The 56,459-nt window shown below is 60.9% G+C and carries 53 protein-coding genes (1 of these 53 running past the window's edge); 17 read left to right on the top strand and 36 right to left on the bottom strand.

All coding sequences use genetic code 11. From position 1 onward, the window contains the following. On the top strand, positions 1-556 hold the 3' portion of the coding sequence (locus ACM6IO_RS01940) for a pirin family protein (RefSeq protein WP_008032862.1). It extends 167 nt beyond the left edge of the window; the window shows 556 of its 723 coding nt (coding positions 168-723); its start codon lies off the left edge, out of view; its stop codon occupies positions 554-556. Positions 557-673: 117 nt separating this feature from the next. Here ACM6IO_RS01940 and ACM6IO_RS01935 read toward each other — a convergent pair whose 3' ends face one another. After that, the gene (locus ACM6IO_RS01935; protein ID WP_008041161.1) at positions 674-1,549 is read right to left on the bottom strand and encodes a LysR family transcriptional regulator; all 876 of its coding nucleotides are present in this window, start codon (positions 1,547-1,549) and stop codon (positions 674-676) included. A 112-nt stretch (positions 1,550-1,661) separates the two neighbouring features. Here ACM6IO_RS01935 and ACM6IO_RS01930 point away from each other — a divergent pair, with 112 nt between their 5' ends. From ACM6IO_RS01930 to ACM6IO_RS01920, 3 genes are all read left to right on the top strand, one after another. Next, positions 1,662-2,873: a YbfB/YjiJ family MFS transporter gene (locus ACM6IO_RS01930; protein WP_192226547.1), complete on the top strand. Its 1,212-nt coding sequence runs from the start codon at positions 1,662-1,664 to the stop codon at positions 2,871-2,873. Between the two features lie 57 nt (positions 2,874-2,930). Further along, a complete protein-coding gene (locus ACM6IO_RS01925; RefSeq protein WP_008041163.1) occupies positions 2,931-3,929 on the top strand; it encodes an NAD(P)H-quinone oxidoreductase in 999 nt (332 codons plus the stop codon). A gap of 203 nt (positions 3,930-4,132) precedes the next feature. Next, a complete protein-coding gene (locus ACM6IO_RS01920; RefSeq protein WP_414910798.1) occupies positions 4,133-5,089 on the top strand; it encodes an alpha/beta hydrolase in 957 nt (318 codons plus the stop codon). Between the two features lie 3 nt (positions 5,090-5,092). Here the strand turns inward: ACM6IO_RS01920 and ACM6IO_RS01915 are convergent, their stop codons facing one another. The 3 genes from ACM6IO_RS01915 to ACM6IO_RS01905 form a co-directional block, all read right to left on the bottom strand. Beyond that, positions 5,093-6,907, bottom strand: a complete 1,815-nt coding sequence (locus ACM6IO_RS01915) for an ABC transporter ATP-binding protein (protein WP_008041165.1) — start codon at positions 6,905-6,907, stop codon at positions 5,093-5,095. A 167-nt stretch (positions 6,908-7,074) separates the two neighbouring features. After that, positions 7,075-7,665, bottom strand: a complete 591-nt coding sequence (locus tag ACM6IO_RS01910) for a DUF6338 family protein (RefSeq protein ID WP_192226539.1) — start codon at positions 7,663-7,665, stop codon at positions 7,075-7,077. 170 nt (positions 7,666-7,835) lie between these two features. Beyond that, positions 7,836-8,864: an AraC family transcriptional regulator gene (locus tag ACM6IO_RS01905; RefSeq protein ID WP_192226537.1), complete on the bottom strand. Its 1,029-nt coding sequence runs from the start codon at positions 8,862-8,864 to the stop codon at positions 7,836-7,838. A 166-nt stretch (positions 8,865-9,030) separates the two neighbouring features. On the opposite strand from ACM6IO_RS01905, the gene ACM6IO_RS01900 reads away from it, so the two are divergent. From ACM6IO_RS01900 to ACM6IO_RS01880, 5 genes are all read left to right on the top strand, one after another. Further along, positions 9,031-9,882, top strand: a complete 852-nt coding sequence (locus tag ACM6IO_RS01900) for a 3-hydroxybutyryl-CoA dehydrogenase (RefSeq protein ID WP_414910797.1) — start codon at positions 9,031-9,033, stop codon at positions 9,880-9,882. Next, positions 9,869-10,471, top strand: a complete 603-nt coding sequence (locus ACM6IO_RS01895) for a TetR/AcrR family transcriptional regulator (protein ID WP_008032848.1) — start codon at positions 9,869-9,871, stop codon at positions 10,469-10,471. The genes ACM6IO_RS01900 and ACM6IO_RS01895 overlap by 14 nt, the downstream gene beginning before the upstream one ends. A gap of 38 nt (positions 10,472-10,509) precedes the next feature. After that, positions 10,510-11,181 (top strand): hypothetical protein, encoded by a 672-nt coding sequence (locus tag ACM6IO_RS01890; protein ID WP_414910796.1) that lies wholly within the window; start codon positions 10,510-10,512, stop codon positions 11,179-11,181. Positions 11,182-11,369: 188 nt separating this feature from the next. Beyond that, the gene (locus ACM6IO_RS01885; RefSeq protein WP_192226533.1) at positions 11,370-11,783 is read left to right on the top strand and encodes a VOC family protein; all 414 of its coding nucleotides are present in this window, start codon (positions 11,370-11,372) and stop codon (positions 11,781-11,783) included. 119 nt (positions 11,784-11,902) lie between these two features. Next, the gene (locus ACM6IO_RS01880; protein WP_207286373.1) at positions 11,903-12,331 is read left to right on the top strand and encodes a hypothetical protein; all 429 of its coding nucleotides are present in this window, start codon (positions 11,903-11,905) and stop codon (positions 12,329-12,331) included. Between the two features lie 9 nt (positions 12,332-12,340). Here the strand turns inward: ACM6IO_RS01880 and ACM6IO_RS01875 are convergent, their stop codons facing one another. The 11 genes from ACM6IO_RS01875 to ACM6IO_RS01825 form a co-directional block, all read right to left on the bottom strand. Then, the gene (locus ACM6IO_RS01875) at positions 12,341-13,567 is read right to left on the bottom strand and encodes an RtcB family protein (RefSeq protein WP_414910795.1); all 1,227 of its coding nucleotides are present in this window, start codon (positions 13,565-13,567) and stop codon (positions 12,341-12,343) included. 66 nt (positions 13,568-13,633) lie between these two features. Further along, positions 13,634-16,384 (bottom strand): cystathionine beta-lyase, encoded by a 2,751-nt coding sequence (metC, locus tag ACM6IO_RS01870; RefSeq protein ID WP_414910794.1) that lies wholly within the window; start codon positions 16,382-16,384, stop codon positions 13,634-13,636. Positions 16,385-16,406: 22 nt separating this feature from the next. Continuing rightward, positions 16,407-17,063, bottom strand: coding sequence for a glutathione binding-like protein (locus ACM6IO_RS01865; protein WP_414910793.1), 657 nt, complete (start codon positions 17,061-17,063; stop codon positions 16,407-16,409). After that, positions 17,060-17,656 (bottom strand): hypothetical protein, encoded by a 597-nt coding sequence (locus ACM6IO_RS01860; RefSeq protein WP_008032837.1) that lies wholly within the window; start codon positions 17,654-17,656, stop codon positions 17,060-17,062. The genes ACM6IO_RS01865 and ACM6IO_RS01860 overlap by 4 nt, the downstream gene beginning before the upstream one ends. Positions 17,657-17,673: 17 nt before the next feature. Next, positions 17,674-18,510 carry an amino acid ABC transporter ATP-binding protein gene (locus ACM6IO_RS01855; RefSeq protein WP_223452476.1) on the bottom strand — a complete coding sequence of 279 codons (837 nt, stop codon included), beginning with the start codon at positions 18,508-18,510 and terminating at the stop codon, positions 17,674-17,676. Beyond that, a complete protein-coding gene (locus ACM6IO_RS01850; protein ID WP_414910792.1) occupies positions 18,497-19,285 on the bottom strand; it encodes an amino acid ABC transporter permease in 789 nt (262 codons plus the stop codon). The genes ACM6IO_RS01855 and ACM6IO_RS01850 overlap by 14 nt, the downstream gene beginning before the upstream one ends. Next, positions 19,275-20,009 (bottom strand): amino acid ABC transporter permease, encoded by a 735-nt coding sequence (locus tag ACM6IO_RS01845; RefSeq protein WP_192418278.1) that lies wholly within the window; start codon positions 20,007-20,009, stop codon positions 19,275-19,277. The genes ACM6IO_RS01850 and ACM6IO_RS01845 overlap by 11 nt, the downstream gene beginning before the upstream one ends. After that, entirely contained in the window at positions 20,006-21,217 is a 1,212-nt protein-coding gene (locus ACM6IO_RS01840) for an aminotransferase class I/II-fold pyridoxal phosphate-dependent enzyme (protein WP_414910791.1), read from the bottom strand. The genes ACM6IO_RS01845 and ACM6IO_RS01840 overlap by 4 nt, the downstream gene beginning before the upstream one ends. Next, positions 21,214-22,632 carry an FAD-binding oxidoreductase gene (locus tag ACM6IO_RS01835; protein WP_414910790.1) on the bottom strand — a complete coding sequence of 473 codons (1,419 nt, stop codon included), beginning with the start codon at positions 22,630-22,632 and terminating at the stop codon, positions 21,214-21,216. Before ACM6IO_RS01835 ends, ACM6IO_RS01840 begins: the two co-directional genes overlap by 4 nt. Beyond that, positions 22,629-23,480, bottom strand: coding sequence for a transporter substrate-binding domain-containing protein (locus ACM6IO_RS01830; protein ID WP_414910789.1), 852 nt, complete (start codon positions 23,478-23,480; stop codon positions 22,629-22,631). Before ACM6IO_RS01830 ends, ACM6IO_RS01835 begins: the two co-directional genes overlap by 4 nt. 61 nt (positions 23,481-23,541) lie before the next feature. Then, the gene (locus ACM6IO_RS01825) at positions 23,542-24,384 is read right to left on the bottom strand and encodes a transporter substrate-binding domain-containing protein (protein WP_414910788.1); all 843 of its coding nucleotides are present in this window, start codon (positions 24,382-24,384) and stop codon (positions 23,542-23,544) included. A 254-nt stretch (positions 24,385-24,638) separates the two neighbouring features. Between ACM6IO_RS01825 and ACM6IO_RS01820 the strand changes: the two genes are divergently transcribed. Beyond that, positions 24,639-25,508, top strand: coding sequence for a LysR substrate-binding domain-containing protein (locus ACM6IO_RS01820; RefSeq protein ID WP_008032824.1), 870 nt, complete (start codon positions 24,639-24,641; stop codon positions 25,506-25,508). Positions 25,509-25,516: 8 nt separating this feature from the next. On the opposite strand, the gene ACM6IO_RS01815 is transcribed toward ACM6IO_RS01820, so the two are convergent. Both ACM6IO_RS01815 and ACM6IO_RS01810 read right to left on the bottom strand, forming a co-directional pair. Beyond that, on the bottom strand, positions 25,517-25,732 hold the full coding sequence (locus ACM6IO_RS01815) for a TOBE domain-containing protein (protein ID WP_008032823.1): 216 nt from the start codon (positions 25,730-25,732) through the stop codon (positions 25,517-25,519). 541 nt (positions 25,733-26,273) lie between these two features. Beyond that, positions 26,274-26,468: a hypothetical protein gene (locus tag ACM6IO_RS01810; protein ID WP_414910787.1), complete on the bottom strand. Its 195-nt coding sequence runs from the start codon at positions 26,466-26,468 to the stop codon at positions 26,274-26,276. A gap of 233 nt (positions 26,469-26,701) precedes the next feature. Between ACM6IO_RS01810 and ACM6IO_RS01805 the strand changes: the two genes are divergently transcribed. Continuing rightward, on the top strand, positions 26,702-26,911 hold the full coding sequence (locus ACM6IO_RS01805) for a hypothetical protein (RefSeq protein ID WP_223452514.1): 210 nt from the start codon (positions 26,702-26,704) through the stop codon (positions 26,909-26,911). Between the two features lie 157 nt (positions 26,912-27,068). Here ACM6IO_RS01805 and ACM6IO_RS01800 read toward each other — a convergent pair whose 3' ends face one another. From ACM6IO_RS01800 to ACM6IO_RS01770, 7 genes are all read right to left on the bottom strand, one after another. Then, entirely contained in the window at positions 27,069-28,712 is a 1,644-nt protein-coding gene (locus ACM6IO_RS01800; protein ID WP_414910786.1) for a fatty acid--CoA ligase, read from the bottom strand. A 32-nt stretch (positions 28,713-28,744) separates the two neighbouring features. Beyond that, complete coding sequence (locus ACM6IO_RS01795; protein WP_008040959.1) at positions 28,745-30,523, bottom strand: acyl-CoA dehydrogenase C-terminal domain-containing protein; 1,779 nt, start codon at positions 30,521-30,523, stop codon at positions 28,745-28,747. Positions 30,524-30,530: 7 nt separating this feature from the next. Further along, complete coding sequence (locus ACM6IO_RS01790; RefSeq protein ID WP_008032814.1) at positions 30,531-33,050, bottom strand: efflux RND transporter permease subunit; 2,520 nt, start codon at positions 33,048-33,050, stop codon at positions 30,531-30,533. Positions 33,051-33,066: 16 nt separating this feature from the next. Next, positions 33,067-34,143, bottom strand: a complete 1,077-nt coding sequence (locus ACM6IO_RS01785) for a WD40/YVTN/BNR-like repeat-containing protein (RefSeq protein WP_414910785.1) — start codon at positions 34,141-34,143, stop codon at positions 33,067-33,069. A gap of 97 nt (positions 34,144-34,240) precedes the next feature. Continuing rightward, positions 34,241-35,599, bottom strand: coding sequence for a DUF1329 domain-containing protein (locus tag ACM6IO_RS01780; RefSeq protein ID WP_192226497.1), 1,359 nt, complete (start codon positions 35,597-35,599; stop codon positions 34,241-34,243). 41 nt (positions 35,600-35,640) lie between these two features. After that, the gene (locus tag ACM6IO_RS01775) at positions 35,641-37,644 is read right to left on the bottom strand and encodes a DUF1302 domain-containing protein (protein WP_192226495.1); all 2,004 of its coding nucleotides are present in this window, start codon (positions 37,642-37,644) and stop codon (positions 35,641-35,643) included. A gap of 128 nt (positions 37,645-37,772) precedes the next feature. Next, a complete protein-coding gene (locus ACM6IO_RS01770) occupies positions 37,773-38,339 on the bottom strand; it encodes an RBBP9/YdeN family alpha/beta hydrolase (RefSeq protein ID WP_414910784.1) in 567 nt (188 codons plus the stop codon). Between the two features lie 355 nt (positions 38,340-38,694). Here ACM6IO_RS01770 and ACM6IO_RS01765 point away from each other — a divergent pair, with 355 nt between their 5' ends. Next, on the top strand, positions 38,695-39,738 hold the full coding sequence (locus ACM6IO_RS01765) for an AraC family transcriptional regulator (RefSeq protein WP_008040964.1): 1,044 nt from the start codon (positions 38,695-38,697) through the stop codon (positions 39,736-39,738). Between the two features lie 1,210 nt (positions 39,739-40,948). Here the strand turns inward: ACM6IO_RS01765 and ACM6IO_RS01760 are convergent. From ACM6IO_RS01760 to ACM6IO_RS01725, 8 genes are all read right to left on the bottom strand, one after another. Beyond that, positions 40,949-41,959, bottom strand: a complete 1,011-nt coding sequence (locus ACM6IO_RS01760) for a YeiH family protein (RefSeq protein ID WP_223452508.1) — start codon at positions 41,957-41,959, stop codon at positions 40,949-40,951. Then, a complete protein-coding gene (locus tag ACM6IO_RS01755; protein ID WP_414910783.1) occupies positions 41,956-42,282 on the bottom strand; it encodes a Rieske (2Fe-2S) protein in 327 nt (108 codons plus the stop codon). Before ACM6IO_RS01755 ends, ACM6IO_RS01760 begins: the two co-directional genes overlap by 4 nt. Beyond that, positions 42,279-42,941, bottom strand: coding sequence for a DsbA family oxidoreductase (locus ACM6IO_RS01750; RefSeq protein ID WP_414910782.1), 663 nt, complete (start codon positions 42,939-42,941; stop codon positions 42,279-42,281). The genes ACM6IO_RS01755 and ACM6IO_RS01750 overlap by 4 nt, the downstream gene beginning before the upstream one ends. Next, positions 42,938-44,257, bottom strand: coding sequence for an MFS transporter (locus tag ACM6IO_RS01745; RefSeq protein ID WP_008032908.1), 1,320 nt, complete (start codon positions 44,255-44,257; stop codon positions 42,938-42,940). Before ACM6IO_RS01745 ends, ACM6IO_RS01750 begins: the two co-directional genes overlap by 4 nt. Before the next feature lie 91 nt (positions 44,258-44,348). Further along, positions 44,349-45,401, bottom strand: a complete 1,053-nt coding sequence (locus ACM6IO_RS01740; protein WP_008032909.1) for a 3-keto-5-aminohexanoate cleavage protein — start codon at positions 45,399-45,401, stop codon at positions 44,349-44,351. 87 nt (positions 45,402-45,488) lie between these two features. After that, positions 45,489-46,337 (bottom strand): TauD/TfdA dioxygenase family protein, encoded by an 849-nt coding sequence (locus ACM6IO_RS01735; protein ID WP_414910781.1) that lies wholly within the window; start codon positions 46,335-46,337, stop codon positions 45,489-45,491. A 13-nt stretch (positions 46,338-46,350) separates the two neighbouring features. Then, positions 46,351-47,331: a quinone oxidoreductase family protein gene (locus tag ACM6IO_RS01730; protein WP_008032914.1), complete on the bottom strand. Its 981-nt coding sequence runs from the start codon at positions 47,329-47,331 to the stop codon at positions 46,351-46,353. 163 nt (positions 47,332-47,494) lie between these two features. After that, positions 47,495-47,707: a DUF3079 domain-containing protein gene (locus ACM6IO_RS01725; RefSeq protein WP_223452503.1), complete on the bottom strand. Its 213-nt coding sequence runs from the start codon at positions 47,705-47,707 to the stop codon at positions 47,495-47,497. A gap of 161 nt (positions 47,708-47,868) precedes the next feature. Here ACM6IO_RS01725 and ACM6IO_RS01720 point away from each other — a divergent pair, with 161 nt between their 5' ends. From ACM6IO_RS01720 to ACM6IO_RS01700, 5 genes are all read left to right on the top strand, one after another. After that, positions 47,869-48,228 carry a hypothetical protein gene (locus tag ACM6IO_RS01720; protein WP_192226490.1) on the top strand — a complete coding sequence of 120 codons (360 nt, stop codon included), beginning with the start codon at positions 47,869-47,871 and terminating at the stop codon, positions 48,226-48,228. Positions 48,229-48,315: 87 nt separating this feature from the next. Next, on the top strand, positions 48,316-48,840 hold the full coding sequence (locus ACM6IO_RS01715) for an iron transporter (protein WP_280163527.1): 525 nt from the start codon (positions 48,316-48,318) through the stop codon (positions 48,838-48,840). Continuing rightward, complete coding sequence (locus ACM6IO_RS01710; RefSeq protein ID WP_008032923.1) at positions 48,841-49,173, top strand: cupredoxin domain-containing protein; 333 nt, start codon at positions 48,841-48,843, stop codon at positions 49,171-49,173. Positions 49,174-49,195: 22 nt separating this feature from the next. Further along, the gene (locus ACM6IO_RS01705; RefSeq protein WP_414910780.1) at positions 49,196-50,050 is read left to right on the top strand and encodes an FTR1 family iron permease; all 855 of its coding nucleotides are present in this window, start codon (positions 49,196-49,198) and stop codon (positions 50,048-50,050) included. Next, positions 50,038-51,417, top strand: a complete 1,380-nt coding sequence (locus tag ACM6IO_RS01700; RefSeq protein ID WP_192226484.1) for a 4Fe-4S binding protein — start codon at positions 50,038-50,040, stop codon at positions 51,415-51,417. Before ACM6IO_RS01705 ends, ACM6IO_RS01700 begins: the two co-directional genes overlap by 13 nt. Positions 51,418-51,450: 33 nt before the next feature. Here ACM6IO_RS01700 and ACM6IO_RS01695 read toward each other — a convergent pair whose 3' ends face one another. The 4 genes from ACM6IO_RS01695 to ACM6IO_RS01680 form a co-directional block, all read right to left on the bottom strand. Then, positions 51,451-53,070: a methyl-accepting chemotaxis protein gene (locus ACM6IO_RS01695; RefSeq protein ID WP_008032931.1), complete on the bottom strand. Its 1,620-nt coding sequence runs from the start codon at positions 53,068-53,070 to the stop codon at positions 51,451-51,453. Positions 53,071-53,162: 92 nt separating this feature from the next. Further along, positions 53,163-53,858 carry an anaerobic ribonucleoside-triphosphate reductase activating protein gene (locus tag ACM6IO_RS01690; RefSeq protein WP_414910779.1) on the bottom strand — a complete coding sequence of 232 codons (696 nt, stop codon included), beginning with the start codon at positions 53,856-53,858 and terminating at the stop codon, positions 53,163-53,165. Continuing rightward, positions 53,855-54,022, bottom strand: a complete 168-nt coding sequence (gene nrdD / locus ACM6IO_RS01685; RefSeq protein ID WP_008032934.1) for an anaerobic ribonucleoside-triphosphate reductase — start codon at positions 54,020-54,022, stop codon at positions 53,855-53,857. Before nrdD ends, ACM6IO_RS01690 begins: the two co-directional genes overlap by 4 nt. Before the next feature lie 32 nt (positions 54,023-54,054). After that, positions 54,055-56,070, bottom strand: coding sequence for a ribonucleoside triphosphate reductase (locus ACM6IO_RS01680; RefSeq protein ID WP_414910778.1), 2,016 nt, complete (start codon positions 56,068-56,070; stop codon positions 54,055-54,057). Positions 56,071-56,459: the final 389 nt, after the last annotated feature.

Genomic DNA, 56,459 nt, shown 5'->3' with positions numbered 1-56,459 from the left:
GCACCCACACCGTGACATGGAGATTTTCTCCTACGTGCTTGAAGGCGCCCTGGAACACAAGGACACCCTGGGCACCGGTTCGGTGATCCGCCCCGGTGACGTGCAACTGATGAGTGCCGGCAGCGGCGTGGCACACAGCGAGTACAACCACTCGGCGACCCGTGGCGTGCACTTCCTGCAAATCTGGATCGTGCCGGACGTCAGCGGCGCCAAACCGCGCTATCAGCAAGAGCATTTCAACACACAGAAGAAACGCGGGCGTCTGCAACTGATCATCTCCCCCGAGGGGAAAAACGGTTCGTTGAAGGTGCGCCAGGATGCGCGGGTGTATGCCGGCCTGATCGATGGCAAGGAAAGCGCCACGCTGGAACTGGCCGCCAATCGTTATGCCTACGTGCATGTGGCGCGCGGCAGCGTCGAACTCAACGGCCTGCAATTGCAGGAAGGCGATGGCGTGCGGGTTCGCGATGAACAGTTGCTGACCCTGAGCAACGGCGTGGATGCCGAAGTGCTGGTGTTTGACCTGCGTCCTCAGGAATTGCCTGAAATGCCATAACGTTGAAACACGACCCTTGTGGGAGCGGGCTTGCTCGCGAACGCGGATTGCCAGTCAGCATCAATGTTGAATGACAGGCCGCATTCGCGAGCAAGCCCGCTCCCACAGGGGCGTGCGTTACTCACCCGTCCCCGCAAACCCCGCCACAATCTCATCGATCACCACCCGCACCCTCGCGGTATGCCGCAAGTCCGCGTGCGTCACCAGCCATATGTCATACGGCACCGGTCGTGTGCGTTCCGGCCACAGCCTGACCAGCCCGTCGCGCTCCCCCATGTACACCGGAATTTCCCCCAGCCCTATCCCCGCGGCAATCGCCCGGCGCACCAGCAGACTGGAGCTCAGGCTCGAAACGATGCGCCCGCGCCCCAACGGTTCCGAGACCAGCGTGATGTCTTTGTTGTTCTGCAAATACGGCTGATACACCACCAGATCATGCCCCTCGAACGCCGAACCCGGTGCCGGCACACCGTGGGTGTCCACATACTCCCGGGAGGCAAACAGGCCCACCGGCCAACGCGCGATGCGTCGGGCGATCAGGTCCGGGTTGTCTGGCCGGGTGTTGCGCACCGCGATGTCGGCTTCGCGTTTCGACAGGCTCAAAATCTGCGTCGAGGCATCCAGTTGCACGCGCACGTCGGGGTGCTGTGCATGCAGGCGGGCAATCGCCGGGATCAGGAAGTCGATGGCCATGGAGTCCGTGGTGCTGACCCGAACGATACCGGTCAGCCGGTCGTCGAGCCCTTGAATCTGGCGCTGCATCTCCAGCGCGGAGTGCTCCATTTTCTCCACGGCTTTCAACGCTGCTTCACCGACGGCTGTCAGCGCGTATCCCTCCGAAGTGCGCAGAAACAGCGTCGCACTCAAGGACTTCTCCAGTGCCGTGATCCGCCTCCCGACGGTGGCCTGATCGACCCCCAGCACCCTCGCCGCGCCACGTAACGTCGATTCCCGGCATACGGCCAAAAACACCCTGGCGTCATCCCAATTCATAGGTTTCTCCACCGCTGCATATACGCATCACCATAACGCAAAATCGCTGCGTTATTGCATCAATGAATCTGGATAAGCTGGGCACCATAGATAAACCTGGAGGACGGCTCCCATGCCCAGCACATCAACCACCCCGCGCAGCGCCATCTGGCTGCCGATTTTCGCCGGCCTCTGCGCCAGCCTTGTCAGTATCGGCCTGGCGCGGTTCGCCTACACGCCGTTGATTCCCTCATTGATCCAGGCGCACTGGTTTTCTGCCAGCGACGTGGTGTACCTAGGCGCCGCCAATCTGGTGGGTTACCTGATTGGCGCGCTGATCGGCCATCCGCTGGCCCGTCGGACCTCCAACAAAAGCGCCCTGCGCCTGATGATGCTGGCGGTGACGCTGTCGTTTTTTGCGTGTGGCTTTCCGTTGTCGGTGAGCTGGTTCTTCGGCTGGCGCTTGCTGTCGGGCGTCGCTGGCGGCGCGATCATGGTGTTGGTGGCCGCAACCGTGCTGCCACATGTGCCGGCGTCCCGCCGAGGGCTGGCCAGTGGTGCGATTTTCCTGGGCATCGGTTTGGGTATCGCCGGCTCCGGGACGATTGTGCCGCCGCTGTTGAGCCTGGGTTTGCAGAACACCTGGTTCGGTCTCGGCGCGCTGGCATTGGCGCTGACCGTCGCCAGTTGGTTCGGTTGGCCGTCAGCCACGCACGCGGCCACCGCAGCACCGTCCGCCGAACCCTCGACGATGCCGACTGACCCGAACGTTTACCTGCTGTTCGCCCAATACGCGTTCATGGCTGCCGGGCTCGTGCCCGCCATGGTGTTCCTGGTGGATTACGTTGCCCGCGGGCTCGGGGCTGGCGCGCACATTGGCGCTCTTATCTGGGTGATGTACGGCCTCGGCGCGATTATCGGGCCGGTGAGTTACGGTTTTCTGGCTGACAAACTGGGCGCACGGCTGAGCATTCGCCTGGTGCTGGTGGTGCAGGCAGTTGCAGTCGGTTTACTGTCGATTTCAAGTACTTTCACTGCGCTGGCCTTGCTGGCGGTGATCCTCGGCTCGTTCCCTCCTGGCATCGTGCCACTGGCGCTGGCCCGGGTTCACGAACTGATCCCGAACCATCATCAGCAGCAGATTGCCTGGAGTCGCGCCACCGTGTCGTTCGCCACGTTCCAGGCGATTGCCGGGTTTGCGTATTCGGCGTTGTTCAACGCCAGCGGCGGGCATCACGCGCTGTTGTTCATCCTCGCAGCGGGCGCCATTGTCATAGCCCTGCTGCTGGAACAGGGCATGCGCTTGCTGAATCGTCGCGGCCGGCTGCAACCTGTATTGAGCTGAGTCACCGACGGCTTGATGTGGTCCCACTTACTGAACATTTCCAGACAGGACACTCACATGAATCTGCCCCACACCATGACCCTGATCGAAATCACCGAACCCGGCGGCCCGGAGGTATTGAAGCCACGCCAGGCGTCAGTACCAACCCCGGGGCCGGGCGAAGTGCTGATTCGCGTGCACGCTGCCGGGGTCAATCGCCCCGACGTGATTCAACGTGCCGGCAAGTACCCGATGAAACCCGGCATGAGCCCGATTCCGGGGCTGGAAGTGGCCGGTGAAGTGGTGGCGGTCGGTAAAGGTGTCAGCGAATTTATCGTCGGCGACAACGTCTGCGCGCTGACCAACGGCGGCGGTTACGCACAATACTGCGTCGCGCCGGCCGGCCAGACGTTGCCGATTCCTCAAGGCATGGATTGGGTGCACGCGGCGGCGGTCCCGGAAACCTTCTTCACCGTGTGGGCCAACCTGTTTGACATGGGCGGCGCTGCCAAAGGTCAGCGCGCATTGATCCATGGCGGCACCAGTGGCATCGGCACGACCGCGTTGATGCTGTGTCGCGAATTCGGCGTCAAGGCCTTCGCCACGGCGGGCAGTGAGGAAAAGTGCGCGGCGATCCGTACGTTGGGCGCCGAAGCGATCAACTATCGCGATCAGGATTTCGCCCAGGTCATCCAGGAAAAAACCGCTGGCAAAGGCGTCAATGTCATCCTCGACATCATGGGCGGCTCGTACCTGAATTCGAACATCGCGGCGCTGGGCATGGAAGGTCGACTGGTGATGCTGGGCTTTCTCGGCGGCGCCCACGCCAAGGACGTCGACCTGTTGGCGATCATGAGCAAACGCGCCATCGTGACGGGCTCGTTGCTGCGCCCACGCACCGTGGAAGAAAAAGCCTCGATTGCCGAGCAGTTGCGCGAATACGTGTGGCCGGTGCTCGCTGCCGGGCGTTGCCTGCCGATGATCGACAAGGTCTATCCGTTGGCCGAGGCGGCACAGGCGCATGCGCGGATGGAAGGAGGCGAGCACATTGGCAAGATTGTGTTGCGGGTGGATTGATCTGCAATTGTGGCGCCCCCTGTAGGAGCAAGCTTGCTCGCGATAGCGGTGTATCAGTCGACAGCATTGCTTAATGTGCCACCGTCATCGCGAGCAAGCTTGCTCCTACAAGGGGGTTTGGTGAACGGCTGTCGAAAATGTTCCCCCCGCCGACACGCTTCTGTTAAAAACCGGACTTCAGTTTTTTACCGACGGACCATCCGATGCCCTCCTCCCCGCTCACACGTCTGCGCCGACGCTGGCTGCCCTTGCTGTGCATGGCCGCGCTGATTGTCGGCCTGCCGGTGAGTTGCGGCGTGCTTGAGCACACCGAGCGCGAGCTGCTGTTTCGTATCGAACCGGGTACGGCGGGCTGGTATCGCGGTTTGCCGAAGGACGTTCAAGAATTCGACATCCAGCCCGCCAGTTTCAAGAATGGGCAAAACCTGCATGCCTGGTGGTGGCCGGCGGCTCGTCGTGATGCGCCTTCGATCCTCTATTTGCACGGTGTGCGCTGGAACCTCACCGGCCAGGCGTTTCGCATCGAACAATTGCGCGCCATGGGCTATTCCGTCCTGGCGATCGACTACCGCGGGTTTGGTCAGAGCAAAGGCGATCTGCCGTCGGAAGCCAGTGTGTATGAAGACGCGCGAGCCGCCTGGGAACGCTTCAAAACGATGCAACCGGACGCCAGCAAGCGCCTGATCTACGGCCATTCCCTCGGCGGTGCGGTAGCCATCGACCTCGCGTCAGACCTGGCCGCACAGGCGAAAAAGAACCATGTCGCGGTCCCGGTGCGCGGTCTGGTGATCGAGTCCACGTTCACGTCACTGGGCGATGCCGTGGCCCAAGTGGCCGAAAGTAACCTGCCGGTGAAATGGCTGCCAGTGCGCTGGCTGCTGTCGCAGAAATTCGATTCCATCGACAAGATCGTCGACATCGACATGCCGCTGCTGGTCGTGCATGGCCTGGCCGATACATTCATGCCGTCGCGCTTCAGCCAGCAGTTGTTCAACGCCGCCAGCGAGCCCAAACGCCTGTTGTTGGTGCCGGGCGGCACGCACAACAACAGCATGAGTTTGGGCGGCACCCAGTATCGCCAGGCACTTGAGGGCTTGATGAAAGCAAAACCGCCGCAGATGGCCGGGCCGGCACTGGCTCGCGGTTCTCAGGACTCCTGACGTTTAGCGATAACCTCGCGCCTGCAAGTTGAACAATTGCGCGTAACGCCCTCCGGCGGCCACCAGACTGGCGTGATCGCCGCGCTCAAGGATCGCCCCCTGATCCAGCACGATGATGTGGTCGGCATTACGCACGCTGGAAAAACGGTGGGAAATCAACAGCGTCATGCGGCCTTCGGTGTGCTCGCTGAAATGCTCGAACACCGCCGCTTCCGCCGCCGGGTCGAGGGCTGAGGTCGGCTCATCCAGAATCAGGATATCGGCGTCACGGCGCATGTAGGCACGGGACAAGGCAATCTTCTGCCATTGCCCGCCAGACAGTTCCTGGCCGCCGGCAAACCAGCGGCCCAATTGCGTCGCATAGCCGCGATCCAGACGCTCAATGAAAGGCGCGGCCATGCCCTCGGCGGCAGCGGCTTGCCAGCGCTGCTCATCGTTGAACGCCAGGGTGTCACCGACACCGATGTTCTCGCCCACGGAGAACTGGTAGCGAATATAGTCCTGGAAAATCACGCCGATACGCCGGCGCAGCGCATCTTCGTCCCATGCCTGCAAGTCACTGCCATCCAGCAGGATGCGCCCCTGGTCGGGACGGTACAGGCGGGTCAGCAGCTTGATCAGCGTGGTCTTGCCCGAACCGTTCTCCCCTACCAACGCCACGCTGTGCCCCGGCACGAGGTGCAGATCAATGCCCTCCAGCGCCGCGCGGCTCGCGCCCGGATAGCTGAACCCGACGTTTTCGAACCGCAGACCATCGCCGGGAAGCGCGCCTACGGTCAGGCTGCCGGAGTCGGCCACAACGGGCTCAGCCAGGTATTCATAGAGGCTGGACAGATACAGTCCGTCTTCGTAAAGACCACTGATGGCGCTCAAGCTGCTGCTCACTGCGGTCTGCCCCTGCTTGAACAGCACCAGGTACATGGTCATCTGGCCAAGGGTGATGCTGCCGTGGACGGTGTCGACCACCACCCACGCGTAGGCCAGATAAAACGCCCCCGTGCCCAGCAACCCCAGGACAAAACCCCAGCCATCGCGACGCAGGGTCAGCCGACGGTCTTCAGCGTAAAGACGCGCGAACGTATCGCGATAACGCTTCAACAGCAGTGGCGCGAAGCCGAACAGCTTGACCTCTTTGATGTAGCCCTCGTGGGAGAGCAGCGTCTCGATGTAGTTCTGCTGCCGGCTCTCCGGCGCACGACGGGTAAACAGCCTGAAGGCGTCCCCGGAAAAATGTGCTTCGGCAAAAAATACCGGCAACGCACCCACCACCAACAACACCAGCGCCCACGGCGAAAAATGCACCAGCAACACACCAAAACTGATCAGCACAATCAGGTTCTGGATCAACCCCAACGACTTCATCACCAGCGCCAACGGCCGGGTCGACGCCTCGCGCCGGACCCGCACCAGCTTGTCGTAGAACTCGGAATTCTCGAACTGGACCAGCGACAACGTCTGGGCTTTCTCCAGAATCATTGTGTTGACCTTCTGCCCCAACTGCACTCGCAACAGCGATTGCTGAACCGACAGCGCCCGCTGGGTCCCGGACAGCAACGCGAGCACACCGGCCTCAAACAGCACGTAACGCACCACCGGCCACAACGGCGCACTGCCCTGCTGCGCGTGCAGTTGCATGGCGAAAACCACCGCGTCGACAATGCGTTGGCCCAGCCAGGCAGCCAATGCCGGGAGTACGCCTGCGATCAGGGTCGCCAGCACCAGGCCCAGAAACAACCCGCGAGAAGTAGCCCAGACAAGGAGCAAGGCGCGTCTGGCCTGATCGAGCAATGAGGTGACGCGGGAAAGGGCCGCTGGCATGTTTATCGGTTGCGCTTGCGCGGTTTCGTCATTTCTTTTCGTAAAGGTGAAGGCCCGATGGGGAACACCAGCCCGGGGGGAAGAGGACCACCATTTTCCCACTCTTCCATCATCCGCCTCAGCTCAGGCGGCATTTCAGTCGGCGCTTTGCATGACATTTGATCACCCTATTGTTTTGCGAATTCGACACAACTCACTTTTGATACATCAATAACTAGGGCCTTTGCCCTACCAGGTAACAGATTGCCGTCGCTATCGATCCAGCGAGGGAACTCCAGAACGAATTGTCCGTTAGCAGGCTCCGATGGCCATTCGCTTGGCCAGCCAAACAGACGTTTCCCTCCGATCAAATGCAATATCACGAAACCCGGTCTCGATGAAAAAGCACTGTACCACTCGCAAGGGAACGATTTTTTAGCCGTTATTTTCAGTTTCCTGAGTAACGCATGAAGCCTGTCGCCATGAGCGATATGACAGGAAAGAACCCCCATCACCAGCGCAATCACTGCCGACCATAACGCCTCCGATTTCCTGTCCCACACGCCGATCGAAAAAAACCGTTCTCCCGCCAGTAGCAACAGTCCTTCCAAACCGACCACCAGCGACTGAATCACAAACGTAAAAATCAGTGCCTGGACAATCTGTCCAAAAGTGTCCGGGCGCTTGAACGCCGTGAGCGAGTAAAAAATCCACGCCGCTAAAAACCCCGGAAGCAGATACTGCAGTAGCGGGATCACGTCCTTGATCAAGCTGTCCATTGCCCTTTCCAATCCTTTGAAAATTCGTCCCGGAGCAAATAAATACAGCACCTCTACAGCCTGTGTCATCCACTGCTGAAGCGCTGTCGTCACAAGAGATTTCGGGACTACAGGCGGGACTACAAGCGAAAAATCCTCCTACATTCAACAAGGAAAAACTGGACAAAAACTCAATCCAGATCCGACGTCACGTGCTCCAAAAACCGCGCTCGATAACGCCCCGGACTCTCCCCCGTCCACTTCTTGAACGCCCGGTGAAACGCACTCGGCTCCTGAAACCCCAACTGTTCGGCAATGTCACCGATGCTGGCCTTGCTCTGCCGCAATTGCTCAAACGCAACCCCGCGCCGCACCTCGTCCTTGATTTCCTGATACGAACACCCTTCCCGCTCCAGCTTGCGGCGAAAGGTGCTGGGGCTCAGATGTTGTTCCAGAGCAAAGGCCTGCAAGGTTGGCCATTGGCTGTAGTGGCTGTTGCGCAAACGCTGGTGGACTTGCGACGCGAGCCCATGCTGGTTGCGGAAGCGAATCACCAGCCATTGCGGCGCGGTACGAAGAAACACTTTCAGGGAAGCCAGGTCCTGGACCACCGGCAAGCGCAGGTAGTGGCTGGCGAATTCGATTTCGGTGCGCTCGGCGCCGAAGGTCAGGTTCGGCCCCCAGAGCAAACGGTCATCGCTGAGGGACACGCGCTTATGGCGGAAGTCCGCGCGGTCGATGGGGATGCGCCGACCACCCAGCCAGCACATCAGGCTGATCATCAGCACCAGAAAAGTCTCTTCGCCAAAACGCGCAACATCATCGTTTTTCGCGCAGCTATCCAGGCTGATGACTGCACGTTTGCCGCGCACCGTCAGCGTGCCGCGAAAATCGCGAAGGAACAGGGCAAAGTTGTTCAGGCACTGGCGCATCGCTTTGTGCAGGTCGGGTTCCTGAATCAGGGCCCGGCAAATCAGGGCGAAGCTGCCCGGCGGCATGCCGTGGGAGTCGAGCCGGAAGAACTCGTCATCGAGCTCGCGGATCTGGATCAACCAGAGTGCAGCAAACGCACTGGCCGGCACCCGCGACACGGGCTGTTCGATCAACACCGGGTCGATACCTGCCTGTTCCAGCGCAGCCCGCCGCCGCTGAGGATTGTCCCCCAGCCCATGGATCATCGCCTGCACAAAGTAGGCGGCCACCGAATCCTTTTCCCGCATCTGAACGCTTCGCTCCCCATCACCCGAATGGCAAAAAACACCAGCACCGTTGAACAGTTCCGGCATAGGACAACCGCCCCGCCGGTTCTAGACTCGCGGCCAATAGTACGCCTTCGGCCGCTGTGGCGGCCAAGGTATCGCGGGGTTTGACCGGAAGGACGTGTACATGAATCTGCAAAACATTGGCGTGATCGGCGCAGGCACCATGGGCAACGGCATTGCACAAGTCTGCGCCCAGGCAGGGTTCAACGTGACCTTGATCGATATCTCCGAGAGCGCCCTGCAAAAAGCTGTTGCGACCGTCGGCAAAAACCTCGACCGGCAAGTTACCAAGGACACGCTGACAGAAGCTCAAAAGCTCGCCGCCCTCGACAAGATCCGCACCAGCACCGACTACAGCAACTTGCACAACGTGCAACTGGTGATCGAAGCCGCCACCGAAAACCTCGACCTGAAACTGCGCGTGCTGCAACAAATCGCCGCGCAGGTCAGCGCCGAATGTGTGATCGCCTCCAATACGTCGTCGCTGTCGATTACCCAACTTGCCGCCAGCGTCAGCCAGCCTGAGCGCTTCATCGGCCTGCACTTCTTCAATCCGGTGCCGGTGATGGGCCTGATCGAAGTGATTCGCGGCCTGCAAACCAGCGACGCAACCCACGCCCTGGCGCTGGACATGGCAACCACCCTGGGCAAAACCGCGATCACCGCCGGTAACCGGCCGGGCTTTGTGGTCAACCGGATTCTGGTGCCGATGATCAACGAAGCGATCCTGGTGTTTCAGGAAGGCCTGGCCAGCGCCGAAGACATCGACGCCGGGATGCGCCTGGGCTGCAACCAGCCCATCGGCCCGCTGGCACTGGCCGACCTGATCGGTCTGGACACCGTGCTGGCGATTCTTGAAGCCTTCTACGACGGTTTCAACGACAGCAAATACCGCCCCGCGCCACTGCTCAAGGAAATGGTTGCCGCCGGTTATCTGGGACGCAAGACGGGGCGTGGCTTCCATGCCTATGCCTGAGCGTTGCTCACGTTTCGCCGAGTACCGCGACAAGGTGCTGGAGCTGTTTGCCAGCAAGGGTTTCGGTCAGGTCGGCATGCGTGAGCTCGCGACGTGCCTGGGGCTTTCCCCAGGTTCGTTGTATCACCATTACCCCAGCAAACAGCACTTGCTGCTCGACCTGATCGAGGAGTTCTACGAAGAGCTGTTGGCAACCCTGGGGCGCATCGAGCAAAAGTCTCCGGCCAAGCGCGACAGGCTCAACAGCCTGATCCGCGCGCATTTGAATCTGCATCAGGAAATGCCCTGGCATTTTCGTCTGGTGGAACGCGACAGCGGCTGCCTGAATGACGAACAGCAGGCGCGCGTTCGGCAGTTGCGCGAACAGTACGAACGCACATTGCTGCTGATGCTCGGGACCAAACCCCGCCTCAGTGAACAGGCGCAACAGGCCGCCGGACATGCCATCGCCAATCTGCTGAACAGCGCGCCCTGCTGGCTGGCGCATCATCTGCTGGATGAGCCTGAGCGTAATGAACTGCTGGAAAACCTCGTGGCAGGGGCCATTGAGCGTTTGCTGCGGCCCTCGGTGCCACGCGCAGCGGCCTGAGAAACCGGACTGGTTTCAGTGGATCGAACGAGCCACCGATGCAAAGCGTAAACCCACGCCGCATAATGGCGCGCCCTCAAACACAAAAAGGACTTCGTGTGTTATCCCGCCCCCGCACCCTCTGGTCATGGCTCTATTACCCCCTGAGCTGTATCGCCGTCTTCGTACTGACGCTGCACATCGCCGCCTTTGACTGGTTGCTGATAACGCCCATCGATGTCGGCGGCACTTTTATGGGGGGAGGCATGGCAACCCAGCTTTATCTGATGGGCTGGGGCGCTGCCAGCGTCGGCCTGTTGCTTGCCGTTGTGTGTCGTTTGCCCGGATCAATCTACGGCTGGATCAGCGCCGGACTTTTGCCCGTGGGCATTGGCGCCTGGTGGCAACTCAACTATCCGGCCAACGCCGACCAAATGATTTTGAGTACCAGCCGACAGGAGATCGGCGTGGCCATGCTGATCGGTGCAGTGTTGCTGTGCAGCGGCCTGTATGCCCGATCGAGGATCAAAAGCAGCGCCTCAAAAACATCGCCGTCACGCTCTGCAATGTCGGGGCGAATGGCCGTGGCGACCACGCTGCTCATCTTGTTTGTCGGCGTGCCCATGGCCATTTTCAAGCAACAGTCGTTACCGAACTGCGCCTTCAACGAGGCAGGCCAACAGTTGACGGTCTGCCTGGGCGAAGACGATGTTCCGGTGGTCGTGGATTGAGCGATAACCCGCATCGTTTCAATAGAAAAAACATCTAAACGATTTTTGCCAATCACCACCTCTAAGGCTTTGCTAATGCCGTTGTAGGAGCGTGCGGTCTGGATAAACGCGGCGTTCTGGAGACCATCGCGAGCCAGCTCGCTCCTACAGGAAAACCCACCTCCGTCTGTTGGCAACGGGAGCAAACAATGAAAATCAATCCCTACCTCATCTTCAACGGCGACTGTAAAGCCGCGTTCACTTTCTATGCCCAGGCCCTTCAAGGCCAGCTCGACGTCATGATGACCTTCGGTGAAAGCCCGGCGCGCGAGCACTTTGCGGCGGACCTGCACAACCTGATCATTCATACCCGCCTGTCGGTGGGTGATCAGGCGATCATGGGGTCGGACACCACACCTGATCGCCCCACGGATGACATGGCCGGTTGTTCGGTCTCGCTGAACGTCGACAGCATTGCCGAGGCGGAGCGAGTCTTCAACGCATTGGCAGAAGACGGCAACGTGCAAATGCCCCTGGAAGCGACCTTCTGGGCCGCACGTTTCGGGATGCTGGTCGACCGGTTTGGTGTGTCGTGGATGGTCAATTGCGAAAAGGATCAGTGACTCTACAGGCAAGCAAACGCCCAACCTGAAAAGGCTGGGCGTTCTGGACACTCCCGGACCGTCTGCTACCGTCAACAGGCCACCCCGCCTCGCAGCAGAACCTTCGGAGGAAACCCACCATGCCTGCCCATGACGCGCCCTGGTCCACCCGTTTGAAAATATCGCTGCTGGCGACAGCGCTCGCCGGAACCTTGCTGGCGTTGAGTGGTTGCGCCACGGTCGATGCCCAGACCACTGCTTATGTGGGTGTCGAGCATCCCGCGCCAACGCTGGCCAGTGAAGTCGTGGTGTTGCGTACCGAACCCCTTCGCCCGCACATTCGATTGGGTGAAGTGCTGATCGATGCCAGCGTTGATCCTGCCCCCCCGATCACCCAGGTAGAAGGAAAACTTCGGGACGAGTCAGCCAAGCTCGGTGGCGATGCCGTGGTGGTGGTCTACGACCATATCCAACCGATGGGCGCTTATGTCAACGGGCCGCTGTGGGCTCGTGATGTAAGAACCATTGAGGGACGCAAACTCAAAGGGATCGTGATCAAGTACCGGTAGCGGCCGCGCCTAACCCTTCACGCACACCACCTGACGCAAGGTATGCAGCACTTCCACCAGCTCGCGTTGGGCGTGCATCACGCGGTCGATGTCTTTGTAGGCCATCGGTATTTCATCGATCACCGCCGCATCCTTGCGGCACTCGACGTGGGCGGTGGCGCGGATCTGATCTTCGACGGTGAACAGGCTTTTCGCTTTGGTACGGCTCATGGTGCGGCCAGCGCCGTGGCTACAGGAGCAGAACGATTGCTCGTTGCCGAGCCCGCGAACGATGAAGCTTTTCGCGCCCATCGATCCCGGAATGATCCCCAGCTCCCCCTTCTGCGCCGACACCGCGCCTTTGCGGGTGACCAGGATATCCTGACCAAAATGCCGCTCTTTCTGCACGTAGTTGTGGTGGCAGTTCACCGCCTCCAGGGCGACGTCGAACGGCTTGCCGATCACTTTCCGTGCCGCCTGAATCACCGATTGCATCATCAACGCACGGTTCTGCCTGGCGAAATCCTGGGCCCAACCGACGGCTTCAACGTAATCATCAAAATGCCGACTGCCTTCTTCGAAGTAAGCCAGGTCACGGTCCGGCAAATTGGCGATATGCTGGCGCATGTCGGCCTGGGCCAGTTGAATGAACAAGCAGCCAATGGCGTTGCCAACCCCGCGTGAGCCGCTGTGCAGCATGAACCAGACCCGATTGGCCTCATCCAGGCACACCTCAATGAAATGGTTGCCGCTGCCCAACGTGCCCAAGTGCCCTCGATTGTTGGTGCTGGCGAGTTTCGGGTATTTGTCGGTGATCGCCTTGAACCGTGGGTTCAAGGCAGCCCAGGCATGATCGGCCTGTTTCGGAACGCTGTCCCAGGCACCTTTGTCCCGCACACCTCGACCAACGGTGCGCCCATGGGGCACCGCTTTTTCGATCGCACAACGCAAGCCATGCAAGTTGTCCGGCAAATCAGCGGCGGTCAGCGACGTACGCGCGGCGATCATCCCGCAGCCAATATCCACCCCGACGGCGGCCGGGATGATCGCGCCCACGGTAGGAATCACACTGCCGATGGTCGAGCCCTTGCCCAGGTGCACGTCGGGCATCACCGCCAAGTGCTTGAAGATGAACGGCATCTTCGCGGTGTTGATCAATTGCTGCCTGGCTTCGTTTTCTACCGGAACGCCTTCGGTCCAGAGCTTGATCGGTTTGCCGTTGGCGACTTCCAGCAGTTGATAGGTACGGTCTTGCATGATTCGGTTCTTTCCGGTGGCCGATGATCCGGCGCTGTGCTGAACACTCAGCCGTGCGTTGAGTCTTCATGATATCGCAGCGAAACCACGTTGCAGATCCTCAATCAACGCCTCGACATCCTCCAGCCCGATGTGCAAGCGCAGCACCGGATTCAATGAACGGTCCGCCGCACTCTGACGATCCTGGGTGTCGGCCACGGTGATCAGACTTTCGAAACCGCCCCAGGACGCGCCCAATCCGAACAACTGCAACGCATCGATGAAGCGCTCGACATAAGCGGCGTCCGCCTCGTTCAGTTCAAAGGACAACAAGCCGTTGCTTCCCTTGAAGTCCCGTTGCCACAAGGTGTGGCCAGGGTGGTCGGGCAAGGCCGGATGGAACACCCGTTTCACCTGCGGTTGCGCTTGCAGCCAATGGGCGATTTCCAGCGCCTGGCGCTCATGCACCTCCAGTCTCGGTGCCAGGGTTCGTGCGCCGCGCAATACCAGATAAGCGTCATCCGGGCTGACGGTGACGCCAAAGGTGTCGCTCATGGAGGCCAGCGGTTGCCAGGCATCTTCGCGGACGCAGACGCTGCCCATGACCACATCGCTGTGGCCGCACAGGTATTTGGTCAGCGCCATGATCGAGATGTCCGCGCCGAGGGTCAGCGGTCGGTACAGGTAACCCGAGCCCCAGGTGTTGTCGACGGCCAGCAGAATGCCTCGCGGTTTGCACAGGGCGGCGATGGCCGGCAAGTCGCAGAGTTCGTACAGCAGCGAACCCGGGACTTCGGTGTAGACCATTTTGGTGTTGGCTTGCAGTTGCGCCTGCAAGTCGCTGCCGTCGGGGACGAAGTAGCTGACCTGGATGCCGAACGGTTCAAGAAATTCCCGGGCCAGACGCCGCACCGGTGCGTACACCGCATCGGTGATCAGCACATGATCGCCGGGGCGCAGGTACGCCAGAAACGTCTGCGCGACCGCCGCTAGCCCGGTGCCGAACAGACGGGTGCGATAACCGCCTTCCAGTTCGGTGACCAGGTCTTCGAGGGCGAACGCGGTTGGATTGCCGCGCGCGCCGTAACTCAACACCCGCTCGGTGTCACGGCGGGCACGGGCGTCACGCATTTGCGCGAGATTGTCGAACAGTACCGTGCTCAGACGGGTGACCGGCACGTTGACCGAACGACCGCCACTGCCCTGCTCAGTGCGTGCCGAATGGACCAGGCGCGTGCGTACCCGCGCGTCCTCGGTAGCTTGAGGTTGCAGCGGTTTGAGACTGGCGATCTCGTCGTCGCTCATTTGCGCCAGCAAGCCGATTTCCCAGGCCAGGTACTGCCGCGCCGCGTCCTTGTTGCCGGAGTGCCGATCATGGGTGAAGAACAGGAAATCGATGCACTGTTCATTGGCCGGTGTGTCCGGACTTTCCTGCACGGTGAAACCGGCCGCACGCCAGGCAGCGAGTCCGCCGTCCAGCAGTCGCAGTTGTGCGCGCTGGGTTTCCGGCAATTCCTGCGCCGCGAATGCGGCCAGCAATGGATCATCGGCCACCAAGACCAATGGCCGGTGCTCACCGGCTACGTGCGTCGCGAGCAGCGAACGAATCGACCAGCGAGAGCCGGCAATATGGCCCTTGCGAAAGGTCATGCTCGGGCGCAAATCGATCAGCGCGACGGCGTCGTCCTTCAACGCGTCGGACAGTGCCTGCACCGAGATCGATGGCAACGCCTCATGGGCGGTAACTTCAGTCTTGGGCAACGCCAGACCGCTGCTCACGCCACCTTCAAGCACATACGCCTCATGTCCCAACTGCCGCAGCCAACTGGCGACAATCGGCGCGCGAACGCCATCACTGTCAATCAGCACCAACCGCGCCTGACGCACGCCGACATACAGGTCGGTGGATTGAATCAACTGCCCGCCCGGCGTGTGTTGTGCACCGGTCAGACTGCCAGCGGCAAACTCCTCGGCAGTGCGCACGTCGCACAGAAACAGACTGCGCCCCGCCTCTTCGGACCACTGCTCGACCTGTGCTGCCGTAACCGTTTTCACCCCGGCCCGTTCCGCCAGCCCGGCAGCGGCCAGGCGTTGCGCAGCCAATGGCGCAACGGATACCGCATCGGCATAACGACGGCTGCTGCCGTGTTCCAGCTGAAAATCTTCGAGGTACCAGCCCTGAGTACCGTTCTCCAACGCGTAGACCGGATTCTTCAAGCCCAGGTTGATCAGCGTTTGCGCGCCGATAATGCTGCGGGTCCGGCCGGCGCAATTGACCACGATTGGCGTGGTGTCATCCGGCACCAGATCATGGATGCGATAACCCAGCTCACCGTTCGGGCAGCACACGGAACCGGGAATGGTCATCTTGCGGTATTCATCGAACGGCCGGCCGTCCAGTACCACCAGCGGCTCGCCACGGGCTTGCCATTCGGCCAGTTGCTGCGCGGTGACATGCGGCGTGTGGCTGGCCTCCTCCACCAATTCGCCGAACGCCTTGGACGGCACATGCACGCCGGCAAACAGCTGATAACCGGCAGCCTGCCAGCCATCGGCACCACCCTCGAGAACGTGCACGCGCTCATACCCCAACGCCTGAAGACGCTGGGCAGAACGCGTAGCGACATCGCCGCCACTCTGGTCATAGATCACCAGCCGCACCTGAAGGTTCGGCGCCAGCCGCCGAGCCTCCAGTTCCAGTCGGCTGTAGGGCAGATTGACCCCGAAAAACAGATGGGCCTCGCCATACTGGCCGTGTTCGCGCACATCAAACAGGGCAATTTCCTGCCCGTCGAACAGCCACTGCTGCAATTGCCCTGGGGTTACGGTCTGGCTCATGGAAGTCCCGCTTGAAAAGTAATTATTGAAGCGCCAGAGAGCGCTCATTGGCCGCCACGTCGCAGCCCTTCGCATACGCACGTTGAATCGCCGGCCGTGCCTTGAGCCGTTCGCGCCAGGCGTGGATGTGCGGGAAGTCCGCCAGGTCCTGGCCCTGACGTTGCGGCTGGATCCACGGGAAAATCGCCATGTCGGCAATGGAGTACTCGCCCGCCACATACGGCACGTCAGCCAGACGCGTTTCCAGCACCCGATACAGCCGCGTCGCTTCGGCATTGAGCAGGTCGAGAGCGAACGGAATCGGTTGCGGCGCCTTCTCCTTGAACACCTGCAACTGACTCAGGTACGGCGTGATATGCCCCACCTGCCAGAACAGCCATTCCTGGACTTTCTGCCGCTCGACGCTGCCGGCAGCGGGCAGAAAACGCCCGGCCTTGTCGGCCAGGTAATTGAGAATGGCGCCGGATTCGAACAGGTTCAGCGGCTCGCTCAAACCCTCGGGTGCATGGTCGACAATCGCCGGGATCCGCCCATTGGCGCTGATCCGCTGGAACGCCGCCTGCCTCTGCTCGCCCTCGCGGATGTTGATCGGCACCACTCGGTAATCCAGTCCGAGTTCTTCAAGCAGGATGCCGAGCTTCAAGCCGTTGCCGGTCGGCCAGTAGTACAAATCGATCATGCGTAGGCCTTGATCGACGGCGCCATTTGCGAGGCGTTGTAATTGAGAATGCGCCCGTCCGCTTCGACGCCATAACGGCCGTTGAGCGACTCCAGCGGCAAGCCGTAGAGATGGAAATGCAAGGTCGCACTCTCGCCTTCAACGCGAATGCCGTGCAGGTCTTCACCGAGAAACGAAATCGACGTGCCGGGTTGCACGATCACTTCCTTTTGCAGGTGCAGGGTGGTGAAACCTGGCTCGCGGCCTTCGTCATCACGACCATAGACGTAGTTGATCTCCTGGCCTTCGACGGCGCTGATGATCGCCCAGGTTTCATGGTTGTGCGGGAGCGTGCTTTTGCCCGGCAACAACGAGTTCAGGTACAGCGTCGGCGTGTCGCCGTCGTCATTCAGACGATAGCGAAACGCGGTGCTGCCCTGCCCCGGCACTGGCGCGGGAAAAGCGTCGAAATTGAACAGATCCCGGCGCTCGGCCAAGGCTTCCAGCAGGGAGACGATCTCCACCAGCGCGGCGCGGTCGACGCCGCGTTGGTTAATGACGCGGATTTTCTTCAAGAAATCCTCGATGACGGCGGCACGGTTTTCGGTACTCATGGACAGGCTCCTCGGTATTAGACGGACAGGCTGTAGCGACCTAGGTTGGTCAGCAGATACGGATCGTTGGCAACGGCGGGACGGCGCCCCGGATCACCCAAGGCATGGCGCAGGAATTCCTGGGTGCGCTCGCTGCTCGGGTGCTGGAAAATCTGTGCGGCGCTGCCGTGCTCGACGATCACGCCGTTTTCGGTGAAGTAGACGATGTCGCTGATCTCTTCGGCGAAGCGCATCTCGTGGGTGACCAGCACGCAGGTCATGCCCTCTTCGGTCAGCTCGCGAATCACCGTCAGCACTTCGCCGACGGTTTCCGGGTCAAGGGCCGAGGTCACTTCATCGAACAGGATCAATTCCGGGCGCATCGCCAGCGCCCGGGCAATCGCCACACGTTGTTGCTGGCCACCGGACAGTTGCCCTGGATAGGCATCGGCCTTGTGCTCCATGCGCACTTTCGCCAGCAAGGCACGCGCTTCTTTTTCGGCCTCGATGCGGCTGCGCCCCAACACCTTGCGCGGCGCAATCACCAGGTTCTCCAGCACCGACAAATGCGGGAACAGGTTGTACTGCTGAAAGACAAACCCCACGCGCTTGCGCAACTCGATGCGCTGGGCTTCCTGCGCCAGCGTGTGCACCTCGGTGGTGCCGACGCGGATGGTCCCGCGTTGCGGCTGCAACAACCCGGTGATGCAGCGCAGGATGGTCGATTTGCCGGAACCGGACGGGCCGATGATCGACACCGCCTGCCCACGATGAACGTCGAGGTCGATGCCTTTGAGCACCGGATTATTGGCGAACGACAGATGCAGATCGCGCAGGCTGACCAGAGGCTCGGCGACGGTTTCAGTAGAAGGCATAACGTCGCTCCAGGCGTTGGGTGAGACGGGATATCGGGTAGCAATAAGCGAAGAACAGCACCAGCAGGCTCAGGTAAATCACCACGGTGAAGCCGGTCATATTCACGGTGTTGCTGGCGATCTGCGCGGTGTCGATCACGTCATGCACACCCACCAGCGAGGCCAGCGCCGTGCCCATGGTGATCACCGCATACAGGTTCATCCACGGCGGCAACATGCGTTTGAAGCACTGCGGCAGGATGATCGAGCGAAAAATCTGCCCACGTGTGAACGCCAGCGAACGGGCCGCTTCCCACTGCGTGCTCGGAATCGAAGCAATGGCGCCACGGAAGATTTCCGCGACGTTGGCACTTGCCGGCAAGGCCAGGCCAATGGTCACCTTGACCCAGTCAGGGAACGAGACGTAGGCGCTGCCGATCTTGATCTCAAACGGGAACACATAGGTGGTGAAATAGATCAGCGCCAGCCACGGCGCGTTGCGGAAAATCTGCACCCAGATCCGTGCCGGGAAACGCAGCAGACGCAGCGGCGACAACGCCAGTGCGCCCACCAGCAACCCCAGCACCGACCCCAGCGCGATGGCGACCAGACTGATCAGAATGTTTTGCCCGAAGCCCACGGCCAGGGCTGGCGACCATTGCAGCAGCGCCTTCAGCACCGGGCTTTGCGGGGCCAACCACAGCAACCCGAGCACAACGCAGATCAGCAGCAACAATTTGCCGACGTGCCGCCGTGGCCAGGTCACCGGCGCGGTGACGGACGATTCAATGGCCATAGCCGGGCATCCTCAGGCGCGCTTCGAGGTAGCGCCCCACACAATTGACGATAAAACTCAGCAGACCGAAAAAGCTCAGAATCAGGATCATCAGTTCCAGCACGTTATCGCTCTGGGTCCAGATCATGATCGACGCGTAGGTGATATCGCCCACGGCAATCGCCGAGGCGACGGCGGTCATCTTCACCAGGTCGATCAGGTTGTTGATCAGCGATGGCAAGGCGAAGCGCAAGGCCAGCGGCAGTTGCACGTTCCACAACAACTGCCGAGCGTTGAACGCCAGGGAACTGGCCGCTTCCAGCGTCACGCTCGGCACCGCCTCGATGCCGGCGCGCAAGGCCTCGGCATGGAATGCGCCCTTGTGCAGCGAGATCACGATCACCACCCAGGCGAACGGCGTCAGCGGGTTCGCCGCGCCGACGGCCTGGGTCAGCAACATGTTCAGCACCAGGAAGGCGCAATACAGCTGCACCAGCGTCGGCGTGTTGCGGGTGACTTCGACGAACACCCGCGCCGGTTTCGCCAGCCACGGCTTGCCCGACGTCAGCATCGCCGCCAATCCCACGCCGGCGAGCAAACTGCCGACGATGGTGAACAGGCACAACAACACCGTGGTCAGCGCGCCCTGCACCAGGGTGCCGCGTTGATAGGCGTCCAGCAGAAAGCTGTAGTTCAGGCCGAACCCGGCGCTCCAGTGGACGAAAAGCTCCAGCCAGTGACTCATGCCGTACCCCGCAGTTGCGCGCAGGCCCGGGCAATGCGGCGTCCGGCTTCAGCCACGCTGTCGGTCGCGGTGGCGATGGACAGGCGGAACCACGGCGACAGGCCATAGGCACTGCCCGCTACGCCAGCCACCCCTTCCTCCAGCAAATAGGCGACGACGTCGGCGTCGCTGTTCAGGCGCACGCCGTCAGGACGATAACGCCCCAGCAAACCGGCGCAGCGCACAAACACGAAGAAACCGCCCTGAGGCTCAAGCACTTCGAGACCGTCTACGTCGCGCAACGTGCTCACCAACACATCCCTTCTCAGTTGATAAGCCGCAACGTGCTCGGGCAGGAAATCCAGCCCTCCGTCAAAGGCCGCCAATGCAGCCGCTTGCCCCACCGAGGAAGCCCCGGAAGTCGATTGCGACTGCACGACCGCCATTGCGCTGGTCAGCAGCTGTGGCCCGGCACCGAAACCGATGCGCCAACCCGTCATCGCGTAGGTCTTGGACACACCGCCGACCAACAGGCAGCGCGCTTGCAGATCCGGCGCGACATTGAGCAGGCTCTGCGGCGGCTGACCGTCGAAACGAATGTGCTCATAGAGTTCATCCAGCAGGATCAACACCTGCGGATGACGGCGCAGCACCTCGGCGAGCGCTTGCAACTCGGCTGCGCTGTAAACCGCGCCGCTGGGATTGCCGGGGCCGTTGAGGATCAACCAGCGCGTGCACTCGCCGATGTGTTGCTCCAGTTGCGCGGCTGTCAGCTTGCAGCCCTGCTCCAGCCCGCACTCGATAAACACCGGCTCGCCACCGTTGAAACGCACGCTGTCCGGAAACGACGGCCAGTACGGCGTGGGCACCAGCACTTCATCGCCCTCGTCGAGGGTCGCGGCAAAGGCGTTGAAGATGATTTGCTTGGCACCGTTGGCAATCACGATGGAGGGCAGCGAATACTCCAGAGCGTTTTCGCGCTGGAGCTTGCGTTGCACGGCAAGTCGCAAAGCCTTCACGCCCGGCGTCGGCGTGTACTTGGTGGCACCGGCGGCGATGGCGGCATATGCCGCCTGCTTGATGTGTTCAGGCGTGTCGAAATCCGGCTCGCCGGTGGTCAGGTCGAGAATGTCGCGACCGGCTTCGCGCAATTCGGTAGCGCGGGATTTGGCGGCGGCGTTGGCCGACAAGGACACACGCTGCACACGCCTGGAAAGTCTTAGTGTCATGGCTGGGCAACCTCCACGACCTTGCCCGGATTGAGCAGGTTTTTCGGGTCCAGCGCTTGCTTGATGCGCCGCATCAGATCCAGCTCCACCGGGCTTTTGTAGCGATCCAGCAGGCCCAGCTTGCGTTGACCGATGCCGTGTTCGGCGCTGATCGAGCCGCCGTGGGTATGGGCGCTGTCGTGAACCAGCAGGCTGAGCGCCGCGTAGTTCGCCATGTGGGCGTCCACCGTCGAATCCAGCGGATGAGCAACGTTGTAATGCAGGTTGCCGTCGCCCAGATGGCCGAAGGTGAAATGCCGGACACCGGGAAAGTGCACCTGCAACAGCGCATCGGTGTGGCTGACGAACGCCACGACCTGGGAAATCGGCACCGAGATGTCGTGCTTCATGTTGCGGCCGGCACGTTTCTGCGCCTCGCTCATGTTTTCGCGCAACAGCCACAGCGCTTCGCTTTGTGCGAGGCTTTCGGCGATCAGCGCATTGGCCAGCAAATCCTTTTCGAACGCATCGCCCAGCACCGCTTCAAAGGCGTCGCGGGCGTGAGTTTCGCTGTGGTTATCCGAGAGTTCCAGCAACGCGAACCAGGGTTGGCTGACACCGATAAAAGGTTGCGGCCCCTCGGGAAATTGCTCGCGCAGCAGCGCCAGGCAATCGGCACTGAGCAGTTCAAAAGCGGTGAGGCTGGCGCCAAACCCGGCGCGGGCATGGGACAGGAATTGCACCGCCTGCGCCAGCGAGTCGAAGGCCAGCAACGCCGTGGCTTGTGCCTTGGGCAGCGGGAACAGTTTCAGCGTGGCGGCGGTGATAATGCCGAGGGTGCCTTCGCTGCCGATGTACAGGTCGCGCAGGTCATAACCGGTGTTGTCCTTGCGCAGACCGCGCAGGCCATTCCAGATTTCACCCTCGGCGGTCACCACTTCCAGCCCCAGCGTCAGCTCGCGGGTATTGCCGTAGCGCAACACGGCGGTGCCGCCGGCGTTGGTGCCGAGATTGCCGCCAATCGTGCAACTGCCTTCGGCGCCCAGACTCAGAGGAAACAAGCGACCGGCCTCACGGGCGACGTCCTGCACGTTTTGCAGAATGCAGCCGGCTTCGACGGTCAGCGTGTCGTTGTCGGTGTCCACGACGCGCACCCGGTTCAGGCGATCCAGCAACAGCAACACCGCACGGCCGCTGGCGTCCGGGGTGGCGCCGCCCATCAGGCCAGTGTTGCCGCCCTGCACCACCACGGGTGTATCGGCGGCCACGCAGGCGCGGACCACTGCCGCGACCTCTTCGGTATTGGCCGGGTGCACGGCGGCAATGACCTGGCCGACGTAACGGCCCTGTTTATCGGTCAGGTACGGCGCGGCCTCTTCGTTGCTCTGCACATGGCTGGCGCCGAGCAGTTGCTGCAAGTCTGCGAACAGACTCACGGAAGCACCGCCAGCGGCGCGGCGTTGCGATATTTTTCGTGCAAGTCACGCAGGGCCTGAGACGGCGCCATGCCGGTGCGTTCGCCCAGTTCGATCAGCCAGCCACTGCGGTGCCAGTCGCGCACGATGGCATCGAGTTTCGCCTGGGTATCGTGCTCGCCTTTGCGCAACCAGATCACCGAGTTGGAGGGGATCAAATCACCCGGCAGCGGGATTTCATAACCGGCCCACTCGGCATCGCTCAACAACGCATGCATGGTCGGGCTGACATGCACCGCCGCCACGCAGCCATTGCCGCGCAGCGACAACAGCGACTCGGACTGGCTGCGAAACGCCTTGATCTCGGCGCCGTAGGTTTCCTGCAACGGCTTGATGAAGTTGCTGCCCTGAGACACGCACACCGGCTTGCCCTTGAGGCCAGCCCATTGGGTAATGCCCGAGCCTTTGCGAATCAACGCCGCGCCGCCCACCTCTTCATAAGGCGTGGGCACGTAATCGAGGATCTCGGCGCGCTCGTCGGTGAACTGCATGTTGGCGATCAGGATGTCGACCTTGCCCTGCTGCAAAAACTGCACGCGATTCGGCGCCAGGACCGAGACAGTGTTGGCTTCAACACCCAAGGCCTTGGCAACGCCTTTGGCCAGTTCGACGTTGTAGCCCAGGTGTTCGCCAGTCTTCGGGTCGATGGTGCCGAACGGCGGCCCGCTGAGAATCACCCCGACACTGATAGCGTGGCGCTGCTCGATCTTGTCCAGCGTGGCATCGGCTTGAGCCAGGCTCGCGCCCAACACGACAGCGCCGGCCAGGCACAGCGAGGACAGGGTTTTTACGGAAAAATAGCGATTCATGCGCGACTACCTTGAACAGCCGTCGCGCAATGCGCCGGCGTAGTGAAGACGATGAGTTGAATCAGGCGCCGTTGGCCTGAAACTTCTTTTGCAACTCGACCAGCGCCGGTGACGCGGGCGTAATGTGGTTGCGGGTCTGCGCCTCGATCAGCCAGCCGCTGCGGTGCAGTTCCTTGACGATCGGGTCGAGCCTGGCCTGGGTGTCGCTTTCACCGCGACGGGTCCAGATCACCGAAGGCGCCGGGTTCAGTTCCGGGGAGATCGCCCGGTAGTCTTTCCATTCGGCACTGTCGGCGATCAATGGATTGACCAGCGTGGCGTCGTGCACGGCGGCGACGCAGTTATTGCCGCGCAACGCCAGCAAGGATTCCGACGAGCTCTTGAAGGCTTTGATCTCGACGCCCAACTCGGTGAGCGGCTTGACGTAGCTGCTGCCTTGCGAGGTGCAGACCGGCTGCCCCTTGAGGTCTTCCCAACGGGTGATCTTGCTGTCCTTGAGCACCGCAGCGGTGCCCCCGACCCGGTAAAACGGCGTCGGCACAAAACCGAGAATCTCGCCGCGTTCCGCCGTCCACTCCATGTTGGCGATCAGCAAGTCGACTTTTCCCTGCTGCAGAAACTGCACGCGGTTGGCCGGCAAAACGGGCACCAGTTCCACTTCAGCGCCCAACTGGCGACCCAGTTCCTGAGCGAGTTCGACGTTCAAGCCGCGCGGCTTCTGGGTGGCCGGATCAATCCCGCCAAACGGGCCGCCCGACAACAGCACGCCGACCGCCAGCGCATGACGCTGCTCGATCTTGTCCAGCGTCGCGTCAGCCTGGGCAGCCGTGCTGGCGGCCAGTGAGACCAGGGCGCCCAACATCACAGGCAATATTCGTTTTACAGGTGTGCGCTCGAACAACATGGTTTTTCCCCCTCATGGATGATCGGCGTCCCCCGACCTGATGTGGGGGATCCTAGGTACAGCGTTGGTGTAACGGAAATTCAAATATCTAATATCGTTATAACTTGGCGTTTAGCGCTGAAAGACAGAACGGCCACAACCCCTGTATTTGCTAATCAAAACCCCATTCACACTGAATAACCCAGAAAAAACACATAAGGATTATTAATGTTTATGTTTAAACTCGTGATGTAAAAACAGCCCTGGAAACGCCCATGTCGACCCTGCCCACGCTAGATCTCGAATTGCTACGCACTTTCATCGCGGTGGTGGATCACCACAGTTTTGCCGAGGCCGGCGCGCAACTGGACCGCACGCAATCGTCGGTCACCCAACACATGCAACGCCTGGAACAACAGGTCGGGGTGAATCTGTTCGAGAAACGCGGACGGCAAAAACAACTGACGGAAGCCGGGCTGCAGTTGCTGCGCCACGCAAGGCAGATGCTCTCGCTCAACGACGAAGCCTTGAGTTCCCTGCGTGAAAGCAGCTTGAGCGGCGTGTTGCGCATCGGCTCGCCCCATGACATTGCCGACACGATCCTGCCGCCGATCCTCAGCCACATCGCTCGCTCGGCGCCGCGCTTGCGTCTGGAAATCGACGTCGGTCGCAGCCCGTTTCTGATGGAGGACCTGCACCGGGGCAAGGTCGACATGGTGATTTCCACTCGCGAAGACCCGAACCTCGAAGGCTTTGCCTTGCGCACCTCGCCGGTGTGGTGGATTTGCTCGGCGCAATACCTGCACAACCCCGGCGAACCCTTGCCGCTGATTCTCGTGGATGAGCCAAGCATCTATCGGCGCTATGCGCTGGAAGCGCTGGAACGCGCGAACATTCCCTGGCGCCAGGCGTACCTGGCGTCGAACCTGATCGGCATTAAAGCGGCGACGCGCGCGGGGCTGGGGGTCACCCCCCGAAGCATGGAAATGCTCGGCCCGGACATGCGTGTGCTGGGTGAAAATGATGGATTGCCGCGACTGCCGGACGTCACTTACTACCTGTGGATCCGGCCTAACACCGCCAACCTGATCGCGCGCAAGGCCTATGACCTGATCCGCGCGAGCCAGGGCCTGTCGTTTTCTTGAACGTCGATTCAGAGCTTGGCAATCGATACCTCGGTGGATTTGACGAAGGCGATGACTTCGCTGCCCACCCTCAATTCGAGGTCGCGCACCGAGCGAGTGGTGATCACCGAGGTGACGATCCCGGATGCGGTTTGCACATCGATTTCCGAGACCACTTCGCCTTCGACGATTTCCTTGATGACGCCCTTGAACTGGTTGCGAACGTTGATCGCTTTGATGGTCATGATGCGGCTTCCTGTGTGATGTCGAACGCATCCGAACGGATGTGCAGGCGCCCAAAGTGCACCTCCAGGAACGACATTAAAAGGAATATATAATTATCTATTTATATCTTTTAGAAATATAAGACCTCGCCCGCATTTGCAGCGCACGCCAACCCTGTAGGAGCCAGCTTGCTGGCGATGGCGATCTCACGGACGCCATCGCCGGCAAGACGGCTCCTACAAAACCGCGGGAGGATTCGGGACTGAGGTTCACGCCAAACCTGTAGGAGCCCGGCTTGCTGGCGATGGCGGTCTTGCGGGCGCTATCGCCAGCAAGCCGGCTCCTACGGATCGGGGGTGTGTTCGGGATTGGGGGTTCTCGCCACACCTGTAGGAGCCAGCTTGCCGGCGATGGCGATTTCACGGACGCCTTCGCCGGCAAGCCTGGCTCCTACGGATCGCGGGGGTGTTCGGGACTGGGTTTACGTCGGGTTGAGACAGGCATGAAAAAGCCCAACCTGAAGAGGTTGGGCCGAGGTATTGAACAGGCATGTGTTTCCGTTCACTGGCGCGTATCCATCATTTTGTCGGCGAGCGCCTTGGCTCTTTCAATCAACAGATTCTGCCTGTCGTCATGAGTGGCCCCTCCTACAACCGGCGCCGTCAGATTGCTTTCCGCAATCAGCGCAGCGCAAAAATATTGATCCCAGACAGCTTTGTCCGCGGATGTCTGTGCGGTCATTCGGTCGGCAATCATATCCGGCTCCTCCAGATGAAGTAGCACTGCCAGTTTACGCCCGATTCAAGCACATCCAAATGTCACCATTCGTCGCTAATGTAGACGCGACAAAGAATTGCCACAGCCTCTGGCGCAGGGATTGCAATCGCCGGTCGTAATCGCCCGGAAACGACGTAATTCTGACGCGACAACCATCAAATCAATATTTTGGACGCCAGCCATGCGCTGGGTCTTTTACCCGGAGATGTAACGTGTCAACTCTCAACGAAATCGCAGCGAACCACGCGAAAATGGCGAAAAAACTGGCGGGAGAGTCGACCGAAATGTGTGAGCGACAGCCGCTGGTAGTGGGTGGGTTTGAGGTCACTTCCGTTGTTGATGAGCAACCCCATGTGCCAATGCACCTCATCGTTGCCGGGCAGGACAGCCACCTCGTCCAGGCTGCTGGCTACTTGCCCTGAGTTATTTCGACAGACCCGACGACATCGCCGCGACGTTTACGCAGACCTGAAACGAAAAAAGGGATCAAGCATCTGGATGCATGATCCCCTTTGACGGATATGAAACAGCGGACCTCGCGATCAGCGGTCAGGGTTGACGTAGCATCCGCCGCGCCTTTCAGCTCGATTCGCTTTCCCGGATGAGCTTTTTGTTAATCTTCCCGACGCTGGTTTTAGGGATCTCGGCGACGAACCTGAACCGCTTGGGGATCGCCCATTTATTGATCCGGCCACGCTCGACAAACCCTTGCAGGTGCACCTCCAGCATCTTGCGGTCGAGATATTGCCCAGGCTCGCACACCACCAGCGCCATTGGCCGTTCGCCCCATTGCTCGTCCGCAATGCCCACGACCGCGACCGACATGACGGCCGAGTGTTCGCTGATCAGGCTTTCCAGTTCCAGGGAGCTGATCCACTCCCCGCCCGTCTTGATGACATCCTTGATTCGATCTTTGATTTCCACCCCTCCCAAAGGGTCAATGGAGGCCATGTCGCCGGTGTGCAGCCAGCCGTTGTGCCAAAGCTCTGCACCCTTTTCGGGCTCCTTCAAATAGCCTTGGGTCAGCCAAGGCGCGCGCACCACGATCTCGCCCAGGGACTCTCCGTCATGGGCAACGTCATTGCCATTGGCATCGATGATTTTCAGGTCGACCATCGGCACAGTTGTGCCAGTCTTGATGCGGGTCGCCAGTTGGACTTGCGTGGATTGTGCGAGGTCTTCGTCGCGCAGGTAAGTCAGGCACAGCAACGGGCAGGTTTCCGACATGCCGTAACCGCTGTGTACCTGAATACCTTTGGCACTCGCCTCACTGGCGATGCCCAAGGTCAGCGCGCTGCCGCCCAGGAGCATTTTCCAGCCATCAAAACGAGTCCGTTGCGCTTCCTCGCAGTTCAGGATCATTTGCAGAATGGTCGGCACACAGTGGGAGAACGTGACCTTCTCCTCTCGATACAGCCTGACCAGGCTGTTGGGCTCATAGCGGCCGGGGTACACCTGCTTGATGCCCATCAGGGTGGCGACATAGGGCACACCCCAGGCATGCACGTGAAACATCGGTGTGATCGGCATGTAGACATCATCGGAGCGCAGCAGCGGCAACCCCTGGTAGACGCCCAAAGTGCCCACGGCATTCAAGGTGTGCAAGACCAATTGGCGGTGAGTGAAATACACGCCTTTAGGGTCGCCAGTAGTGCCCGTGGTGTAGAAAAGGGTCGCCACCGAGTTTTCATCGAAATCGGGAAAGTCGTACTGGTCTGCGGCCCCGGCCAACAGGTTTTCATATTCCCCCAGCACCGGCAGCGACGTGGGAGTGGCTGTGTCGTCCGTAAGCTGCAAGTAACCTTTGACGGTGTTGAGCTGCCCCTGAATCTGTTCAACCAGAGGCAGGAAATCGTCATGCACGAGCACCAGGTCGTCCTCGGCATGGTTCATGGTGAAGAGCACCTGATCCGGCGAAAGACGGATGTTCACGGTATGCAGCACCGCGCCGATCATCGGCACGGCAAAGAAACATTCCAGGTAGCGATGGCTATCCCAGTCAAGCAGGGCCACCGTGTCCCCGGCCTTGACGCCGGCAGCGGTCAAGGCGTTGGCCAGCTTGCGTATCCGCTGGTTGAGCGTCTGGTAGCTGTAGCGCAGCTTGTCGGCATACACGATTTCCCGGCCCGGCTCGTAGCGCACGCCGGACAACAACAATTGCTTGATCAGCAAGGGATAGGCGTAGGCGCCGTCGGCGGGCGGAATTATTTTTGTCGCCATCATGGTTGTGGTTCCCGGTCCTTTTTTACGTGAGCTCAGAACTGCTCTGCATCCAATTTATAGAGGCATTCGCTGCCAGCCTTGGCCGACGCGCTCAACGAGTGGATACGTGGCAGCAGACGGGCGAAGTAGAAGCGTGCAGTGGCCAGTTTGCTGACATAGAACGCGTCCTTGGAATGCGTGCTCATGGCGGCTTTGGCCATTCGCGCCCACATGTAGGCGTACGCGGTGTAGCCGAACACGTGCAGGTATTCGACCGAAGCCGCGCCGATTTCATTCGGGTTATTCTGGGCTCGGTCCAGCAGCCATGCGGTCAGTTCGTCGAGGGTGTCGACGGCGGCGTTCAACGGTCTGGTGAACTCGCCGAGGTCAGCGCAGGCATTGGCGGTAAAGTTGCGGATCTCCGAAGCGAACAGCCGGTAGAGCGCTCCGCCGCTGCCGACGATTTTGCGCCCGGCCAGGTCCAGTGACTGGATACCGTTGGTGCCTTCGTAGATCTGGGTGATGCGCACATCGCGTACCAATTGCTCCTGGCCCCATTCGCGGATATAGCCATGGCCGCCGAAGATCTGCTGGCCATGCACGGTGGTTTCCAGCCCCATGTCGGTGAGGAACGCCTTGGCCACAGGGGTCAGAAGCGACACCAGTTCCTGGGCGCGGCTGCTGATTGACTCGTCTTCGCTGTACTTGGCGGTATCCAGCTGCAAGGCCACGTAGCTGGAAAACGCCCGCCCGCCTTCGTTCAAGGCCTTCATGGTCAACAGCATCCGTCGTACATCCGGGTGAACGATGATCGGATCGGCGGCTTTGTCCTTGTTCTGCGCGCCCCTCGGCGAACGGCTTTGCAGGCGGTCACGGGCGTATTCGACGGCGTTCTGGTAAGAGCGTTCGCCTTGCGCAAGGCCCTGAATACCCACGCCCAGACGTTCGTAATTCATCATGGTGAACATCGCCGCCAACCCTTTGTTCGGTGCGTCGACGATCCAGCCGGTGGCACCGTCAAAGTTCATCACGCACGTGGCGGAGGCCTTGATGCCCATCTTGTGCTCGATGGAACCACAGGACAGTGAGTTGCGCTCGCCCAGCGAGCCATCGGCATTGACCAGCACCTTGGGCACCAGGAACAGCGAAATGCCTTTCGGTCCCGCCGGTGCATCCGGCAAGCGCGCCAGTACCAGGTGAATGATGTTTTCGGTCAGGTCGTGCTCACCGCCGGTGATGAATATCTTGCTGCCGCTGATCTTGAAACTGCCGTCGGCCTGAGGTTCGGCACGGGTGCGAATCAGGCCCAGGTCTGTGCCGGCATGCGCTTCGGTCAGGCACATCGAGCCGGTCCAGGTGCCGTCGTACAGGTTCGGCAAGTAGGTGGCTTTCAGTGCTTCGCTGGCGTGAGCATTGATCGACAGGCACGCGCCGGCCGTCAGCATCGGGTACAGGCCGAAGGACAGGCTGGCCGAATTGACCATCTCTTCGACCTGGGCCGAAATGGCCTTGGGCATGCCCATGCCACCGAACCGTGGATCGCCACCTACGCCCACCCAGCCACCTTCGGCAAAAGCCTTGTAGGCGGCGGCAAAACCATCCGGTGCCGTCACCGAGCCATTGCTCCAGGTGCAGCCTTGTTCATCGCTGCTGCGGTTCAGCGGTGCAATCACTTCGGCGCTGATCTTGCCGGCTTCTTCGAGGATCGCGGCGGCCGTTTCTTCATCGATCACCTCGGCCAGGCCAGGCAATTTGGCCCACAACCGGGACACCTGGAAAACCTCGTTGAGTACGAAGTGCATGTCACGCAAAGGAGCTTTGTAATCAGACATCGTTGGCTTACTCGGAAGTGGTCAGGGCATGAGGCACGCCCGGACGTTGAGAGATTTCGGTGTTGTCGGCTTGCGCAACAGGGCCGGGCGCCAGCGCCCGTTCGCGCAACAGGAAATAAGACAGGGCAGGAATCAGCACCAGCGCACCCAGCATGTTCCACAGGAACATGAAGGTCAGCAGGATGCCCATGTCGGCCTGGAACTTGATCGGCGACCAGACCCAACACACCACGCCAGCCGCCAGGGTGATGCCCACCAGCCCGACCACCCGGCCGGTGAAGGACACCGCGTTGCGGTAGGCCTGGGACAGCGGCAAACCCTGGCGCTGGAAGTGCAGTTGCACGCTGAGCAAGTACAAGGCGTAGTCAACACCGATGCCCACGCCGAGGGCGATCACCGGCAAGGTCGCAACCTTTACGCCGATCCCCATGGCGACCATCAGCGCTTCGCAAAGGATCGAGGTCAGTACCAGCGGCAACAGCGCCACCAGCGTGGCGCGCCAGCTGCGGAAGGTGATCAGGCAAAACAGCGTCACCGCCGCGTAGACGTAAAGCAACATGGTGCGATTGGCTTCGCGCACAACGATGTTGGTCGCCGCTTCGATGCCAGCGCTGCCGGCCGCCAACAGGAACTGACGATCTTCGGTGCTGTTTTCCTTGGCGAACTTGTCGGCAATCGCCACCACCGCGTCCAGCGTTTCAGCCTTGTGATCCTTGAGGAACGTGATCACCGGCATCAGCGAGCAGTTGTTGTTGAACAGCTCAGGCGAGTTGACCGAAGCCTGCTGCGCGGCGTAGTTGAGCACGTCCTGGTTACGCTGGATGCTGTTGAGCTTGGGGTTGCCTTCATAGGTGCCGGCAGTGATCTGCCGCACGGCGTTGACCAGCGAGGTCGTCGCCTGCACGCCTGGATACTGTTGCAGCTCCCAGGCCAAACGATCGGCAAGGACCAACGTCTTGTAGTTCAGGCAGCCTTCCGGCGCAGTCTTGATCATCACCGCAAACAGGTCGCTGGACAGCGCGTAATGCTGGGTGATGTAGGCGTTGTCGCGGTTGTAGCGCGAGTCGGCACGCAGCTCCGGCGCACCGCTTTCGAGATCGCCGATCTTCAGGTTGAGGCTGACCATGAAGCCGCCGATGCCCATCAGCACGGCGACCAATACTGCACCGGTCGCCCACTTGGCGGTGGTGAAGCGGTCGAGCAGGTCCCAGAGTTTGCCAAAGCCCTTGTGGTGTTCGGCGCGGGTGTCGATTTTCAACGCGCGTTCGGCAGCCTTGGCGCCAACACCGACATAGGACAGCGCCACCGGCATCAGCAACAGCGAGGTGAAGATCAGCACGGCGACGCCGATGCTGGCGGTGATCGCCAGGTCCTGGATCACCGGAATGTCGATCAGCATCAGCACCGCGAAACCCACGGCGTCGGCCAGCAACGCGGTGACGCCGGCGATGAACAAACGGCGGAAGGTATAGCGCGCGGCGATCAGTTTGTGAGTGCCTCGGGCGATGTCCTGCATGATGCCGTTCATCTTCTGGGCGGCGTGGGACACACCAATGGCGAAGATCAAAAACGGCACCAGCACCGAGTACGGGTCGATGGCATAACCGAGCCAGGCGACGATCCCCAGTTGCCAGACCACCGCAATCAGCGAGCAGCCGACCACCAGCAACGTGCTGCGCACACAACGGGTGTAGGCATAGATGATCGCCAGCGAAGTGATGACCGCCAGGCCGAAAAACATCATCACCTGAATCAGGCCATCGATCAGGTCGCCCATCAGTTTGGCGAAGCCGATGACCCGAACCTTGTATTGACCCTTGCCCTCTTCCCCGGATTTGCGCGCCGCGCTGTCGCCGGCGAATTCGATCTTGTCGCGCAACTGCTCTTCGAGCATCTGCGAGAACGCGTGATAGTTGATGGGCTGACCACCGGCGGCGGCTTTGTCCAGCAGCGGCACGATCAGCATGCTCGACTTGAAGTCGCTGGCCACCAGGCTGCCGACCAGACCGGCGCGGGAGATGTTCTGGCGCAGTTGCTCGATTTGTTCAGGCTGACCGGAATAGGTATCGGGCATCACCGGGCCACCCTGGAAACCATCCTCGGTGACTTCGGTCCAGCGCACCGCCGGGCTCCACAGGGATTTCATCCACGCGCGGTCGACGCCTTCGGTGAGGAACAGCTGGTCGTTGACCTGCTTGAGTACGTCGAGGTAAGCGGGGTCGAAAATATCACCCTGGGTGTTCTCGACCACCACGCGCACCGAGTTGCCCAAGCCACGCAGCGACTGGCGGTTTTCCAGGAAATTCTGGATGTACGGTTGGCTCTGCGGAATCATTTTTTCGAAGCTTGGGCGCAGCTCCAGGCGTGTCACGGCCATGAAACCCAGCACCACGGTGGCCAGTGCCATCAGCAGCATGAACAGCGGCCGATAGTTGAACACCCACCGTTCGAGGAGGTTGCCGGAGTGCTGATCGAAATCCCGCAGGTCGCGGATTACCGGCATGGCGTCTTGTTTGATATTGCCCATGTCTGGGTTCTCGCTCTTAGGGTTCGAGGGCTAGCGTCTGGGCGCCACGGCTGCCCGCGACCACCAACGCACCAGCGGCGGACTGGGTAACACCGGCGACCGGGGTCGGCACCGGTTGGCGCAACAGGTGCAATTGCGCGCCCGTGCCCTGGCTGACCAGCATCTGCCCACCCTGGGTGAACAGGCGGTAATCGCCACGGGCATCGATCAGGCCAGCGGTGATGCTGACGTGCAGGCCGGTGTCGAGTGCCGTCCAGTTTTGGCCGCCATCGGTGCTGCGCAGGACGTTGCCGCGCAGGCCATAGACGAGCGCTTCGCCAGGCTTGCCGAGCACGCCGAAAAAGCTGCCTTGATACGGCGTCGGCACGGCGGTGAAGCGCTGGGAGTGGTCATCCCATTTGAGCAACAGGCCTTGTTCGCCGGCGATGTACAAAGCGTCGCCAGTGGAAGCGATGGCGTTGAGGTGGAAACCTTGCGGGTTGTCTGTGCGATCCTGAAATGGCGTCCAGCTCTGTCCACCGTCCTCGGTGCGCAGGATCAGGTTGAACACGCCGACCACATAACCGACTTTGTCGTTGGCAAACCATGTGTCGAGCAGCGGTTTGTCTGCGCCCTGCTCGATCAACCGCTGGCCTTCGGCAACCAGCAACGGCCATTGTTCATTGCCCGGTTCGGCACTGGCCAACGCCGTGTAATGCTTGACCAGCAAGGCGCCGATCTGGCGGCCGTCGAGTTGCTTTTGCCAGGTCGCGCCGGCGTCGCTGCTGTGCAGCACCACACCGTCGTTGCCCACCGCCCAACCTTGGGTGGTGGTCGGAAAATTCACCGCCGTGAGATCGGCACTGACCGGTACCGCTGCCTGCTGCCAGTGCTTGCCGGCATCATCGGAAAACAGAATATGGCCACGCTGACCGACGGCGACCACGCGCTCACCGGCGCGAGCCATGCCGGACAACGGACTGTTGATGGCCAAGGCACTGACTCTGGCGGGCAGGTCCAGCACATCGACGTAATCAGCCGCGAGGGTGACACCCTGCAACAGGCCGAGCACAACGCCAAACGCCACCTGCAAATAATTCTTATACGAACACATACCGCGTCCTCTTCGGAAAACCTGGCGCCCACGCCGTCGGCGCACGGCCCACCGCCTTGTGAGCGGTGGACCTTGTAGGCGCTTTTTTGCGGTTGGCTTAGCGAATGCCGCTGCCGGCCAGGGATTCCGACGACCACTGGGCCTTGGAAAGCGGATCGATGTACTTGATGCCGCCATAAGGCCCGACCACGCCGTTGATGTTGTAGGAACCACCGACCAGGTCGTAAATCATGAAGGGCGTGGAGTCCGGGACCTGCTTGTCGTAGCTCTGGCTGAGGAAGGCGAAGGAGCCACGGTACAACTGACCACGAGCGTCGTATTGATCCGAGGCCAGAGCGGTCCAGCTGTCTTCATCAAGGTAGAAGCGGCGCTTCTGATAAATGTGGCGGGAGCCGGCCTTGAGGTTGCCCTCCACCACCCAGACGCGGTGTTTTTCCCAGCGCACGAAGTCCGGTGCCAGGTGATTGGCGGTGGTCAGCGACTTCGGATCCTGGGCGTAGGTCAGCTTGTAGGTGTTGTAGGGCACAATCATTTCCTGCTTGCCCACCAGCTTCCAGTCGTAACGGTCCAGCGCGCCGTTGAACACGAAAACATCGTCGTAGGTGCCCGCGCCGGCGGTGCCTGGGTTAGGCGTATCGTAAGCCAGGTTCGGTGCCAGTTTGACCCGACGCTGACCCGGCAGGTACTGCCAGGCGCGGCGCGGTTGCTGCAGCGGGTTGGCGGCGTCCTTGAGCATCACCGCTTCACCGGCCCGGCGAGCAGGGCCGGTGTACGACAGCTTCATCTGGTAGTACACGTCGGCGCTGCTGATCGGTTGCGCCAGGTTTTCGTAGATCGGGTAGGAGATGAACGCCTGCCCGGTGGTGGCCAGGCTTGGCACGCCAGCGGAGTCAACGTTCCAGGAGTCGTACTTGGAGTTGATGCTCACGCCTTGATAGCGCAGCAGGAAGTTCCACATCGCTTCGCTGCCCGATTGCGGGATCGGGAATGGCACGCCCGGCAGCACGTTATCGATGGCCAGACCGCCTTCGAGGGACTTGGCGCCGCTGGCATTCTTCACGCCGTTATCAAGGATGGCTTTTGGCAGCGAAACGGTGCGGTGGGTCGGGTATACATCGACACGGTAAGTCGGGAAACGCTTGGCCAGTTCCACTGTGGTGGCACTGAGCATGCCCTTGTACTGATCGACGTTTTTGCCATCGATCACCAGCAACGGTTTTTCACTGGCATACGGATCCGGGCGCATGCTGTCACCGGATTTGAAACTGGCCGGTGGCGTGGTCAGGCCACCGTCGTAGGCAGGGATGGAACCATCAGCGTTCCCGGCCTTTTCGGCGCCCACCAGGGTCAGGCTGCTGCCCAACTTGGCAGCGTCCTGAGTTGAAACAGCGGCCTGTGCCTGAGCGACCAGGACCATGGCCAGCGAAGCGGCCAACACGGTTTTTGCGAATTTCATCTTGTTATTCTCCTGCTTGCATTGAGCAAATCAGTGTTGAATCAAAAAGTGGTTTTCATCGTCAGGTAAACGGCGCCACGGTCCTCAGTCGTTGCACCACCACCGGAAAAGGCCGAGTAGCCACCGGCGTAACAGGCGTAGTTTTCGTTACCGCTGAAGGCGTTCGGCGCAGCGCCGTCACCTCCGGTCGGGCCGGTACTCACACCGCTGACATTGCACTTGTCGGTCTTGCCGAAAGAGTCCACGTACTTCAGGTCGACAAAGTATTTGTTGTACACAACGGCCCCGAGACCGATGGCGTAGTTACCGGTGTCTTTGGCACCGCCACCGGAGACCGGTGAAACGCCATCGAGACCGACGTTGATGGACATCGGCGCGTTGAGGTCGACACCGGGAAACACCTGGTACCAGGTCGGTGTGAAGTTGACCGCGATGCCCCAGTTGTCCCGGGTTGGCTGGTCGATGCCGTGGTAGGTGCCCTTGCCCTTGTAGAGCGCCTCATTTTTGCTATCGAGCTTGAGCAGGTTGCTGTAATACAGCTCGCCAAGCAGGGTTGCCGAATCGAATACAGGCGTTTTGGCAATGGTCATCAGACCGTTGAGCGTCCAGTGCAAGGTGTCGCCGGTGGCGGCCATGCTGTCGCCCTTCTGCGGGGTGTCATAAACCACACCGGTGGCAGCCGTACGCGCCGGCAACAGGCCAAGACCCGCGCCCAGGCCCAGCGGACTGTTAGTGCTGACAACGGCCGGAATACTCGCCAGCGGCATGTTGTGACGAATGTTCAGGTCCGAACCCACGCTCACCCCACCCACATCCTTGGACAGGCTCAGGCCAACGATCTTGATGTTGTCGGCATAGGCCATTTGATAGGTGGCGGTGCTCAGCGAGTTGAGCGTATTGATCACCGCGGGCACTTGCCCTGCCGGCCGGGTGCCGTTCGGGTTGGCCGAACTCAGGCCTCGGGCATCCAGCCAGGCTTGCGGGAGGATTTCCGAGGTTTCGCGGTAGTAAACGCCGAGGGTGCCGTCCAGCCAGGCGGGCGACCACTTGGCCATGAGACCCCAGTCGCCACGTTTGTCCGGCGTCAGGTCATGCCCGCGACGCACGTTGGTCAAGCCGTTGCACGGCGCCAGGCCGCAACCCAGAGGGCTGCCAGGCACGACAGCATTAGTGTTACCCAGCAGGAACGACTGCGCGCCGAAACCGACCAGGTCGGAGCCGCCGTAGTAGGTGCCGGCTTCCGGCAGGCGTGCGGCGTCCCAGTCGAGAAAGTACTGGGCGGCCACGGTCAGTTCGGGATTGATCGTGAAGGACATCGACAGCTGATTGCGCGGAACGAACAGCTCCTTGGCTTCGGTGCCCGGCGACGCGGCCAGCTTGGCCAGGTCCAGGCCGGACTGGCCGTAGCTGATCGAATGCACCGGGTTGAGAATGGTCTCGCCCCAGAACACGTTGTGCTGGCCAGCCTTGAAACTCAGCATCGACTCCTCGCCCACTTCGGTGCTGTAGAACACAAAGGCGTCGAGGATTTCACCGGACGGACCGGTGTAGTAACGCTGGGCATAGTTGCTCAGGTGCGGGCTGCCGTTGCCGACGTTGTCATTGGTGACCCCGGCCAGGCGCGGGTCGTTGGCGACCAGGCCCGAGGTTGAACCGTTGCCGTTGACGAACGGGTTCGAATTGGAACCGGTGTTCTCGTAGGCCTTGTCGTACCAACTGGCGGCGCTGACGCGAAAACCCATGTGGTTCTGGTAGACCACGTCCATCTCGGTCAACAGGTCGACGCGGTTGGTGATGTTGGTCCCGGCCTTGCGGAAGTTGTAGTCACCGTCGTTGTTGTTGGGCGTACCCAACATGCGTTTGTCCGCGCTTTCGGTGCGCACGCCATAGTTGTACTTGATGGTGTTATCCAGGCGAACGGTCCAGTCCGGGTTACCTGTCTCGATCTCTGCCGCATGGGCCATCGGCACCGTTGCCGCGAGAATGGCTGAGGCCAGCAAGGTGTAGCGTGAAGCGGTGAACCCGTGACTCTTATTGTTGTGCATTGCGTTGTCTCCGCCATTTTGTATTTGTTTTAAGCGCAGCCGCCCTCGCGCACCCTCTTGTTCCAGGGGTTTGCGTTTTTCAGGAGTGAGGGCAAATGCCGGATGGCGCGAGCCAACCGGCGCCTGAACTAGCGATCCAGCTCGAGGATAAGGGCTTCGGCTTGCGGCCAGTGCCCGTACCCGGCAGCAGGATTGAGATGACCGACGTCACCCAGATTGAGCAGTTCGCTGCCCCAGCCTTCAGCCAGGTGCGTAACGGCTTCCAGGCTGGCGAGGTGGTCGTTGGTACTGGCGGCCACCAGGCTGCGAAATGGCAGCGGCCCTTTGGGTAGAGGATCCCAACCCTGGCTACGCAGGGTTTCAGGCGATGGGTAGCCTGACGGCCAAGGGGCATCGAGGTCAGGTGGAGCGGCCAGCAGCGCGCCCTTGATCGGCCGGCGGTAGTGCGCGGCCCAGTGCGCGACCATCAGTACGCCTGCGCTGTGGGCGACCAGGATCACCGGCCCGTCGATCTGCTCCAGCGCGTGCTGGATCGCTTGCACGCGCTTGTTGCAATCGAGCTTGTCGGTCTCCTGCGGCGGCACACTACGTACCTTGCTCAGCCTGGCTTCAAGCAACGTCTGCCAATGTTCGGCAACGTGCTCGCGCAGGCCCGGTACGATCAGAACGGTTGCGGCAGTTTGCAGTTTGTCCACTTCAGCACCTACGCTTTCTCGATGACTCGACTGGCTCTGTGGCCAGGGGCTTTTTGTAGGACTGACATTAAAGAGCGCCCACCCCAGGCGCTTTTCATTGGACGTCAGGCACTTTTCTTTTCATGACAGATTTCCAGGTATTGGCGCGCGCCGACCACTGGTCGAAAATCCCCACAGGTTCTCTGCAGCTCACTGTAATCAATGGGTGTGCGTCGATTGCTCCACGACAACGGAGGTGATTGCGGACAGAAACTGGCGAGCGCCCTCGACAACATCGCAACTGTTCAATCGCTGATGTGCTGGATATAGTCGCCACGCTCATCTGAATCGCAACCGGCCCAGGAAAGACCTTCGCATGCCCAAGCTTGTTCGCGCCGCCGTCTTGACCAACTACCTGGAGGTTACTCAGTACCTGGGGTTCAACCCGCGCGATGTACTGGCCGGCGTCGGCTTGAGCAAAGCCCTGCTGCAAGCCCCTGAGCATCGCATTCCCATCGATGCCGCCGTGCGACTGCTGGAGGATTCAGCCGCCGCCAGCGGCTGCCAGAACTTCGGCCTGAGCATGGCCGAGTCGCGCCAGCTCTCGGACTTCGGCGTGGTCAGCCTGCTGCTCAGCCATCAGCGCACGTTGCGTGATGCCTTGCAGGTGGTGGTGCATTACCGGCACTTGATGAATGATTCGCTGGCCATCTTCATTGAAGAGGCCGGCAAGATGGTGATCATTCGCGAAGAGGTGGTCACCGACTCGCCGATGCCCAGTCGACAGGCCACTGAGCTTGCCATCGGCGTGATGTTCCGCCTGTGCGCCGCCCTGCTTGGCTCTCACTGGCATCCCTACAGCGTCAATTTCACTCACCAGGCCCCCGACAACCTTCAACTGCACCGTCGCCTGTTCGGCTGCACCCTGGAGTTCGGCAGTGAGTTCAACGGCATCGTTTGCGCAGGTGCCAGCCTGGACATGACCAACGCCAATGCCGACCCGGCCATGGCCCGTTACGCCCAGAGCTACCTCGATTCGCTGCAAAGCCACCAAGGCACTTCGATGCTGTTCGAAGTGCGCAAGGCCATCTACCTGCTGCTGCCCATGGGCCGCGCCACCATCGAGCAAGTCGCGCAGAGCCAGGGCATGAACGTTCGCACCCTGCAACGTCGCCTCAAGGATGATGGCTGTGCGTTCAACGATGTGATCAACGATGTGCGCCGCGACCTGGTGCTGCGTTATCTGGACAACCCGAATTACACGCTTGGTCGCATTGCCGACATGCTTGGCTACTCGATGGCGAGTTCGTTTACGCGGTGGTTCATCAGTCAGTTCGGCATGCCGCCGGCGACGTGGCGGGTGCAAAAGCAAGGTTCGGCAAAAGCCCCGACGGACGCGGCCCCACCCAAACCCTACTGATATCGCGCCTGTTGTAGGAGTGAGCCAGACAGCCGACCAATCTCTTTCAGGTGTACATATCCATTCCTGCGGTAACGGCCGCTATGGGTTTCGCCCTTACGGCGAGTCACTTGCAGAAGCGGCAAGTAACCAAGCGCTCTTGCCCCTTTCGTTCGGTGCCTCGCCTAGGCTCGGCATGCCCTCGCTCCGGCCCTGCTCCGTGGGCCCGCCGCCATCGGCCATCCATGGCCGGGGGCGGCTAACCCGGCATCCATGCCGGGTTGCCCACTGCGCAGAACCTGCGCTCGGCCTCTCGAGGGGGCGCTCAGATCAAAAGCTGAAGGCGAGCTAACGCTCGGCCTGATGAGTGGTGGAAATCAAAAGCATACGTGTCCCCTGTAGGAGCCGGCTTGCCGGCGAAAAAACGTCGGGGCAACGCGTTCATTCAGACAGCCCGCGTTATCGTTGACGTCCATCGCCAGCAAGCTGGCTCCTACAATTTTGAGTCGTGTGAACCCAATCCCCGTGTAGGAGCCGGCTTGCTGGCGATAGCGGTGAATCAGTCAACGTATGTATTGGCTGGACGGACGCCATCGCCAGCAAGCCGGCTCCTACAGGGGAATGTGCAAACATCCAAAATTAGTGCGGCCACCACAGTGCGGGAGTGTGCGCACGACCGTAGAGCCAGGTCGGCTTTCAGGCCGCCTCGGCGGCTGTGGCGGTCGTCGCCCCCTCGAGAGGCCGAGTGGAGGTTCTGCGCAGTGGGCAACCCGGCATGGATGCCGGGTTAGCCGCGCACGGCCAAGGATGGCCGATCGCGGCGGGCCCACGGAGCAGGACCGGAGCGAGGGCATGCCGAGCATTAGCGAGGCACCGAACGAAAGGGGCAAGAGCCCTTGGTTACTTGGGGCTTTTCCAAGTGACTCGCCGTAAGGGCGAAACCAATAGCCGCCGCATCCGAAAAAACGGATATGTACTCAAACAACAATCTCCCACAATCTTTGACGCGACATGGATCAACGCTGGCAAAGGCACCGATGGAGGTCAACGATGACGTGGGAAGCCTGGCCTCTGGCCCTTCCCTGGCAAGCTCACACCGGGCAAAAAAAACGGCGACTGCTGGCACAGTCGCCGAAAAAAACCGGTGTTGTCGACACCGGTCGAGGACACCACCACAGTGAGGAGTCAACCGCGGTGCAGCCCTCTGTCAAAAAGCGTTATGCGTCGGGTGTCAAAGGCCCCAGTGCAGCAACAACAGCACCAGCACGACGAGGAACACCGTCTCCCCCACCATCAACAGGATCGGCTTGATACCCACCGCCGCCAGTTCCTTAAGCTGGGTCTTCATGCCCAGGGCACTGATGGACACCACCAGGCACCAGCGCGACAACTCATTGATCGAGCCCTGCACCACCGGGGCCACCCAGCCGGTGCTGTTGATGCACGCCAGCAACAGGAAACCGACGGCGAACCACGGCAACAACGGTGGTCGCTTGCCGGTCGGATCGGCGCCCTGCATGCGGGTAATCATCGCGGCGGTGACGATCACCGGCAGCAGCATCGCGACCCGCATCAGCTTGACCACCGTGGCCGTATCGCCGGTCTCGGTCGACATGCTGTAACCGGCGCCGACCACCTGGGCCACGTCATGGATGGTCGCCCCGAGAAACACCCCCGCCACTTGCGGCGACAGTTGCAGCCAGTTGGCAATCATCGGGTACACAATCATCGCCAGAGTCGACAGCGCCGACACCCCAATCACCGTGAACAACGTCGCGCGTTCTTTCTGCGGATGATTGGGCAGCGCTGCCGCCAACGCCAACGCGGCCGATGCACCACAAATTGCCGTGGCCCCTCCGGTGAGCATGCCGAACAAACGCTGAAAGCCCAGCGCCTTGGCAGCGATCACTGAAACGCCGATGGTCACCACCACCAGAATCACCACCAGCGCCACTGGCTTCCAGCCCAGCGCAGCCATCTGTTCAAGAGTGATGCGCATGCCCAGCAGCGCCACGCCGATGCGCAACACGGTGCGCGCCGTGAACTCGATGCCGGCCTTGCAGGCACCGTCGCCGGCCAGAAAATTCAGGGCCATGCCCAATAGCAAGGCAAACAGCATCACCGGCGCACCGTAGTGCTCGGACAAAAAGGACGCGGCCGCCGCCACGATCAGACTGACGACAAAACCCGGCGCCAGTTCGCGCGTTCGGCTGTGGATACGGGTGAGAGCGATGGCGCTCATGGCGCGGCCTCCTCGGGAACAATGACGATGAATGCCTGGCCGTCGATGAGCTCGACCGGGTAGTTGGCGACTTTGACTGCGGTGGAATTGAGCAGGTAACCGCTGCGCAGATCGAAGCGCAGACCATGGGCGCAACACTGAATCACTCGCCCCTCAAGACGCCCGCCACACAGCGAGGCGCCCTGGTGCGGGCAACTGTCGTCGATGGCGAACAAGACACCTCCGACGTTGAACAGCGCCAGGCTTTTGTCATCGAATTCGAACAGTGCACGACCGCCGACCTGCGGGTGTTTGCCGGCAGGCACGGGGATACGCCGGGTCATACAGGTTGCCGCTCGTAATCACTTTCTTTCAGTGCCTGGCTCATGGCCCCGAGCAACACCGCTGCAGGTTGCGCACCCACCACGGTCATGCGGCGATCGAACTGAAAGCCGGGTACGCCACTGCTCGCCTCGGGTGATCCGGCAAATGGCGTGGCGTCGCCCGTCAGGCAGTCAGCCAAGACCTGCGCATCAATGCCGCAGGAGCGGGCAATGGCGAGCAAGGTCTCGCGGCAACCAAGGTTTTCGCGTTTGCGGAAATAAGCGGCGAACAGCCGCTCAAGCAACATTTCACTCTGGGCAGCGTTGCCCTGCGCGCTGACCCGCTCGAACAGGCGATGGGCGTCTGCGGTATTGGGCATCGTCTCGATCTGGCCGAGGTCGATGCTCAGTCCAACCGCCGCGGCAGCCTTTTGTACCTGGGCCTGGCGCATGGTCATGGCATCGGCATTGCCCAGGCGCTTGCGGTAGAAATCGACAAAGGGCTCACCCTCCAACGGCAACTGCGGCAGCAACTGCACGCCATGCCACTGCGTGCTGATCTGCACATCCGGATGGCGACTGCGAAACTGTACCTGCGCATGCTCCAGTTGGCGTTTGCCGATCAGGCACCAAGGGCAGATAAAATCGAAAAACACATCAATCTGTAGACGACGACTCACAACTTCACCTCTAACCCGGCCTGGCTGACGGGGTCAGGCACGCGCTGACCCTGAAGGCGGGCAATATCTTTGTGGTAATGACACTTGGCATAAAAGAACACGGCCGCTGCCGCGAGGCTGACCAATGGCACCAGTTGGAAAGCGGCATGCAGGCCGATGAGGTCCGACACCCTTCCTGTGATGAACGGCCCCGGCGCCAGTCCCAGCATGTTGTTGGCCAATGTCAGCGTGGCGAAGGCCGTGCCATGGACCGAGTAATGGGTCAGGTTGGCGACCATCGCGCCAGCCGGGCCGGTGGTGCCGGTGGCAATCAGCATGCCCAGGCAAATCAGTGCCAGTTGCATAGGCCCTGCCGTCATTGCGAACGCCGCCGACAGCAGCAGGCAACTGCCCAGGCAAAAGGCGATGGCCAGGCTGACCTTGCGTTCCGGCGAATTGCGACACAGCCGATCGCTGAGCATGCCGCACACAATCATCCCCGCACCGCTGCACAGCACGATGATCGCCGCCATGGCGCCGGCTTTGTCCGTCGGCATGTCGTAGTAGCGATTCAGGTAGCTGGGAATCCACACCATCACCGTGCCGCCGACGAACAGCTGCAAGCCGCTGGCGACGTAGGTCGCTACCACTGAACGGCTGGACCACAGCGTACGCAGCGGACGCTTGGCCCCCGCGACAGCCTTGGCGACCCGTTGCGGAGCGATGCGCGCTTCCTTGACGATGATCGGATAAAGCATCGCCAGCACCAGGCCAAACAACGCCATGCCGGCGAACGACCAGCGCCAGCCCAGCTTGGCCGCGATGGCACCGCCCAACGCCATGCCCAGCACCGAGCCGAACATGCCGCCCGCCATGAACGCGCTGGCCAGGGTGGCGCGCATGTGTTTCGGAAACACCGAAATCACCACGGCGATACCGACGCTGCCATAAGCCGCTTCACCGACGCCGACCATGAACCGGGCAATGAACATTTGCTGGTAATCCTGCGCCAATGCGCAGCCCAGCGTGGCCAGGCTCCACAGCAGCGCCATCAGCGCCAGGCTCTTGACTCGTCCAAAGCGGTCAGCCATCAACGACAGCGGGAATGTCAGCAGGCCGACCATCAAGGCAACGATGCCGCTGAGCAACCCGAGCTGGCCGTCGCTCAGGGCCCACTCGCTCTTGAGCAGCGGGAACACCGCGTTCAGCACCTGACGCGACATGTAATCGGAAATCAACAGGCCGAACGTCAATGCAAAAACGATCCAGGCATATTGGCGCGAAACGCCGACGCAACCTGCGTCGTCATCGTCAGCGGCGATTGGGTGAAAGGCCATGCAGCCTCCTCAATGCTTTTATTTATTGTTGTTATCAAGCGTGTTGCAGTGCGGTGGACGAGAGGTTGCGGCCCCTCGTCCGGACCGCCGGTCAGCCGCGTTGCGGCACACCCTTTTGCCCAGCCTTGCGGTTGGGGGCCATACCGTTGGCCAGCAGGGTCTGCTCGATGCTGTCGTACTTCACACCGATGCGATAAATCTCGCGGGCTTCTTTGCCCGTGGCGATTTCGCGACCCAGTTCATGGGCAATGCGCACGGTTTGCTGGATCTGCGCCACCGAGCCGAAGCGATCACCCTTGTGATCAATGATAGTGTCTTCATTGCCCACGCGTGGGTGCATGCCCATGGCCATCGACATGGTGTTGAACGGCATGACGTTCTTGAGCAGCGACTCGGAGGTCAGGGTGCAGCCGTTCGGCGCGCGGTGGATGAAATTGAAGAAGTTGAACGGGTTCGGGCCGTCGAAACCGCCACCGATGCCGATCCAGGTCAGGTTCAGCGGGCCCTTGTAGATGCCCTTGCGCACCAAGCGCTCGAGGGTTTCCAGGGCATGCATGCCGGTCAGCTGGAAGTGCGGCTGGATGTCGTTGTCCATCAGGCGCTTGAGGTGCTCGGCAACCCAGGCCGGGCCGGCCGGCACGGTCATTTCGCTGTAGGCAGCCTGGATCAACGGGTTAGCCAGTGAGGTACCTTCCAGGTATTGCGGATACAACAGCTCCATGATGTTCATCTGGGTGGTGTTGATCGCCACCGTGACCTGATCCGGTTTTGGCGTCAGCTCGGCCAGCATGTGGCGGGTATCGTCGGACAGCCACTTGGCGGCTTCGCCATCACTTTCCGGGGCGAAGGAAATCGAACCGCCGACCTGGATGATCATGTCCGGCACCGCTTCGCGCACACCAGCGATCAGCTCGTTGAACTTCGACAGGCGCTTGGAACCCTTGCCGTCCAGTTCACGCACATGCAGGTGCAGGACCGTGGCGCCGGCTTCATAGCAATCGACCGCTTTCTGGACTTGCTCGTCCATGGTCAGCGGGATGTCTTCCGGGAAATCTTCAGGCATCCATTCCGGGCCGTACGGGGCCACGGTGATGACTACTTTTTCCATGTTTTCCGGGTGCAGGGAATCGTCGAAGAATTGCATGATTTACTCCACTTTTTATGATTGTCCCGCCCACCCGGGATCGTGCCGGGCAGACGTGTTTACGAGTGCGTATGCAGAAAGGGTCGATCAGTAGGTCTTGTCGCCGATGATCCCGGCGCGCTCCATCTTGCGATGGCACGGCGGGTAATCCATGACGGCGTAGTGCTGGGTACTACGGTTGTCCCAGATGGCGATGCTGTTGGGCTTCCAGCGCCAGCGCACCTGATACTCGGGGATGTACGCCTGGCTGATCAGGTAGCGCAGCAATTCGCTGGCGCCGGGGTTGGCGTCCTGGCCGAAGCGCACCCGCTCAGAGGTGTGGTAGTTGCTGATGTGGGTGGTGAAGGCGTTGACGAACAGCACCTTCTCGCCGGTTTCCGGGTGGGTGCGCACCACCGGGTGTTCGGCGTCCGGGTACATCGCCTTGAGCGCCAGGCGTTTCTCGATCGGCATCGCCGCACCGAAACTCGCTTCGATGCTGTGACGGGCACGCAGGTCGGCGATTTTCACCTTCACGTCTTCCGGCAAACGCGCATAAGCCTCGACCATGTTGGCCCACATGGTGTCGCCGCCGACCGGTGGGCATTCCACGCAGCGCAACACGCACCCCATTGGCGGCGCCTCGCGCCAGGTGGCGTCGGTGTGCCAGGCGTTTTCATAGCGGTCCATCGGCTGGTCCGGATTCTTGTAGATCCGCACCAGCCCCGGATGATCCGGATCGCTGCCGGCCACCGGATGGTCTTCCAACTCACCAAAGCGGCGAGCGAAGGCCACGTGCTCGTCGCGGGTGATGTTCTGATCACGCAGGAACACCACCCGGTGCTTGAGCAACTGGGCACGAATCTCGGCAAACAGACCGTCGTCATGCACCGCGTCGGCGAGGTTCACGCCGATCAGTTCGGCGCCGATGTTGCAGGTCAATTGTTCGACTTTCATGGCTGGCCGCTCCTTAAATGACGAAAATCGACGAACCGGTGGTCTTGCGCGACTCAAGATCGCGATGAGCCTGCACCGCATCCTGCAAGGCGTAGTGCTGGTTGATCTCGATCTTGATCCGGCCGCTGCCGACGTGGTCGAACAACTCACCGGCCAGCGCAGCTTTCTCCGCAGGGTCGGCGATGTAGTCAGCCAGGGCCGGACGGGTCAGGAACAACGAGCCTTTCATCGCCAGCATCACCGGGTCGAACGCAGGGATCGGACCGGATGCCGTGCCGACGCACACCATCAGGCCACGACGCTTGAGCGAATCCAGGGAGCCGGCGAAGGTGTTCTTGCCGACGCTGTCGAACACCACGTTGACGCCGACGCCATCGGTCAACTCGCGAACGCGGGCGGCGACGTCTTCATGGCTGTAATTGATAGTATGGTCGCAACCGTGAGCCCGGGCGATTTGGGCCTTTTCCTCGGTCGAAACCGTGCCGATCACGTTCAAACCGAGCAATTTGGCCCACTGCGAGACGATCAGGCCGACGCCACCGGCGGCGGCGTGCAGCAGAATGCTGTCGCCTTCCTTGAAGTCGTAGATGCGGCGCATCAGGTACGAAGACGTCAGGCCGCGCATGGTCATGGCCGCAGCGGTCTCGAAACTGATGGTTTCCGGCAGTTTGATCAACGGCGCGGCCGCGATCAGCCGTTCGGTGCTGTAGGCGCCAAGGGTGTTGAGGAAGCCGGTATAGGTGACGCGGTCCCCCACCTGGACGTTGGTCACCCCTTCGCCAACGGCCTGGACCACACCGGACGCTTCAACCCCCATGCCGTTGGGCATCGGAATCGGGTAAGTGCCATTGCGAAAATAGGTGTCGGCATAATTAAGGCCTACAGCCACATGACGAAGACGAACCTGGCCTGGACCGGGATCGCCGACCTCGACCTCCTCATAACGGAGGACTTCGGGACCACCGGTTTCGTAGAAGCGTACGGCGTTGGCCATTTTTTCTTATTCTCCAGTCTGTACAGCGTCGATTTGCGCTGATTGGACTGTAGGACGCAGTCTGGTGAGCCGCTTCTCATCAGACGACACAGGCTTTTCATTTCATGACAGATGGTTGCGGGCATGGAACGCAAGACTGCGCTATGACCAGGTTGGACCTGCGTCAGATATCGTCATCCGCCGCCTTGGTTGTGACGATGAGGGGCTCGATACCCCAATCGCCGGGCACATTCCAGTCTTCGCCAAACATCTCGGCCGGATGCATCGTACGCTCGGAGCCATTGCCGCACGCCAACGACTTGGCCGGACAATACCGGTCGCACCCCCAGCAAATCCGCTCGGGGTGTTTGGGGTTGTCGGGGAAGTTCTTGGCCATGCCGATCTCCAGTCATTGAGAGGCGTGCTTCCCAAGCTACAACCATCGCGCGCAGCTGTCCTTGATGGATATCAAGCTATCGACATCGCGTGACTGCCCTCCCCCGATCATGATCCTGAGGCTAAGCTGATAACGGCCGAACAGACTTGGAGGCGTCGCTCATGATCAATAAAAATCCTCACCCGAACGCAGAGACACCCGACCGTCCACCGCTGTCGACATGGGACGATCAAGACGCCGCAACATCCATCGATAGCGATGCCTTTATCGCCCCGCCTGCGCTGACAAACGCCGAACTGGTTCACTTGCGTGTCCGCGTGATTGCCCTGGAAAATCTGGTCATCGCGCTGCTGGCAGAAGGTTCGGAACGTCAGCTCGCCGTTGCCCGGGAAATGGCCGGCTACATTTCCCCCAGAGCCGGATTTACCCAGCATCCGTTGACCGTCCATGCGGCGGCACAGATGACCCACAGCGTCGAGCGCGCCCAGCGATTTCGCCGGCGCGACGAGCCGTCGGTTTAATTACTGAAAACTTGATAGCAATCATTATTGTTCGCAGCAAACCTTCCTAGACTCGGGTTCCTACTCGTCAGTGCCCAGGAAGAAATCATGCGTACCTCTCTCACACTCGCTTTGCTCTTGTTCGTACCGCTGGCTCAGGCCAAGGAATACCCGATCGGCGAACCACAGCTGTGTCCGGGGCTGGAAGTCGGGGCGGTTTATCTGCAACCGATCGAGATGGAACCGGCAGGCATGATGCGCGCCACTGCGGATTCGGATGTGCACCTGGAGGCCGACATCCGCGCCACTGCGGATAATCACCAGGGCTTTCAGGAAGGCAGTTTCGTGCCCTATCTCAACGTCTCTTTCAATCTGAAAAAGCACGGCAACGACCCGGAACTCAAAGGCGATTTCCACGCCATGGTCGCCAACGACGGTCCGCACTACGGCGACAATGTGAAGCTGATGGGGCCGGGCAAATATCAGCTCACCTTCACCATCCTGCCACCCGGTGGTCACGCCTCTCTCGGTCGCCACACCGACAAGGAAACCGGTGTCGCGCCCTGGTTCGAACGCTGCGAACTGCACTACGAATTCGTCTACGCCGGCATTGGCAAAAAAGGCGGCTATTGAATGAAACGCCTGCAGGTTGCCTGCCTGCTGGTGGCTGGAGCCCTTGCGCCGTTGACCGCCCATGCCGAGTTGCCGAGCTACGAACTGATCCTGCGCGATGGCCACTTCACGCCGGCCTTGCTGGAGGTCCCGGCCGGGCAGCGATTCAAGATCGTCCTGAAAAACAACGGTCAGGGGCCGGCCGAATTCGAGAGCACACCGCTGCGGGTTGAAAAAGTCATGTCACCGGGCGTGACCACCTTTGTCGTCATTCACCCGCTCAGGCCCGGTCACTACCCGTTTTTCGACGAGTTCAATCCGCAATTGCCCGAGGGCGGCATCCTCGCGAAATAACCTGTCAGCGCACGGAGTTTTCATGAATCAATCAATGTTCATCGTCTGGCGCGAAAGCGTCGAGGCGTTGCTGGTGATCGGCATTCTCCAGGCCTGGGCCAGCCAGCAGTACCAGGGCCATCGACTGGTCAAATACTTGTGGGTCGGCGTGGGGCTGGGGTTGCTGCTCTCGGGTCTGTTGGCCGTGCTGATTCTGTTTGCCGGCGAGGCCATGAGCGGCTCGGCCAGTGAATGGTTCCAGGCCGCACTCGCCCTGGTCGCCAGCCTGTTGATCGTGCAAATGGTGGGCTGGATGCACCGTCACGGGCGCTCCCTCAAACAGGATTTGCAGCGCCACGCCGACAGCCATCTGGCCCGGCAAGGTGGCATGGGGTTGTTGCTGCTGGCGATGCTCGCGGTCAGTCGTGAAGGCAGTGAAACGGTCGTGTTTCTCTATGGCGCCGGTGCTCAACTGCGAGGCCCGCAGCTCGGCTTGTTTGCCATCGGCGGTGCCATGGGGCTGGTGCTGTCGGCGTTGACCATCATCCTGCTGCACAGCAGCCGCCGGTTCATTTCGTGGCAACGATTCTTTGCCATCAGCGAAGTCATCCTGCTCATGCTCGGGGCCGCATTGCTGGTCAGTGGCACCGAGCGAATCGGCGGCCAACTGCTCGCCCTCGATCTGCCGGAGCAGGTTTACGGCGTCATTGGCGACGCGTTCTGGGACAGCAGCGTCTTACTGAGCGACAGCCATGGACTCGGTGGTTTCCTGGCCGGTTTTGCCGGTTATCGGGCAACCCCCAGTGCCCTGACCTTGCTGGTGTGGATCGGTTACTGGCTGGTCGTCGGCGGATGGCTACGGCAACGGACGATGGAAAAAGTCCCATGCCTGAACTGAGTTGGCACAATCGATGGCTCCAGCGACTGGGTGACGGGATGCGTCGTCATGCGCGGTTCATTCGTGCCGCGCAGTGGCTGGTTGTGGTGTTTTACGCAGTGCTGCTGGTGATCCCGCCGCTGTTACCGCTGCCGGACAGCCAGGCACGAATGCTCGACAACCTGACCTTGCTTGCGCAGTTTCTGTTTTGGGGGATCTGGTGGCCGTTCGTGCTGCTGTCGATCGTGATGTTCGGTCGACTCTGGTGTGGCGTGCTGTGTCCGGAGGGCTCGCTCAGCGAATGGGCCAGCCATTACGGTAAAGGCATGGGCGTGCCGCGCTGGTTGCGCTGGGGCGGCTGGCCGACCCTGGCGTTCTGCCTGACGACCCTCTATGGCCAGTTGATCAGCGTCTATGACTACGCCCAGGCGGCGCTGCTGATTCTAGGTGGTTCGACTGTCGCTGCGGTGGGCGTCGGGTTGTTGTTCGCCCGAGGCAAGCGGGTCTGGTGCCGTTACCTGTGCCCGGTCAGCGGCGTGTTTGCACTGCTCGCCCGCCTGGCGCCGGTGCATTTTCAGGTCAATGAACAACGCTGGATAGAAAACGCCCCGCCACGCCTGCCACCCCCCAACTGCGCACCGTTGCTCGATATCCGACGCCTGCAAGGCGCCAGTGATTGTCATGCCTGTGGGCGCTGCAGCGGGCAACGTGGTGCCGTCCAGTTGATCGCCCGGTCGGGCAATCAAGAGATTCTTCACGCGACGTCGCAGACGCTATCCCCGTGGGATGCTCGCTTGCTGCTGTTCGGTGTGATCGGCCTGGCGATGGGCGCATTCCAGTGGACAGTCAGCCCCTGGTTCGTCGCCCTCAAACAAACGCTTGCCCAATGGCTGGTTGAACACGACCAGCTCTGGGCCTTGCAAGACAACGCGCCCTGGTGGCTGCTCACCCACTACCCGCAGCTCAACGACAGCTTCAGTTGGCTCGACGGGTTCAGCATCGTCACTTACCTGAGTTTGAGTTCGGTGCTGCTCGGCACCGTGCTAATGGTTCTCTTGCGCCTGAGCGCTCGACTGGCGGGTGATCGTGCACTGTATTGGCCCCTGGCGCTCACGCTCACGCCCCTGGGTGGTGCAGGACTGTTTCTCGGGTTGTCGGCAACCACCGTGAAACTGCTGCGCTATGAAGGTTTGCTGCTGGAATGGGTGCAACCGGTCAGGGCCTGCCTGTTGGTGGCCGCGATAGGCTGGAGTTTGCTGCTGGGATGGAAGCGACTGAGCCGCGAAAACCGCTCTCTGGCGCGGCGCATGTCGGGCAGCGCCTGCCTGCTGTTGGCCAATGGTTTGATCGGGTTTGGCTGGTGGTTGCAGTTCTGGGGCTGGTCCTGAGCGCCCACCTCCACAACCACCTGCCCGGTGGGTCTAGACCTTGAATCGCGCCACGGTCTGATGCAGCGCCCCGGCCATCTGTGCCAGTTCATGGCCAGCGGTGTCGGTGTGCTGCGCACCCAGCAAGACTTGCTCGGACAAGGTGCGAATCCCCACCAGATTGCGATCCACCTCACGCGCCACCAACGCCTGCTCCTCCGTGGCACTGGCAATCATCAGGTTGCGCTCATTGATCTGCGAGATGGACCGGGTGATCTGATCCAGTGCATCACCTGAGCGCTGCGCCACTTCCAGGGTGGCTCGCACCAGATGACTGCTGCTTTGCATGGCCGTCACCGCATGGCCGGTATCCTGGCGAATGTTGCCGATCATCTGCTCGATTTCCTGGGTGGACTCCTGCGTGCGATGCGCCAGCGCGCGCACTTCATCGGCGACCACGGCAAAGCCGCGCCCGGCATCCCCGGCCCGTGCGGCTTCAATTGCCGCGTTGAGGGCCAGCAGATTGGTCTGCTCGGCGATGCTGCGAATCACGTCCAGGACTTTGCTGATGTCCTGCACCCGGCCCGCCAGTTGCTCGATGCGTTGCGAGGTGTCGGTGACGCCATCGGCCAGTTCGCCGATGGCAACCACGGTTTCCTGAACCTGTTCGCGGCCGCGCTGCGCGGTTTGCTCGGACTGTTTGGAGGCCTCGGAAGTACTGACCGCGTTGCGCGCCACTTCATCCACCGCAGCCGTCATCTGATTCACCGCCGCAGCCGCCTGCTCGATCTCCAGCCCCTGCAATTGCAGGTTGCTGGCGGTCTGGCTGCTGACGGCACTCAGTTCTTCGGAAGAGCTGGCTACCCGGTCAACCGAAGAAGCGATGTGCTTGACCATGGCATTCAGGCTTTGCTGCATCTGATGCATGTTCATCATCACACTGCCGTCGGCACTTGCCCCCACCGGCACCTGAATCGTCAGGTCGCCCTCGGCGATTTCACTCAAGAACCGTGCGGCATCATCCGGCTCGCCACCCAATGGCCGGGTCACACTGCGCGTGACGACTATCGCAGCGGCAATCACCAGCGCCAGGCAGAACAGGAACAACCCGAGCATGTTGCGCCGGGCATCGCTGTACAGCGCCTGCGCCGACTGTTCACGGTCGATGAAGATTTTCCCTTGCAGCGCCATCAACTCATCCAGGCTGCGATACACCTCGGCTTCGGCCGGTACGACTTTCTGCTTCAGCTGGGCCATGGCATCGTCGGAAGCCCCTTGCCGAATCAAGACCTGCACCTGGGTGAACGCGGCAACGTAGGCTTCGCGGTTCTTTTTCAGGGCCAGGTAAGCGGCTTTGCCCTCTGGCAGATAGAACAGCGGTTCAAGGGTTTCGAGCGCCTGGGTGATGCGTTTCTTGGTGGCGTCGATCGACTGCTGCACTTGCTGATTGTCCTTGTTGATCAGCAAGTCCCGGGTGTTCCTGGCGTTATCGCGCACGCCCGTGGCAATGACCATGATCGGCTCGATCTTCGGCCAGTCCTGTTTGACGATGACCACCGCCTGTTCCTTGAGCGTTGCCAGATCGTGCAACGCGTAAAACGCCATGCCCATCAGCGCCAGCGGCGCGATTGCAAAGCCGATGACGATCCGTTGTGCCGTGGTTAATTTAGCCATATCAAATGCTCCCAGTTTGATACCTGCCTGATTGGCAGCGCATTTGAAATTCATGGTGGATGTCACTGTTGAACGTTGTTCCTCGGGTTCGGTTACCCCCGTAACACGAACGCTGGAAACAACTCGCGCATCGCTTCCCAAAGATCGGGTAGCAAGGCCTGTGCCGAAACGCTCGGCAGCAGCGGATCGAACATTCGCTCGGTGCGCACCAGTTGCACGGCGAAGCGCTTGACGCCCAGCGCGCTCAATCGCTGCGCGAGGGTCAACAGACGTGCCGGTTCGACGAGATGCCAATGCACGGTGGTGCGGCATTCGTAGTCGACATCGCTGGCCAGCAGATGCTCGAGGCTGCGCCAGTTGGCTGTTCCGCTGCCCTCGACGCGGGTGATGGCCTGGCAATCCTCGGGCAATGCCTTGACGTCGAAGCCCACCCAGTCGGCCCCGGCCAGCGCCTTGGCGAACGCGGCCGGCTTGATGCCGGCGCTGTGCAAACCGATGCGAAATCCCATGGCGCGCACTTCATCCATGGCGCCGGGCAACGCGTCCTGCAAGGTCGGCTCACCGCCGCTGAACACCACGGCATCGAGCAGGTCCTGTCGACGTTGCAGAAACGCCATAACCCGCCGCCAATCCACTTGCTCGGTGCCACGAGGCGGGATCAGTTGCGGGTTATGGCAGTAACGACAACGCCAGGCGCACCCCTGGCAAAACAGCACGCAAGCGAGCTGTCCCGGATAGTCGATAGTGGTCAGGGGCACCATGCCCCCGACCCGCAGCATTCGACTCATTGGCGCCCGGCCACGGCCGCGCTTTCGGTGAAGTGCACCCGTTCGCGGTGCTCCGACTGTTTGCCCGGATTGAACGCCGACACCGGACGGTGATAACCCATCACCCGGGTCCAGACTTCGCAGCGTTGACGTTGAGCCTGGGGCAGTGTTTGCGATGCAATCATGGTGAAGCTCCTTGCGGTTGAGTGGATCGAAATCAGTGAACGGTGCCGGTTTGCTGTTCTTTGAGCAGCAGGATCTCGTCGCATTTGGGGCAGAACTCGTGCTCGCCATCGAGGTAGCCGTGCACCGGGCAGATGGAGAATGTCGGGGTCACGGTCAGGTACGGCAGGCGGAACCGCCCGAGGGCTTTGCGCACCAGTTGCTTGCAGGCTTGGGTCGAAGAAATCCGCTCGGCCATGTACAGATGCAAGACCGTCCCGCCGGTGTATTTGCATTGCAATTCGTCTTGCAGTTCCAGGGCCTCGAAGGGGTCTTCGGTGTAGCCCACGGGCAGTTGCGAGGAGTTGGTGTAATACGGCGCCTGCGCGCTGCCGGCCTGGAGAATGTTGGGATAGCGCTTGAGGTCTTCCTTGGCGAAACGGTAGGTAGTGCCCTCGGCCGGCGTCGCTTCGAGGTTGTAGAGGTGGCCGGTTTCTTCCTGGAAACGCACGAGCGTGGCGCGCACATGGTCCAGCATCCTCAGGGCAAACTGCCGACCGTGCTCGGTGTGCATGCCCTCCTTGTCGCCGGTGAAATTGCGCAACATTTCATGCAGGCCATTGAGGCCGATGGTCGAGAAATGGTTGCGCAAGGTGCCGAGGTAACGCTTGGTGTACGGGTATAAACCGGCGTCCATGTGATGCTGAATCACCTTGCGCTTGACCTCCAGGCTCTCCATCGCCAGTTCCATCAGCGTGTCCAGACGCTTGAGCAAACCGCTGGTATCACCCTTGAACACATAACCCAGTCGCGCGCAGTTGATGGTCACCACGCCGAGCGATCCGGTCTGTTCCGCCGAGCCGAACAAACCGCCACCGCGCTTGAGCAACTCGCGCACGTCCAGTTGCAAGCGGCAGCACATCGAACGTACCTGATTGGGCTGCATGTCCGAATTGAGGAAGTTCTGGAAATACGGCAGGCCGTAACGCGCGGTCATCTCGAACAGGCGGTCAGCGTTTTCACTGTCCCATGGAAAATCATGGGTGATGTTGTAGGTCGGGATCGGAAAGGTGAACACCCGCCCTTTCGCATCGCCGGCCTGCATCACCTCGATGTAGGCGCGGTTGAGCAGGTCCATTTCGGTTTGCAGGTCGCCATAGGCAAACGGCATTTCCTCACCGCCGATGATGGGAATCTGCTCACGCAGATCCTGCGGGCAAACCCAGTCGAAGGTCAGGTTGGTAAAGGGCGTTTGCGTGCCCCAGCGCGACGGTACGTTGAGGTTGTAGATGAATTCCTGGATCGCCTGGCGTATCTGCTCGAAACCCAGCTGGTCCTTGCGCACATAGGGCGCCAGGTAGGTGTCGAACGAACTGAACGCCTGGGCACCGGCCCATTCGTTTTGTAGGGTGCCAAGGAAATTCACCATCTGCCCCAGGGCACTGCTCAGGTGCTTCGGCGGACCGGCTTCGACCCGTCCCGGCACACCGTTGAGCCCTTCGTGCAAGAGCGTGCGCAGCGACCATCCGGCGCAATAACCGGCGAGCATGTCGAGGTCGTGCACATGCAAATCCGCCTCGCGGTGGGCCTGGCCGATGGCTTCGCTGTAGACCTCGTCCAGCCAGTAGTTGGCGGTGACCTTGCCCGACACGTTCAGCACCAGCCCGCCCAGGGAATAGCCCTGATTGGCGTTGGCCTGGACCCGCCAGTCTTCACGGTCGAGGTATTCGTTCATGGAGGTGGCGACCTCGACCAGGGTCCGGCGGTCGCGGCGCAAACGTCCGTGCTGTTCGCGGTAGACGATGTAGGCGCGCATGGCGAAGAAAAAACCGGCGTCCATCAGCACCCGTTCGACACGGTCCTGGATCTGTTCGACATGCAGTCTCGGCAGCCCTTCCAGGCGGGCGAGTACGGCCTCGAGCAGGCCTTCGGCTTCAACGTCGGTGTATTCCCCGGTTGCCCTGCCGGCAGCGATCAACGCCTGACGGATCTTGTCGGCGTCGAAGGCAACCAGGTCACCGTTGCGCTTGTGCAAACGGTTACTTCCTACTGAGATCAGCGTGCTTTGCATTCGGCCTCCAGATACTACATATAGATTTTTATTCATCTAAAAACACAACATGCAGTGGAGGTTACGGACAAAGGACGGATCTGCAATTGACCGATATCAAGATTTGGCGGTGATTGCTGAGCATTTGTTTTTGGTGTGTATATCCGTTGTTGTGGTGATGGCGGCTGGCGGTTTCGCCCTTACGGCGAGTCACTTGGAAGAGCCCCAAGTAACCAAGGGCTCTTGCCCCTTTCGTTCGGTGCCTCGCTTTGGCTCGGCATGCCCTCGCTCCGGTCCTGCTCCGTGGGCCCGCCGCCATCGGCCATCCATGGCCGGGGGCGGCTAACCCGGCATCCTTGCCGGGTTGCCCACTGCGCAGAACCTGCGCTCGGCCTCTCGAGGGGGCGCTT

The organism is Pseudomonas sp. IT-P44, from assembly GCF_949768225.1.
In the GTDB taxonomy this organism is placed as follows: Bacteria; Pseudomonadota; Gammaproteobacteria; order Pseudomonadales; family Pseudomonadaceae; genus Aquipseudomonas; species Aquipseudomonas migulae.
This window is presented reverse-complemented; position numbering and strand designations above follow the sequence as displayed.

Coding starts and splice junctions, on each gene's coding strand:
- ACM6IO_RS01935 (WP_008041161.1), bottom strand. CDS start 1,549: ATGAATTGGGATGACGCCAGGGTGTTTTTGGCCGTATGCCGGGAATCG.
- ACM6IO_RS01930 (WP_192226547.1), top strand. CDS start 1,662: ATGCCCAGCACATCAACCACCCCGCGCAGCGCCATCTGGCTGCCGATT.
- ACM6IO_RS01925 (WP_008041163.1), top strand. CDS start 2,931: ATGAATCTGCCCCACACCATGACCCTGATCGAAATCACCGAACCCGGC.
- ACM6IO_RS01920 (WP_414910798.1), top strand. CDS start 4,133: ATGCCCTCCTCCCCGCTCACACGTCTGCGCCGACGCTGGCTGCCCTTG.
- ACM6IO_RS01915 (WP_008041165.1), bottom strand. CDS start 6,907: ATGCCAGCGGCCCTTTCCCGCGTCACCTCATTGCTCGATCAGGCCAGA.
- ACM6IO_RS01910 (WP_192226539.1), bottom strand. CDS start 7,665: ATGGACAGCTTGATCAAGGACGTGATCCCGCTACTGCAGTATCTGCTT.
- ACM6IO_RS01905 (WP_192226537.1), bottom strand. CDS start 8,864: ATGCGGGAAAAGGATTCGGTGGCCGCCTACTTTGTGCAGGCGATGATC.
- ACM6IO_RS01900 (WP_414910797.1), top strand. CDS start 9,031: ATGAATCTGCAAAACATTGGCGTGATCGGCGCAGGCACCATGGGCAAC.
- ACM6IO_RS01895 (WP_008032848.1), top strand. CDS start 9,869: ATGCCTATGCCTGAGCGTTGCTCACGTTTCGCCGAGTACCGCGACAAG.
- ACM6IO_RS01890 (WP_414910796.1), top strand. CDS start 10,510: ATGCAAAGCGTAAACCCACGCCGCATAATGGCGCGCCCTCAAACACAA.
- ACM6IO_RS01885 (WP_192226533.1), top strand. CDS start 11,370: ATGAAAATCAATCCCTACCTCATCTTCAACGGCGACTGTAAAGCCGCG.
- ACM6IO_RS01880 (WP_207286373.1), top strand. CDS start 11,903: ATGCCTGCCCATGACGCGCCCTGGTCCACCCGTTTGAAAATATCGCTG.
- ACM6IO_RS01875 (WP_414910795.1), bottom strand. CDS start 13,567: ATGCAAGACCGTACCTATCAACTGCTGGAAGTCGCCAACGGCAAACCG.
- metC (WP_414910794.1), bottom strand. CDS start 16,384: ATGAGCCAGACCGTAACCCCAGGGCAATTGCAGCAGTGGCTGTTCGAC.
- ACM6IO_RS01865 (WP_414910793.1), bottom strand. CDS start 17,063: ATGATCGATTTGTACTACTGGCCGACCGGCAACGGCTTGAAGCTCGGC.
- ACM6IO_RS01860 (WP_008032837.1), bottom strand. CDS start 17,656: ATGAGTACCGAAAACCGTGCCGCCGTCATCGAGGATTTCTTGAAGAAA.
- ACM6IO_RS01855 (WP_223452476.1), bottom strand. CDS start 18,510: ATGCCTTCTACTGAAACCGTCGCCGAGCCTCTGGTCAGCCTGCGCGAT.
- ACM6IO_RS01850 (WP_414910792.1), bottom strand. CDS start 19,285: ATGGCCATTGAATCGTCCGTCACCGCGCCGGTGACCTGGCCACGGCGG.
- ACM6IO_RS01845 (WP_192418278.1), bottom strand. CDS start 20,009: ATGAGTCACTGGCTGGAGCTTTTCGTCCACTGGAGCGCCGGGTTCGGC.
- ACM6IO_RS01840 (WP_414910791.1), bottom strand. CDS start 21,217: ATGACACTAAGACTTTCCAGGCGTGTGCAGCGTGTGTCCTTGTCGGCC.
- ACM6IO_RS01830 (WP_414910789.1), bottom strand. CDS start 23,480: ATGAATCGCTATTTTTCCGTAAAAACCCTGTCCTCGCTGTGCCTGGCC.
- ACM6IO_RS01825 (WP_414910788.1), bottom strand. CDS start 24,384: ATGTTGTTCGAGCGCACACCTGTAAAACGAATATTGCCTGTGATGTTG.
- ACM6IO_RS01820 (WP_008032824.1), top strand. CDS start 24,639: ATGTCGACCCTGCCCACGCTAGATCTCGAATTGCTACGCACTTTCATC.
- ACM6IO_RS01815 (WP_008032823.1), bottom strand. CDS start 25,732: ATGACCATCAAAGCGATCAACGTTCGCAACCAGTTCAAGGGCGTCATC.
- ACM6IO_RS01810 (WP_414910787.1), bottom strand. CDS start 26,468: ATGATTGCCGACCGAATGACCGCACAGACATCCGCGGACAAAGCTGTC.
- ACM6IO_RS01800 (WP_414910786.1), bottom strand. CDS start 28,712: ATGATGGCGACAAAAATAATTCCGCCCGCCGACGGCGCCTACGCCTAT.
- ACM6IO_RS01795 (WP_008040959.1), bottom strand. CDS start 30,523: ATGTCTGATTACAAAGCTCCTTTGCGTGACATGCACTTCGTACTCAAC.
- ACM6IO_RS01790 (WP_008032814.1), bottom strand. CDS start 33,050: ATGGGCAATATCAAACAAGACGCCATGCCGGTAATCCGCGACCTGCGG.
- ACM6IO_RS01785 (WP_414910785.1), bottom strand. CDS start 34,143: ATGTGTTCGTATAAGAATTATTTGCAGGTGGCGTTTGGCGTTGTGCTC.
- ACM6IO_RS01780 (WP_192226497.1), bottom strand. CDS start 35,599: ATGAAATTCGCAAAAACCGTGTTGGCCGCTTCGCTGGCCATGGTCCTG.
- ACM6IO_RS01775 (WP_192226495.1), bottom strand. CDS start 37,644: ATGCACAACAATAAGAGTCACGGGTTCACCGCTTCACGCTACACCTTG.
- ACM6IO_RS01765 (WP_008040964.1), top strand. CDS start 38,695: ATGCCCAAGCTTGTTCGCGCCGCCGTCTTGACCAACTACCTGGAGGTT.
- ACM6IO_RS01760 (WP_223452508.1), bottom strand. CDS start 41,959: ATGAGCGCCATCGCTCTCACCCGTATCCACAGCCGAACGCGCGAACTG.
- ACM6IO_RS01755 (WP_414910783.1), bottom strand. CDS start 42,282: ATGACCCGGCGTATCCCCGTGCCTGCCGGCAAACACCCGCAGGTCGGC.
- ACM6IO_RS01745 (WP_008032908.1), bottom strand. CDS start 44,257: ATGGCCTTTCACCCAATCGCCGCTGACGATGACGACGCAGGTTGCGTC.
- ACM6IO_RS01740 (WP_008032909.1), bottom strand. CDS start 45,401: ATGCAATTCTTCGACGATTCCCTGCACCCGGAAAACATGGAAAAAGTA.
- ACM6IO_RS01735 (WP_414910781.1), bottom strand. CDS start 46,337: ATGAAAGTCGAACAATTGACCTGCAACATCGGCGCCGAACTGATCGGC.
- ACM6IO_RS01730 (WP_008032914.1), bottom strand. CDS start 47,331: ATGGCCAACGCCGTACGCTTCTACGAAACCGGTGGTCCCGAAGTCCTC.
- ACM6IO_RS01725 (WP_223452503.1), bottom strand. CDS start 47,707: ATGGCCAAGAACTTCCCCGACAACCCCAAACACCCCGAGCGGATTTGC.
- ACM6IO_RS01720 (WP_192226490.1), top strand. CDS start 47,869: ATGATCAATAAAAATCCTCACCCGAACGCAGAGACACCCGACCGTCCA.
- ACM6IO_RS01715 (WP_280163527.1), top strand. CDS start 48,316: ATGCGTACCTCTCTCACACTCGCTTTGCTCTTGTTCGTACCGCTGGCT.
- ACM6IO_RS01710 (WP_008032923.1), top strand. CDS start 48,841: ATGAAACGCCTGCAGGTTGCCTGCCTGCTGGTGGCTGGAGCCCTTGCG.
- ACM6IO_RS01705 (WP_414910780.1), top strand. CDS start 49,196: ATGAATCAATCAATGTTCATCGTCTGGCGCGAAAGCGTCGAGGCGTTG.
- ACM6IO_RS01700 (WP_192226484.1), top strand. CDS start 50,038: ATGCCTGAACTGAGTTGGCACAATCGATGGCTCCAGCGACTGGGTGAC.
- ACM6IO_RS01695 (WP_008032931.1), bottom strand. CDS start 53,070: ATGGCTAAATTAACCACGGCACAACGGATCGTCATCGGCTTTGCAATC.
- ACM6IO_RS01690 (WP_414910779.1), bottom strand. CDS start 53,858: ATGAGTCGAATGCTGCGGGTCGGGGGCATGGTGCCCCTGACCACTATC.
- nrdD (WP_008032934.1), bottom strand. CDS start 54,022: ATGATTGCATCGCAAACACTGCCCCAGGCTCAACGTCAACGCTGCGAA.
- ACM6IO_RS01680 (WP_414910778.1), bottom strand. CDS start 56,070: ATGCAAAGCACGCTGATCTCAGTAGGAAGTAACCGTTTGCACAAGCGC.